Origin of the sequence: Leeuwenhoekiella sp. W20_SRS_FM14, assembly GCF_052119605.1 — a bacterium.
Lineage (GTDB): Bacteria > Bacteroidota > Bacteroidia > Flavobacteriales > Flavobacteriaceae > Leeuwenhoekiella.
In genome coordinates, this window is sequence record NZ_JBGQOK010000003.1 from 402,902 (window position 1) to 460,572 (window position 57,671).

General features: G+C 35.8%; 49 protein-coding genes and 1 tRNA gene (2 of these 50 running past the window's edge). 25 read left to right on the plus strand and 25 right to left on the minus strand.

Annotated elements, in window-relative coordinates; all coding sequences use genetic code 11:
• The 7 genes from ACEN25_RS08000 to topA form a co-directional block, all read right to left on the minus strand.
• Window positions 1-52, minus strand: partial view of an NAD(P)/FAD-dependent oxidoreductase gene (locus ACEN25_RS08000; RefSeq protein WP_441802448.1) — the 5' portion only. 1,004 nt of this gene lie to the left of the window's left edge; only the first 52 of its 1,056 coding nucleotides appear in the window; the start codon lies at window positions 50-52; its stop codon lies off the left edge, out of view.
• A 71-nt stretch (window positions 53-123) separates the two neighbouring features.
• Complete coding sequence (gene gldN / locus ACEN25_RS08005; RefSeq protein ID WP_028376420.1) at window positions 124-1,011, minus strand: type IX secretion system protein PorN/GldN; 888 nt, start codon at window positions 1,009-1,011, stop codon at window positions 124-126.
• Window positions 1,012-1,023: 12 nt separating this feature from the next.
• A complete protein-coding gene (gene gldM / locus ACEN25_RS08010; protein ID WP_441802449.1) occupies window positions 1,024-2,559 on the minus strand; it encodes a gliding motility protein GldM in 1,536 nt (511 codons plus the stop codon).
• Window positions 2,560-2,606: 47 nt separating this feature from the next.
• Window positions 2,607-3,257: a gliding motility protein GldL gene (gene gldL / locus ACEN25_RS08015; RefSeq protein ID WP_441802450.1), complete on the minus strand. Its 651-nt coding sequence runs from the start codon at window positions 3,255-3,257 to the stop codon at window positions 2,607-2,609.
• 66 nt (window positions 3,258-3,323) lie between these two features.
• Window positions 3,324-4,697, minus strand: coding sequence for a gliding motility lipoprotein GldK (gene gldK, locus ACEN25_RS08020; RefSeq protein WP_441802451.1), 1,374 nt, complete (start codon window positions 4,695-4,697; stop codon window positions 3,324-3,326).
• Window positions 4,698-4,804: 107 nt separating this feature from the next.
• Window positions 4,805-5,971: a formimidoylglutamase gene (locus tag ACEN25_RS08025; RefSeq protein WP_441802452.1), complete on the minus strand. Its 1,167-nt coding sequence runs from the start codon at window positions 5,969-5,971 to the stop codon at window positions 4,805-4,807.
• Window positions 5,972-8,506 carry a type I DNA topoisomerase gene (gene topA / locus ACEN25_RS08030; protein WP_441802453.1) on the minus strand — a complete coding sequence of 845 codons (2,535 nt, stop codon included), beginning with the start codon at window positions 8,504-8,506 and terminating at the stop codon, window positions 5,972-5,974.
• Between the two features lie 272 nt (window positions 8,507-8,778).
• Between topA and miaB the strand changes: the two genes are divergently transcribed.
• The 7 genes from miaB to groL all read left to right on the plus strand — a co-directional run bounded on the left by miaB (window position 8,779) and on the right by groL (window position 15,498).
• Window positions 8,779-10,224, plus strand: coding sequence for a tRNA (N6-isopentenyl adenosine(37)-C2)-methylthiotransferase MiaB (gene miaB, locus ACEN25_RS08035; RefSeq protein ID WP_028376426.1), 1,446 nt, complete (start codon window positions 8,779-8,781; stop codon window positions 10,222-10,224).
• Between the two features lie 10 nt (window positions 10,225-10,234).
• Window positions 10,235-11,488, plus strand: coding sequence for a sigma-54 interaction domain-containing protein (locus tag ACEN25_RS08040; protein WP_028376427.1), 1,254 nt, complete (start codon window positions 10,235-10,237; stop codon window positions 11,486-11,488).
• Between the two features lie 19 nt (window positions 11,489-11,507).
• A complete protein-coding gene (locus ACEN25_RS08045; RefSeq protein WP_441802454.1) occupies window positions 11,508-12,026 on the plus strand; it encodes an LptE family protein in 519 nt (172 codons plus the stop codon).
• Complete coding sequence (locus ACEN25_RS08050) at window positions 12,027-12,962, plus strand: hypothetical protein (RefSeq protein WP_441802455.1); 936 nt, start codon at window positions 12,027-12,029, stop codon at window positions 12,960-12,962. It abuts the gene before it with no gap.
• Window positions 12,963-13,014: 52 nt separating this feature from the next.
• Complete coding sequence (gene secG, locus ACEN25_RS08055) at window positions 13,015-13,362, plus strand: preprotein translocase subunit SecG (protein ID WP_441802456.1); 348 nt, start codon at window positions 13,015-13,017, stop codon at window positions 13,360-13,362.
• A gap of 146 nt (window positions 13,363-13,508) precedes the next feature.
• Entirely contained in the window at window positions 13,509-13,784 is a 276-nt protein-coding gene (locus ACEN25_RS08060; protein WP_028376431.1) for a co-chaperone GroES, read from the plus strand.
• 76 nt (window positions 13,785-13,860) lie between these two features.
• A complete protein-coding gene (gene groL / locus ACEN25_RS08065) occupies window positions 13,861-15,498 on the plus strand; it encodes a chaperonin GroEL (protein WP_028376432.1) in 1,638 nt (545 codons plus the stop codon).
• A gap of 79 nt (window positions 15,499-15,577) precedes the next feature.
• Here groL and ACEN25_RS08070 read toward each other — a convergent pair whose 3' ends face one another.
• The 3 genes from ACEN25_RS08070 to xrtF are packed head-to-tail and all read right to left on the minus strand — an operon-like array spanning window position 15,578 to window position 17,128.
• Window positions 15,578-16,117 carry a DUF3347 domain-containing protein gene (locus ACEN25_RS08070; protein ID WP_441802457.1) on the minus strand — a complete coding sequence of 180 codons (540 nt, stop codon included), beginning with the start codon at window positions 16,115-16,117 and terminating at the stop codon, window positions 15,578-15,580.
• A 37-nt stretch (window positions 16,118-16,154) separates the two neighbouring features.
• Complete coding sequence (locus ACEN25_RS08075) at window positions 16,155-16,589, minus strand: exosortase F system-associated membrane protein (RefSeq protein WP_441802458.1); 435 nt, start codon at window positions 16,587-16,589, stop codon at window positions 16,155-16,157.
• Window positions 16,586-17,128, minus strand: coding sequence for an exosortase family protein XrtF (gene xrtF / locus ACEN25_RS08080; RefSeq protein ID WP_441802459.1), 543 nt, complete (start codon window positions 17,126-17,128; stop codon window positions 16,586-16,588). The genes ACEN25_RS08075 and xrtF overlap by 4 nt, the downstream gene beginning before the upstream one ends.
• 39 nt (window positions 17,129-17,167) lie before the next feature.
• Between xrtF and ACEN25_RS08085 the strand changes: the two genes are divergently transcribed.
• Complete coding sequence (locus tag ACEN25_RS08085) at window positions 17,168-17,629, plus strand: GAF domain-containing protein (RefSeq protein ID WP_441802460.1); 462 nt, start codon at window positions 17,168-17,170, stop codon at window positions 17,627-17,629.
• Window positions 17,630-17,706: 77 nt separating this feature from the next.
• Here ACEN25_RS08085 and ACEN25_RS08090 read toward each other — a convergent pair whose 3' ends face one another.
• Window positions 17,707-18,960 carry an ABC transporter permease gene (locus tag ACEN25_RS08090; protein WP_441802461.1) on the minus strand — a complete coding sequence of 418 codons (1,254 nt, stop codon included), beginning with the start codon at window positions 18,958-18,960 and terminating at the stop codon, window positions 17,707-17,709.
• Between the two features lie 138 nt (window positions 18,961-19,098).
• Here ACEN25_RS08090 and purH point away from each other — a divergent pair, with 138 nt between their 5' ends.
• From purH to rodA, 6 genes are all read left to right on the plus strand, one after another.
• Window positions 19,099-20,625, plus strand: a complete 1,527-nt coding sequence (gene purH, locus ACEN25_RS08095) for a bifunctional phosphoribosylaminoimidazolecarboxamide formyltransferase/IMP cyclohydrolase (RefSeq protein ID WP_441802462.1) — start codon at window positions 19,099-19,101, stop codon at window positions 20,623-20,625.
• Between the two features lie 69 nt (window positions 20,626-20,694).
• Entirely contained in the window at window positions 20,695-21,723 is a 1,029-nt protein-coding gene (locus ACEN25_RS08100; protein ID WP_028376438.1) for a rod shape-determining protein, read from the plus strand.
• A 15-nt stretch (window positions 21,724-21,738) separates the two neighbouring features.
• Window positions 21,739-22,563, plus strand: coding sequence for a rod shape-determining protein MreC (mreC, locus tag ACEN25_RS08105; protein ID WP_028376439.1), 825 nt, complete (start codon window positions 21,739-21,741; stop codon window positions 22,561-22,563).
• Window positions 22,553-23,059, plus strand: coding sequence for a rod shape-determining protein MreD (locus ACEN25_RS08110; RefSeq protein ID WP_441802463.1), 507 nt, complete (start codon window positions 22,553-22,555; stop codon window positions 23,057-23,059). The genes mreC and ACEN25_RS08110 overlap by 11 nt, the downstream gene beginning before the upstream one ends.
• Complete coding sequence (mrdA, locus tag ACEN25_RS08115) at window positions 23,056-24,969, plus strand: penicillin-binding protein 2 (RefSeq protein ID WP_441802464.1); 1,914 nt, start codon at window positions 23,056-23,058, stop codon at window positions 24,967-24,969. Before ACEN25_RS08110 ends, mrdA begins: the two co-directional genes overlap by 4 nt.
• On the plus strand, window positions 24,969-26,231 hold the full coding sequence (gene rodA, locus ACEN25_RS08120) for a rod shape-determining protein RodA (protein ID WP_028376442.1): 1,263 nt from the start codon (window positions 24,969-24,971) through the stop codon (window positions 26,229-26,231). Before mrdA ends, rodA begins: the two co-directional genes overlap by 1 nt.
• An 8-nt stretch (window positions 26,232-26,239) precedes the next feature.
• Here rodA and ACEN25_RS08125 read toward each other — a convergent pair whose 3' ends face one another.
• Genes ACEN25_RS08125 through ACEN25_RS08135 form a run of 3 tightly spaced genes read right to left on the minus strand, consistent with a single transcriptional unit; the run spans window position 26,240 to window position 30,316 of the window.
• Window positions 26,240-27,046, minus strand: a complete 807-nt coding sequence (locus ACEN25_RS08125; RefSeq protein WP_441802465.1) for a DNA/RNA non-specific endonuclease — start codon at window positions 27,044-27,046, stop codon at window positions 26,240-26,242.
• A gap of 6 nt (window positions 27,047-27,052) precedes the next feature.
• Window positions 27,053-28,171 (minus strand): ABC transporter permease, encoded by a 1,119-nt coding sequence (locus ACEN25_RS08130; RefSeq protein ID WP_441802466.1) that lies wholly within the window; start codon window positions 28,169-28,171, stop codon window positions 27,053-27,055.
• A gap of 3 nt (window positions 28,172-28,174) precedes the next feature.
• The gene (locus ACEN25_RS08135; RefSeq protein WP_441802467.1) at window positions 28,175-30,316 is read right to left on the minus strand and encodes a carboxy terminal-processing peptidase; all 2,142 of its coding nucleotides are present in this window, start codon (window positions 30,314-30,316) and stop codon (window positions 28,175-28,177) included.
• Between the two features lie 132 nt (window positions 30,317-30,448).
• On the opposite strand from ACEN25_RS08135, the gene surE reads away from it, so the two are divergent.
• The 4 genes from surE to ACEN25_RS08155 all read left to right on the plus strand — a co-directional run bounded on the left by surE (window position 30,449) and on the right by ACEN25_RS08155 (window position 35,063).
• Entirely contained in the window at window positions 30,449-31,231 is a 783-nt protein-coding gene (surE, locus tag ACEN25_RS08140; protein ID WP_441802468.1) for a 5'/3'-nucleotidase SurE, read from the plus strand.
• A gap of 36 nt (window positions 31,232-31,267) precedes the next feature.
• On the plus strand, window positions 31,268-32,380 hold the full coding sequence (gene lpxB, locus ACEN25_RS08145) for a lipid-A-disaccharide synthase (protein WP_441802469.1): 1,113 nt from the start codon (window positions 31,268-31,270) through the stop codon (window positions 32,378-32,380).
• Between the two features lie 5 nt (window positions 32,381-32,385).
• Window positions 32,386-32,967: a C40 family peptidase gene (locus ACEN25_RS08150; RefSeq protein ID WP_441802470.1), complete on the plus strand. Its 582-nt coding sequence runs from the start codon at window positions 32,386-32,388 to the stop codon at window positions 32,965-32,967.
• 62 nt (window positions 32,968-33,029) lie between these two features.
• Window positions 33,030-35,063 (plus strand): ComEC/Rec2 family competence protein, encoded by a 2,034-nt coding sequence (locus tag ACEN25_RS08155; RefSeq protein ID WP_441802471.1) that lies wholly within the window; start codon window positions 33,030-33,032, stop codon window positions 35,061-35,063.
• Between the two features lie 7 nt (window positions 35,064-35,070).
• On the opposite strand, the gene ACEN25_RS08160 is transcribed toward ACEN25_RS08155, so the two are convergent.
• Genes ACEN25_RS08160 through ACEN25_RS08175 form a run of 4 tightly spaced genes read right to left on the minus strand, consistent with a single transcriptional unit; the run spans window position 35,071 to window position 41,164 of the window.
• A complete protein-coding gene (locus ACEN25_RS08160) occupies window positions 35,071-35,619 on the minus strand; it encodes a thioredoxin family protein (RefSeq protein ID WP_441802472.1) in 549 nt (182 codons plus the stop codon).
• Window positions 35,620-35,658: 39 nt separating this feature from the next.
• Window positions 35,659-37,401: a peptide MFS transporter gene (locus ACEN25_RS08165; protein WP_441802473.1), complete on the minus strand. Its 1,743-nt coding sequence runs from the start codon at window positions 37,399-37,401 to the stop codon at window positions 35,659-35,661.
• Between the two features lie 16 nt (window positions 37,402-37,417).
• A complete protein-coding gene (locus tag ACEN25_RS08170) occupies window positions 37,418-38,983 on the minus strand; it encodes a peptide MFS transporter (RefSeq protein WP_441802474.1) in 1,566 nt (521 codons plus the stop codon).
• Window positions 38,984-38,992: 9 nt separating this feature from the next.
• Complete coding sequence (locus ACEN25_RS08175; RefSeq protein WP_441802475.1) at window positions 38,993-41,164, minus strand: S9 family peptidase; 2,172 nt, start codon at window positions 41,162-41,164, stop codon at window positions 38,993-38,995.
• Between the two features lie 238 nt (window positions 41,165-41,402).
• Here ACEN25_RS08175 and ACEN25_RS08180 point away from each other — a divergent pair, with 238 nt between their 5' ends.
• The 3 genes from ACEN25_RS08180 to ACEN25_RS08190 are packed head-to-tail and all read left to right on the plus strand — an operon-like array spanning window position 41,403 to window position 44,730.
• Window positions 41,403-42,722 carry a hydroxymethylglutaryl-CoA reductase, degradative gene (locus tag ACEN25_RS08180; RefSeq protein ID WP_441802476.1) on the plus strand — a complete coding sequence of 440 codons (1,320 nt, stop codon included), beginning with the start codon at window positions 41,403-41,405 and terminating at the stop codon, window positions 42,720-42,722.
• Between the two features lie 3 nt (window positions 42,723-42,725).
• Window positions 42,726-43,823: a serine hydrolase domain-containing protein gene (locus ACEN25_RS08185; RefSeq protein WP_441802477.1), complete on the plus strand. Its 1,098-nt coding sequence runs from the start codon at window positions 42,726-42,728 to the stop codon at window positions 43,821-43,823.
• Complete coding sequence (locus ACEN25_RS08190) at window positions 43,816-44,730, plus strand: GYDIA family GHMP kinase (protein ID WP_441802478.1); 915 nt, start codon at window positions 43,816-43,818, stop codon at window positions 44,728-44,730. The genes ACEN25_RS08185 and ACEN25_RS08190 overlap by 8 nt, the downstream gene beginning before the upstream one ends.
• 71 nt (window positions 44,731-44,801) lie before the next feature.
• Here ACEN25_RS08190 and ACEN25_RS08195 read toward each other — a convergent pair whose 3' ends face one another.
• The 7 genes from ACEN25_RS08195 to ACEN25_RS08225 all read right to left on the minus strand — a co-directional run bounded on the left by ACEN25_RS08195 (window position 44,802) and on the right by ACEN25_RS08225 (window position 52,488).
• Window positions 44,802-46,922, minus strand: coding sequence for a peptidylprolyl isomerase (locus ACEN25_RS08195; RefSeq protein WP_441802479.1), 2,121 nt, complete (start codon window positions 46,920-46,922; stop codon window positions 44,802-44,804).
• 97 nt (window positions 46,923-47,019) lie between these two features.
• Entirely contained in the window at window positions 47,020-48,306 is a 1,287-nt protein-coding gene (locus ACEN25_RS08200; protein WP_441802480.1) for a hemolysin family protein, read from the minus strand.
• A 3-nt stretch (window positions 48,307-48,309) separates the two neighbouring features.
• Window positions 48,310-48,504 (minus strand): hypothetical protein, encoded by a 195-nt coding sequence (locus ACEN25_RS08205; protein ID WP_028376457.1) that lies wholly within the window; start codon window positions 48,502-48,504, stop codon window positions 48,310-48,312.
• On the minus strand, window positions 48,504-49,094 hold the full coding sequence (lptC, locus tag ACEN25_RS08210) for an LPS export ABC transporter periplasmic protein LptC (protein ID WP_441802481.1): 591 nt from the start codon (window positions 49,092-49,094) through the stop codon (window positions 48,504-48,506). Before lptC ends, ACEN25_RS08205 begins: the two co-directional genes overlap by 1 nt.
• Window positions 49,095-50,468 carry a tetratricopeptide repeat protein gene (locus ACEN25_RS08215; RefSeq protein WP_441802482.1) on the minus strand — a complete coding sequence of 458 codons (1,374 nt, stop codon included), beginning with the start codon at window positions 50,466-50,468 and terminating at the stop codon, window positions 49,095-49,097.
• A 32-nt stretch (window positions 50,469-50,500) separates the two neighbouring features.
• On the minus strand, window positions 50,501-51,757 hold the full coding sequence (locus tag ACEN25_RS08220) for a hypothetical protein (RefSeq protein ID WP_441802483.1): 1,257 nt from the start codon (window positions 51,755-51,757) through the stop codon (window positions 50,501-50,503).
• The gene (locus tag ACEN25_RS08225) at window positions 51,757-52,488 is read right to left on the minus strand and encodes a type III pantothenate kinase (RefSeq protein WP_441802484.1); all 732 of its coding nucleotides are present in this window, start codon (window positions 52,486-52,488) and stop codon (window positions 51,757-51,759) included. Before ACEN25_RS08225 ends, ACEN25_RS08220 begins: the two co-directional genes overlap by 1 nt.
• A gap of 146 nt (window positions 52,489-52,634) precedes the next feature.
• Between ACEN25_RS08225 and ACEN25_RS08230 the strand changes: the two genes are divergently transcribed.
• From ACEN25_RS08230 to ACEN25_RS08245, 4 genes are all read left to right on the plus strand, one after another.
• Window positions 52,635-52,707: transfer RNA gene (locus ACEN25_RS08230), tRNA-Phe, on the plus strand.
• A 250-nt stretch (window positions 52,708-52,957) separates the two neighbouring features.
• A complete protein-coding gene (locus ACEN25_RS08235) occupies window positions 52,958-53,809 on the plus strand; it encodes an EcsC family protein (RefSeq protein WP_441802485.1) in 852 nt (283 codons plus the stop codon).
• Window positions 53,810-53,915: 106 nt separating this feature from the next.
• Window positions 53,916-55,136: a DNA polymerase IV gene (gene dinB / locus ACEN25_RS08240; RefSeq protein WP_028376464.1), complete on the plus strand. Its 1,221-nt coding sequence runs from the start codon at window positions 53,916-53,918 to the stop codon at window positions 55,134-55,136.
• 32 nt (window positions 55,137-55,168) lie between these two features.
• Window positions 55,169-57,671 carry the 5' portion of a DNA polymerase III subunit alpha gene (locus ACEN25_RS08245; RefSeq protein WP_441802486.1) on the plus strand. It continues 530 nt past the right edge of the window, so the window shows 2,503 of its 3,033 coding nt (coding positions 1-2,503); the start codon lies at window positions 55,169-55,171; its stop codon lies off the right edge, out of view.

Genomic DNA, 57,671 nt, shown 5'->3' on the forward strand with positions numbered 1-57,671 from the left:
ATGCCATCCCGGCAAGACCAAAACCCACAATAAGATAATCTACGTGCTTCATAGTGTAAAAATAGGTCATAAAAAAACGCCTTTAAAAAAGGCGTTTTATAAATTTTAGTTGAGAAACATTTACTAGTAGTTCCACATATCACTTTCAAAATTACGTATCTGTTCTTTAATACGTTGAGATTCTAAAAGCTGCATCATTGCGTTATCTGCTATATACTCTTTAACTTCACGATCACCCTGAATGTTATCTACCTGATAAATAACGCCATTAAATCGTCTGGAATTTAACAAGTGATCAAATGACAATGGTTGTGCAGAGTTTTGAGGATTAAATACTTTAGCTTCGTGTAGAATTTCACGAGCTGTAGGATACCACACCCAAAATAAAGGAACCATAATAGGATCTTCATCATCAATAAAGTTAACATCTGGAGCTACAGGTGCAATACCTATTAAACGGTATTTTAACTCTCCCTGGCGCTTATCAAAATACCAGTATCCACGTATCCAATATTGCTCTATATCTGCAGAACTAATATCACGTCTGTCTATATATTGTTCGTCTACTTCGTACCCCGCATTTATCTGCTCAATACCTAAATCTGTAGTATCTACACGAGACATTGCAGCAGCAATATCCTTTAATTCTATCTTTTGATTAAAATAAGAATCTGCATAAATATCTAAATTACCCGCTTTAATATTCTTAACCAAAACATCGTAAAGCGACCTTCTATCTGAACCTATATTGTTAGTATCAACAGGATAATATAACGGAAAGTTTATACGCTCATCAAGATCTACGATCTCCCAGGTATTCTTACCCCAAAGCACATCTCTGCTATCTACATAACCGTATGGCAAAGGTTTATCATTATCTAACTGAATCTGCCCTTCCGTTTTTTCAAACATCTGAGCAGGCATTTTTGCGTTCAAAATATTAGTTTGCGCAAAAGAGGCAAAACCAATCATCAAACAAAAAACACTAAAAGCTTGCTTTTGGGTGATCATAATTTTTAATTTTTAATTTGTAAGTTCAATTAGAACTGGCGCAACTTTCTTAAGTCTATAACTACTGTTACCAGAAATCTGAGCGGTAATATCAAATATTTGCACTGTAGAACCTCTCTGAGCTCTTCTTAAAACGTCTTTAGCCCTAGAATCTAATTTACTACCACTCACCTGAACCGTAGGTTGACCGGGTACATTAAATTTAAAACCGGTTACATTTAAGTTTAAGTCAAAGTCAAAATCCATTAATTTAGCTCCTACAGTTGATATCTCTAACGCATTTCGTTGCATTTTTAGTATTCCATCTTCACCACGTAAAGTACCGGTAGGACTTGGAATATCTTTAATACGAAATTTTTTAGAGTCACTTACTTTAGAACCATCTGCCATAGTTCCAGAAACATTTATGGTCACTTCGTTTCCACTACCCGGATTCATAATATAATTACTTCCCGATTGTTTTGACAAACCAGGAGCACTCGCATTTACACTATTATCTGGTACACCAGCAAAGCTAATAGTCATTGGGTTTGCAACCCCACGATAAACAACATTCATTTTATCTGCTGAAATAGTAGCTGAGTTAGGCTTATTGATGACTGCATAACTATCATTAATAGGTATAGTTACAACAGAATCCCCTTCTTTGAACTGAAGCTCACCTGTAATTTTACGCTCACCAACGCCTCCAGCAGGGAAATCTAAAGTTACCTGACCACCTGAAGCTTGAGATACTTCTTTACCATTTATAACTACTTTATCAAAACTCAAGGTATTATCGTAGCGACCCAAAACAACTTTACCTTTAAAATTCTCATTAGAGAAAAAAGCACTTTTGTCTGGAATAACTATTGCTTGATAGTTTTTCATTGATAATTGAGCAGCTTGCTCACCTGCTAACATAGAAGATAATAACTCACTTTGTGTGGTTTTTATATCTGCTTGCATTTGAGTCAATTTTGTACGTGAAGCAATTAAAGGAAAGCCTTCAAAATTGTAACTTAACCATTCAATTTTTTTACCGTCACGATTTGCAACTTCGTCTGTATTAAATTTTTGCTTTACTTCCGAAGCAATAGCAGGGTAAGACTCTTCGGTAAGTGCTACAATTTCATTTCTAAAATTTTCGACTTTAGCTTTAAATTCTTCTCCTTCTTTACTCAATTTATCTCCCTGAAAGAATCTTTGATCCAGAAAATCTGTCTTATCCTGAGTTTCATAATCCGTAGGATCTTCCAGTTTAGCTATCATTTCTGCTTTCAAATTGGCGATATAGCCATCTAAATCCGAGGCTAAAGAATTAACTTTCTGCGCCTTAGCTTGAATTGGGCCATATTTCGCAGGCTGTTCTGAAGCCTTCTCTGCTAAACCGGCTAAAAAAGCCTGATTCCGCATATCTGAAGTAATATTGGCCTCATTAATTTTATCGTTAAGTAAACCAAATGCTGATAATACTTCTTTTGACATATTTAATGCAAGCATCGCAATAAATACGAGATACATTAAATTAATCATCTTTTGTCTTGGGGACTGTTTTCCTCCTGCCATAATGGTATATTTTCTACTCGATTAAAATGTATTTAGTTATAATCCAGTTATCTTTTGTTCATAGCAGAAAGCATTCCGCCATAAACACCATTAAGTGAAGAAAGGTTAGTCGCAAGACTTTCCATTTGCTCTTTTAATTTGCCAGCATTGTTAGCAACTTCATTGTTAATCTCTGCCTGACGGCCAGCTGTCTCAACCTGCACTTTGTACAAGCTGTTTAAAGATTCCATTTGTGCAGCAGCTAACGCCATTTCCTGACTGTATTTTTTTGTAGAATTCATCGCTTCTGCTGTTGGCGCCATACCTTTAGCTGCACCTTCAAAGCTACGGATGCTTGTACTTAGACTATTCATTAATTCAGAATCAATACGAGCATCTTTAAGCATCGCATCAAGTTTTTGAGAAAGTAAACCCTTCTCTTCAACAAGTTCTTCTTTTCTTTTTGGTGTGGTTGTAGGTGCACCACCTGCTAATTCAGGATAAACAAGCGTCCAATCTACCTCATCATCTACAGGTTCAAATGCAGATAGGGCAAAAATCAAAGCCTCTGTAATCAAACCAATTGCTAACAGCGTTCCTCCATTTAATGGTCCAAGTTCCCAGTGCAAGATTTTAAATAATGCTCCAAGAATTACTACTGAAGCTCCAAGGCCATAAGCCATGTTTAATAATTTTTTTTTAGTTTTTGAACTAGCCATTTTTAATTTTTTTGAGTTAAGTGAATTTAGGTTAAGATAAACTTTGGGGAATATTCTTTGGAAGATTTAGCGTCTTGAAGGCCCTTTTCTCATATTAACATCTTGATCTACACCAAGATAGTCCTGTACCGTTCTAAAACCAATGTAACTACGTGCAGAATCAGCATACTCATAATCACGAGTACTCACTTGAATGATGTATGCTACATCTTTCCAAGAGCCGCCTCTTACTACTTTGCGTTGGTTTTTTGAGTCGCTAACATTAGGGTTCATTGTAGAAATATACTCATAGGCATTAGGATCATAAGAAGATCCTACCCATTCAGAAACATTACCTGCCATATTATAAAGATCATAGTCATTAGGCTCATAGGAGTCTGCCTCAACTGTATACAAAGCCTGATCTGCAGCATAATCTCCTCTTAATGGTTTAAAGTTAGCCATAAAACAACCTCTGTCATTTTTGGTATAAGGACCACCCCATGGATAAGTAGCACTTTCTAGACCACCACGGGCAGCATATTCCCATTCTGCCTCACTTGGCAAACGAAATCTATTAACCAACTCCTGACCTCTCTGTTTCTTATATGAGTTTTTATTATCTGTACGCCATTGACAAAAGGCTTTTGCCTGCTGCCAGCTAACTCCTACAACTGGGTAATCATCATATGCGCTATGCCAGAAATAATCATTATGCATAGGTTCATTATACGAATAAGCAAAATCCTTAATCCAAACTGTAGTATCAGGATAAATCTTAGTTTCTTCAGTTCTGATGAAATCTTTACGCTTACCATCTTTTTGGCGTGCCGCTGCTTCCATATCAAGATATCTATATTTGTAAACAAGTTTATTTACATCTATCGTACGTTGACCATTGTAAGATTCTTCTAAAGGAATATACATTGTATCCATTACCTCAACATAATACTCGTCAGGATAATCCATAGGATCTGTAATTAAATCTATATCCCAATTAAGTTTACGATCACTATAATCATCACTTAAGCTGTAATAATTATCATACATATACTGCTCATAGGGAGTCATATCATCTGGATCATAATCAACAAATGCAAACTCCCCTATACCATCGTTTCCAGGCGTTTCTCCCAGCTCATCTGCTAAAATTGCTAAACGCGCTCGTGTAACTGAGTCGCGTACCCATTTAACAAATTGACGGTATTCTGTATTGGTGATTTCCGTTTCATCCATATAAAATGAACGCACCGTTACGGTTTTAGTAGGAGCATTTTTAATGGCAGCGATGTCATCATCACTTTTACCCATAATAAAGGCACCACCGGAGACTAAAGTCATCCCGTATGGCTTTTCGGGGTTCCACTTTTTCCCTTTGACTCCCACAAGTTCACCACGATCGTTACGACCACAACTAACTAATAAGCTTACAATCGCAATAAATGCAATAAACTTCTTCATAGGTAAATTAGGTTAAATCTAGATTTGAGACGGTAAACCTATCTATAAAATTGCTAAAAAACAATTTTTTGATAAAAATTACATTCAAAACTAAAAAGTTTTGTTAATTAAATTTCATTCTTACGCTTTGCTTTATACCAGCGTTCCGGTATTTCCTGGTTACAGGCGTTTATATAATCGTCTTCAGTGCAAGGTAATAACGTGTTCCTTTTTAATTTATTATTAACGCCTTTCATAAATGGAATTTCTATCCACCAGCGTTCTGAGACGGTACTTTTATAGAAGCTAAGCAACTCATCATCAACAGGAACACTATAGTGTAAGAAATTTGTCTCCCTGTCTTGTAATCGTTCATTTACTCTAAAATTTACTCCTTCGATAAAATACCAAAGTAATTGAGCTATAAGTGCCGCACCTGTTTCATTATTTCTCTGCAAATAATATTCAAATACACCAAAAACACTTACGCGATCACTAAGTCCTGCATACCTTGCAATTGCGCATATTTCTCTTCCATTAAAACCATTTACGTTATGAGGATGCATATAACCTAAAACTTCAGATTGAATAGAAGATAAATCTAAACTAACAATATCTGCATCACGCATTACTGGTTCTACAGCACTTAAATCTGAAGTTAAACTTCCTAGTCTAAAGGAATCAAAATATAACTTTTCCATCAGGTCAATTTCTTCCTGAGAGTTGTAATAGGTTTGATACCCTATATTCGAATAATTGAATAAATTATAAGGTTGATCTACAATAATTCTACCTACATAAGATTTATTTGTAATTGGCAAACTACTGTTTCCTAAATCAAAATGCCCATCTACATTTACTAAATTAACCATTTGATCCAGCCCGTCAAATGCTCTGTATAGTGCATACGTAAGATCTTGACTACCGCCAAGAACTAATGGTATTATATTATTTTTTACAAGTTGAGTTATTATTTCCTTTAAAGCATAAAAAGTATCTGAAGCGCTATCTCCCGGTTCTAAATCACCCAGATCCCCTATTTTAGTATACCAGTTACCCGGAAACAGCGCATATAAAGCTTTACGAATGGCCGTAAAATCTAAACTCGAATCTATATAATCTACTGCTCCTCTACTCTCCCGAACACCAATTATTGCAATGTTTAAATTTTGCATTTCTGGTAAACCACCCTGTCGCGAGTGCACTTTAATTACGGAAGCTAAACTCTGTTCATTGAGTAAATCTGCGTGTGCAATTATCGCGTCTGAAACTGGGGACAAATTTTCAAAAGCCATTTATTTTTTCTTTTTTGCTGGTGCTTTCTTAGCTGTACTTTTCTTAGCTGCTGTTTTTTTAGCTGCCGGTTTTTTAGCGGCTTTTTTCTTAGGCCCCTGCTTCTCTAAAATTGCTTTTACCTCTTCTAAAGTTAAGGCTGCAGCGTCTACTGTTTTAGGTAGTTCTATTTTAACTTTACCTTTTATAATATTAGACCTTCCCCATCTTGCCTTTTCTACACGTATTCCCTCTTCCTTAAAATCGTGTATAACTTTATCTTTCTCTTTCTGCTTTTTATCTTCAATTAACTCAACGATATCTTTATCTGTTAAGTTATCAAAATCGTACTTTTTATTAACATTAATAAAAATGCTATTCCACTTTAAGTAAGGCCCAAAACGACCAACACCTTTCTGAACAGGCTTATCTTCATACGTGTAAATAGGCGCATCTGCCTTTTGTTTTTCTTTAATATACCTGATTGCTTCATCATACTCAACTTCTAAAGGATCTATGCCTTTAGGAAGTGAAACAAAAGCTTTTCCGAATTTAACGTAAGGTCCAAAACGACCATTATTAACCTCTACCGGCTCTCCTTCAAACTCCCCTAATTCACGAGGAAGTTTAAAAAGATTCATGGCCTCTTCAAAGGTTATGCTTTCTAATTGCTGATCTGGTAAGAGACCTGCAAACAGTGGTTTTTCTTCATCTTCAACAGAGCCTATTTGAACCATCGCTCCATATTTACCAAGACGTACGCTTACCGGTTTGCCAGACTTTGGATCTTTACCCAAAACGCGCTCGCCTACCTCGCGATCTGCATTTTCTGCAACGTGTTTAACCTGAGGATGAAAGTCTTTATAAAAATCTTTCATCATTTTTGTCCACTCTTCGTTGCCTTCAGCAATCTCATCAAAATCCTGCTCAACTTTTGCTGTAAAATTGTAATCAAGAATGTTTTCAAAATGCATTACAAGGAAGTCGTTTACTACCATTCCCACATCTGTAGGAACTAATTTCCCTTTATCTGAGCCTACCTTTTCAGACAACTTAGTAGCTTTAACAACCCCTTTCTTTAATGTTATTAAATCATACTCACGCTCTACCCCTTCAACATTACCTTTTTCAATATATTTTCTATTTTGAATGGTCGTAATTGTTGGTGCGTAGGTTGACGGTCTTCCTATACCTAATTCTTCTAACTTCTTTACTAAAGACGCTTCAGTGTAACGGTATGGAGCTCTGGTAAAACGCTCGGTAGCAGTGATCCAATGATTATCAAGCACTTCACCTTCTTTTAATGGAGGTAGAATTCCGTTTTCTTCCTGATCTTCATCATCTGTCCCTTCCAGATATACTTTTAAAAAACCATCAAATTTGATAACTTCTCCGTTTGCTGTGAAATTTGAAGGATGGTTTGAAGATGCAATTTGAACATTTGTACGTTCTAGCTTAGCTTCACTCATTTGTGAGGCGATTGCTCGTTTCCAGATAAGCTCGTATAATCGCGCCTGATCTCTTTCTATATTAACGGAGTGCTTACTAAAATCTGTAGGTCTAATGGCTTCGTGAGCTTCTTGAGCTCCTTTACTTTTTCCTTTATAATTACGCTCTTTGTGGTATTTAGTGCCATAAGCAGAGTTGATTTCTTTTCCTGCAGCTTCCTTTGCATCTTGAGAAAGATTTACACTATCTGTTCTCATATAAGTAATAAGCCCCGCCTCATAAAGACGTTGCGCCATATTCATCGTTTTACTTACCGAAAAATACAACTTACGCGCTGCCTCCTGCTGTAATGTAGAAGTAGTAAACGGTGGTGCCGGAGATTTACTAGCCGGTTTAGTTGTTAATGCATCTACTTTAAATGTAGCATTAGCATTTGCTTTTAGAAATTCTTCAGCTTCCTTTTTTGTATCTAAATTTTTAGGAAGTTTTGCTTTTAAAGTTTTCCCGTCTGCATTTGCAAATTCAGCATCAACTCTAAAATAATCTTCAGTATTAAAAGCCTGAATTTCGCGTTCACGCTCTACAATAAGTCTTACTGATACAGATTGTACACGACCTGCAGACAACCCACCTTTTACTTTACGCCATAAAACAGGTGATATTTCATAACCTACCAGACGATCAAGTACACGTCTTGCTTGTTGTGCATTTACCAGATTATAGTCAATATCACGTGGATTATCTATCGCTTTAAGAATAGCTTTTTTAGTGATTTCAGAAAAAACAATTCGTTTTGTTTTTGCTTTATCAAGATTTAATTCTTCTGCAAGATGCCAGGCTATTGCTTCACCCTCCCGATCCTCATCACTCGCTAGCCAAACCATTTCTGCTTTATCAGCTAAGTCTCGTAATTTTTTAACAACCGCTTTCTTATCTTTATTTACTGTATATTTTGGCGTAAAATCACCCTCAACATCTACTCCGAGTTCCTTTGTTGGCAGATCTGCAATATGACCAAAACTACTTTCTACTTTATAATCTGAACCCAGAAATTTCTCAATAGTTTTAGCCTTTGCAGGTGACTCAACAATTACAAGATTTTTTGCCATAACGCTTTTTTCAAAATTTGTCAATCAAAATAAAACTAAAAGGAGCTTAATTTAATTTTGATTTTAGAATCGCAAAAGTAGTAGAAAATTTATTATTGAGACCAGAAACCTCATTTAGACCCTAAATAGCTTTTAGCTTGTTGTATTTAATTTGCTTAAATATATAACCTACATCACTTTACTAATGAATTTAAATTTCGGTCTAATGACACTTTGTCACAAGTTGAGTTAATCGTATCTTTGCCCACTATTTTTAGGAAGCAGACCGTATTATGGAGAAAGTTATAGACGAAAATAAACAAGGAGAAACACTGGTTTTAGAACCTCAAAAAACAAACACTAAGAAGCTTTTTATTGAAAGCTACGGTTGCCAAATGAATTTTAGCGACAGTGAGATTGTTGCTTCTATACTTGCAGATCAAGGTTACAACACCACCTCAAAGCTTGAGGACGCAGATCTTGTACTTGTAAACACCTGCTCTATACGTGATAAAGCAGAGCAGACCGTACGCAAACGTCTTGAAAAATATAATGCCGTAAAGAAAATAAACCCGGCTATGAAAGTAGGTGTGCTGGGCTGTATGGCAGAACGCTTAAAAAGCAAATTTCTAGAAGAAGAGAAAATCGTAGACCTTGTTGTAGGCCCTGATGCCTACAAAGACTTACCTAACTTGTTAAGCGAGGTTGAAGAAGGTCGTGATGCAATAAATGTTATTCTTTCTAAAGAAGAAACGTATGGCGACATAGCTCCTGTGCGCTTACAAAGTAATGGCGTTACAGCCTTTGTGAGCATCACCAGAGGTTGTGATAATATGTGTACCTTTTGCGTAGTACCTTTTACAAGAGGTCGTGAACGTAGCCGCGACCCTCAAAGTATTATTGAAGAAGTTAACGATCTGGCCTCGAGAGGCTTTAAAGAAGTCACTTTATTAGGACAAAATGTTGACAGTTTTTTATGGTATGGCGGCGGTCTTAAAAAAGATTTTGACAAAGCGAGCGAGATGGCGCAGGCAACAGCGGTTAACTTTTCTGGCTTATTAGCTCTTGTAGCAGAGGCTCAACCTAAAATGCGTATTAGATTTTCAACTTCAAATCCTCAGGATATGACGTTAGATGTGATACGTACTATGGCTAAATATGATAATATTTGCAACTATATACACCTGCCGGTGCAAAGCGGAAGTGATCGTATTTTAAAAGAAATGAATCGCCTACACACAAGGCAAGAATACTTTGACCTAATAGATAATATACGTGAAATAATGCCAGATTGTGGTATATCTCAAGATATTATTACCGGGTTTCCTACGGAAACAGAAGAAGATCATCAAGACACATTAAGCTTAATGCGTTATGTGAAATATGACTTTGGTTTTATGTTTGCCTATAGTGAGCGTCCCGGAACAATGGCAGCTCGTAAGCTTGAAGACGATATCCCGTTAGAGGTAAAAAAACGACGCCTTGCCGAAGTCATCGCATTGCAATTAGAACACTCACACCACAATACTAAAAAACAGGTAGGCCGCGTCGTTGAAGTTCTTATTGAAAAAGAATCTAAGAAAAGTGACGCAGAATGGTCTGGTCGTAATTCTCAAAATACAGTAGTTGTGTTCCCTAAAGAACATTATAAAATAGGCGACTTTGTAAACGTAGAAATTCTTTCGTGCACCACTTCTACTCTTTTAGGTAAAGCTGTAGGTTATTCTTCAAACAATTAATTAATAGTTAATGGAATCAGTTCACGCTATAAAACAACGTTTTGGGATTATTGGAGATGACCCCAAACTCAATCGTGCGATTGAAAAAGCGATACAGGTAGCTCCTACAGATATTTCGGTTTTAGTTACCGGTGAAAGTGGTGTAGGTAAAGAAAGCATTCCACGCATAATACATTCATTATCCCATCGTAAGCATAATAAATACATTGCTGTAAACTGTGGTGCTATTCCTGAAGGCACTATAGACAGCGAGCTTTTTGGTCATGAGAAAGGAGCTTTTACAGGAGCAACTTCTACACGTAGCGGTTATTTTGAAGAAGCAGACGGCGGAACCATATTTCTTGATGAAGTTGGTGAGTTGCCACTGCCTACTCAGGTACGTCTCCTTCGGGTTTTAGAAAACGGAGAGTTTCTAAAAGTAGGTTCTTCAAAAACTCAGAAAACAGATGTACGCATTGTAGCAGCAACAAACGTAAAAATGTTTGACGCTATTAATCAGGAACGCTTTAGAGAAGATTTATTTTACAGATTAAGTACTGTAGATATAAATCTTCCGCCTTTGCGAGAACGTAAAGAAGATATTCATTTACTTTTTAGAAAGTTTGCTTCAGACTTTGCTAATAAGTACAAAATGCCAACAATACGCCTCGAAGACGATGCTATAAACGCGCTTTTAAAGTACCGCTGGAGTGGTAATATAAGACAGCTGCGCAATGTAGCCGAGCAAATTTCTGTATTAGAACAAAATAGAAGTATAACTTTAGATAAATTACGTCATTACTTACCCGATACAGGCTCAAATTTACCGGCTGTGATAGGCTCTAAAAAGAGTGAAAGTGATTTTAGCAGTGAGCGTGAAATTTTATACAAAGTTCTTTTTGATATGAAAAGTGACCTGAATGACCTTAAAAAATTAACGCTTGAGTTAATGGAAAAAGGTAATAACGCTAGCGTTCAGGAAGAAAACAAATCACTTATTAAAAAAATATACAGCGAAGACGAGACAGATGCCTACGAGAGCGCAGAAGATATCACCGAAGTTTTACAACTTCCGCAAGAGTCTGCTGCTAAATCTTCTCTGGCAGACAAGTATCATTTTGCAGAAGATGTAGAAGAAGAAGAAACCTTATCACTACAGGAAAAAGAGTTAGAGCTCATTGAAAAATCGCTAGAACGCCACAGCGGCAAACGCAAAGCAGCTGCAAAAGAATTAGGAATTAGCGAGCGCACATTGTACAGAAAAATTAAACAATACGATCTTTAAAAGAGGTTATTTAAAACTTATGAGAAAACTTCAAATAACACTTCTTTTATTAAGCTGCCTTTGTATTAACAGTTGTGGTTTTTATTCATTTACCGGTATTTCTATTCAACCGGGAACTGAAAGCTTTTATGTAAGTTTTTTTCAAAACAACGCTCCTATTGTAGAGCCTGGTATTGACAGAGATTTCACATTTGCTCTTTCTGATTTAATTCAGAACCAAACTAGCCTAAATCTAGCTACAAATGCTGCTAATGCAGACTTAATATATGAAGGTGAGATTGTAGATTATTACATAGCTCCTCAAACTGCTACATCAGACAACCTTGCAGCTCAAAACAGATTAACCATAGTTGTTTTGTGTAGATTTACCAATACTAAAAAAGAAGATGGCAGTGATGACTTTGAAAAGCGATTCTCATTTTTTGTAGACACACCCGGTAATTCTCAATTAGTAGGCAGTGCTTTAGATAGCGCAATCGCAGAAATTTTTGAGCGTATTACTCAAGACATTTTTAATGAATCGCTTGCAAACTGGTAAATGAACACCTTAGATTTTACATATCTTTTAGAAAATCCTGATACAATTACTCCGGAGCAAACCTCAGCATTAAATGAGGTTGTAAAAGAGTATCCATATTTTCAGGCGGCTCGAGCACTCTACTTAAAAGGTTTAAAAAATCAGGATAGTTTTTTATATAATAATCAGTTAAAAAAAACAGCTGCTTATACTCAGGATCGTACTGTTCTATTTGATTACATTACTTCAGAAAATTTTAATCAAACAGCTATAAGCGAGCAAATAAAAGCACAGGAAGAGCAACTGCGCGATATGCCTGTACACGACCTTATTGATATTTCAGCAGAATTAGATGCTGAAGAAATCGCGAAAGCCAATCAGGTATTATCAAGTGACTTTTTTATTCCGAAGGAACAACATCAGGAAAGTATAGAAGATAATGACATACAGGCCACTGAAACCAAGTTACAAATAGGAAAACCTTTAGAATTTACAAAGAGTGAGACTCACTCATTTAGCCAATGGTTAAAGATAACTTCATTTAATAAGATTGACAGAACCGAAAATTCTGACTCTCCTGCTGAAAAATCTAATACAACCGAAGAAATAAAGCTAGACCCAAAACCTACGCAATTGGTTTCTTTTTCAGAAGTTCAGGAAGATAGTGAAGATCCTGATCGACTACGTAGATTAGAATTAATCGATAAATTTATTGAAACAAACCCTAAGATCAAGGTAAAATCTCCTGAAGAAGGGTTTAAAAAACAAGATCTACAAAGTGATTTTCAGCCTAATGAAAGCTTAATGACAGAGACTTTAGCACGAGTTTACGTCGAGCAAAAGAATTATCAAAAAGCAAAGCAGGCATATAAAATTTTATGTTTGAAATATCCGGAAAAAAGTGGTTTCTTTGCAGACCAAATTCGGGCAATAGTTAAATTGCAAGAAAATAAATAATAAATTGCGGCACATTTAAATTTTGAAATCCGCCTTTATAAAGCCTTAAACTATGTTTTTAATATTTTTAGTTTTAATCGTAATTGTAGCATTTTTACTTATTGTTGTTATAATGGTACAAAACCCTAAAGGTGGTGGTTTATCTTCTTCTTTTGGAGGAGGCGGAACACAACAAATAGGTGGTGTTAAAAAAACCGGTGACTTTTTAGACAAAAGTACCTGGGGACTTGCTACTATTTTACTTGTTCTAATTTTAATCTCTAATGTTACAATTTTTGGCGGAGGTAATTCTTCTGAGTCAAAAGTAATACAGGGAGAAGATGTTGAGAATATAATGCCTGTGCCAGATGCTACCACTCCAGCAACAGCAGCACCCGCAGAAAATACAGAATCAAACTAAATGACATTTTAGTCATACATAAAATATAGAGACCGCATTTATGCGGTCTTTTTTTTGTCTTTTTGTCAGCCAAAGTCTGGTGGCATAATTTCTGCCTTACAGGCTACATCATTACGAACTTTATTAACTAAAAAATTTATATTAAAATGGGAGTAAACATTAAACCACTTTCAGACCGTGTTTTAGTAGAGCCTACAGCCGCTGAAACAAAAACAGCATCTGGACTTTACATTCCGGATACAGCTAAAGAAAAACCACAACAAGGTAAAGTTATAGCGGTAGGGAATGGAAAAAAAGATCACGATATGACCGTTAAGGTTGGTGATACTGTTCTTTACGGTAAATATTCTGGTACCGAATTAAAATTAGATGGTACAGATTATTTAATAATGCGCGAAGACGATATTCTTGCGGTTATCTAATAACCTAATTTTCTTCTATTAAATAAATAACAATTATATTTTTTCGCAGTCGCGAAAATTTTAAATAAAATTTACAATGGCAAAAGAGATAACATTTGACATCTCAGCAAGAGATGGTATTAAACGCGGTGTTGACGCACTAGCAAACGCAGTAAAAGTAACATTAGGCCCTAAAGGTCGTAACGTAATCATTAGTAAATCTTTCGGCGCTCCTCAAGTGACTAAAGATGGGGTTACGGTAGCAAAAGAAATTGAGCTTAAAGATCCTTTAGAAAATATGGGAGCTCAGATGGTTAAAGAAGTTGCTTCTAAAACTAACGATCTAGCCGGTGACGGTACTACTACTGCGACTGTACTTGCTCAGGCAATTGTACAGGAAGGTCTTAAAAACGTGGCTGCCGGTGCAAACCCAATGGATTTAAAACGCGGGATAGACAAAGCTGTTGAGGCTATCACAAAAGATCTTGCTTCTCAAACTAAAGAAGTAGGTAACTCTTCAGAAAAGATAAAGCAAATCGCAGCTATTTCTGCAAATAACGACGATGTAATAGGTGAATTAATTGCTGAAGCTTTTAGTAAAGTAGGTAAAGAAGGCGTAATAACCGTTGAAGAGGCTAAAGGTACAGAGACGTATGTTGATGTAGTTGAAGGTATGCAGTTTGACCGTGGTTACTTATCACCATATTTTGTTACAGATAGCGAAAAAATGCAAACTGAATTAGAGAATCCTTATATCTTATTATTTGATAAAAAGATCTCTTCTATGAAAGATTTATTACCAGTACTTGAGCCGGTAGCGCAGTCTGGTAAGCCTTTATTAATTATTGCAGAAGATGTAGACGGTGAAGCACTTGCTACTTTAGTTGTAAATAAATTAAGAGGAGCACTTAAAATTGCTGCTGTTAAAGCTCCAGGTTTTGGCGATCGTCGTAAAGCTATGTTAGAAGACATTGCGATCTTAACCGGTGGTACTGTTATTAGCGAAGAACGTGGTTTCACGTTAGAAAATGCTACTATAGACATGCTTGGGACTGCCGAGAACGTGACTATAGATAAAGACAACACGACAATCGTAAATGGTTCTGGTGATAAAGACGGCATTAAAGGTCGTATAAACCAAATTAAAGCTCAGATCGAATCTACGACTAGCGATTATGACAAAGAAAAACTTCAGGAACGTTTAGCTAAATTAGCCGGCGGTGTTGCTGTTCTTTATGTAGGCGCTGCTTCTGAAGTAGAAATGAAAGAGAAAAAAGACCGTGTAGATGACGCTCTTCACGCTACACGCGCTGCTGTAGAAGAAGGTATTGTTGCTGGTGGTGGTGTTGCGCTTGTACGTGCAAAACGTGCTTTAGAAAATCTTGAAGCTATTAATGCAGATGAAGCTACAGGTATTAAAATTGTAGCAAAAGCAATCGAAGCTCCTTTACGTACTATCGTTGCAAATGCAGGTGGTGAAGGTTCTGTAGTTATCGCTAAAGTAATAGAAGGCGAAGAAGATTATGGTTATGATGCTAAAACAGATACTTATGTAAATATGCTTTCTGCTGGTATTATAGACCCTAAAAAAGTAACACGTGTGGCTCTTGAAAATGCTGCATCTGTTTCTGGTATGATCTTAACTACCGAATGCGCATTAACTGATATCCCAGAAGAAAATGCCGGTGGTGGAATGCCAGGTGGTATGGGTGGCGGTATGCCGGGAATGATGTAAGCATCAATTTCTAAATACTAAAAAAGCCCTTCAGTTAATTCTGAAGGGCTTTTTCTTTATATAAATGAATCAAAAAAAATTAATTTATTTCTTCACTCACTGTCCCGCAGTTTAACATCACATCACCAAAATAAGGGTTGTAAACTTTCTTCTCATTAGAAATCCAGTATGCTCCCTTACCATCAAAGGCCATTGGGCAATATTGATAGTAGAGTGTGCCGCCAGAAATATTTTCTTCTACAAAGGTTTTTACTCCAGAAGTTAACTTTTTAAAATGTACACGCTGTTTATTAATATCATTTGTATTTGCTATTGCCTGAGCGGCTTCTTTTAAATCTGCTTCTACTTCTACAGCTTCCATACTTGATATCATTTCTTCTGCTGCATTTTGGGCGGCTTCAGAATCTGTATTTACAAGAGCCGTCTTCAACTTATTATAGTTGTCATATACACTTGTTACCTCATCGTTTTTAAATTTAGCATCTCGTTTTGCTCCGTTATAAACTAGTTTACCTGTGCTCGCCTCACTACCGGAAACGGTTACTGTTTCCTGATTTTTTTTGCTTTCGCCGCAGGCTAAAATCAAAAAGGAACTCAGTACTAAAAATAATTTCTTCATATTGTAAATTACTATTTAACCCAAATATACAAATAGACTAGTTGCTGCGCAGCTTTTGATAATAAAAAGCAGGTAATAATATTAAAAGTAACATAGGCTGAATTAAAAATCTTCTTACATAAAACAAGGGGAGTTCAAACGATACTTGGTATTGAGCAATTAAGAAATAGAAAGCAATAATTAGTAACCCAAATATAACACCGTAGATTAGAATGAGTATCTTAAGTAGTTCGTTTTCTCGAAAAAGTAACTTTAATATACAAATAGAAATTATAGAATTAATCCAAAAGCGAATGCTGATAGAAAAAAGCATCTTAAAAATATCTAACTGAGGTAATGATTCTGAATTCAAGTAATCCTTTTCAAAAAATATCAGTAAAGGATCATAAAACAAGTGCTGCTGAAAATAACGCATAGCCACAAGTATTAAAAAAAGAAACCCTACCACCAGAACAAGAACTATTTTTTTCAAGAGGATATTTTTTTAAATCGCTTTATCCAAAATAGCCAAAGTAAAACTACGGTACCATAAATAATTGCTGGAAACAAAATATCATGTAGTATTTTACTGTACTCAGGAATTTTATATAAGCCTATACTTATAATAACAATCCGCAGCACATTAATCCCATAGATAAGCAGGCTACCAAGAATAAAAAATACCATAGTTTTTTTAAATCCCTGATAAAAAGAAAAAACAAAGGCGGTGAACAAAATAATCACGTTCACCCCATTACATCCCTCTACCACGCGTACTACAAAATAATCTTCTACAAAAAGCTTCATAGAAGCTTCTTCAGAATGCGGCTCTATAAAACTTGAGTATTCCGTTTTATTAATAATCCAATTACTTTGCACTGCTACCTGATGGGTTACATAATCAGGATAATGCGCTATAGAAAACTCTTGTTTTAAGTAAATTGCATAGCCAACACTAAGCACCACATACACTCCTAAAAATGTAAGGATAAATAGAAGTACCGACTTATATTTGCGAATTAAATCTAACAATCTGATAACGGTTATTGACCGGTCTAAAATACAAGAAAAATGACTTTTGAAACTCTAAAACCTCAAGTATCGCAAATATTAGATAGCGCAAGCTTATCTGTTGAACAACGACTGCAAGAAGTATGCGACCTTCTCAAAGAAACTATAGCTCATTATGACTGGGTAGGATTCTACTTCAAGAATGGTGATAAAGACGAACTCAAATTAAGTTCATACGCGGGAGCACATACAGATCATACCATTATTCCTTTTGGAAAAGGCATTTGCGGGCAGGTAGCAGTTTCTAATCAAAATTTTGTGGTGCCTGATGTAAATGCACAGGACAATTATATCGCTTGTAGCATCACGGTAAAAGCAGAAATTGTTGTTCCATTATTTGTAGACGGAAAAAATATAGGCCAGATTGACATTGACTCTAACACTCCAGATCCTTTTACTGAAGCAGACGAAAGGTTTTTAGAATGGGTAAATGTACAAGTCGCTAATATATTAGAAGCTTAAATTTAAAAGAATTTATAAAAAAGAGCCTGCTTTATCTGTTGATAAAGCAGGCTCTTTTTTTTGTATTTGTACCCTATCTACATACCGGTACGTATCGCTTCAACAGGATCTAATCGTGAGGCCATTAATGCAGGAACAATACCAGCAATAAGGCCAATTACAACAGAACTAAATAAACCCGCAAATATGTTTCCGGCAGAAAGTATAAACTCAAAGTCACCGGTAAACTGCGATGCTATAATAGTAATAATCCAAACTAAACCAAGACCTATGAGTCCACCTATAGTTGCTAAAATTATAGACTCAAATAAAAATTGAAGCAGTATAAACCTGTTCTTTGCACCCAGTGCTTTTTGAATACCTATAAGATTTGTGCGCTCTTTAACACTCACAAACATAATATTTGCAATCCCAAAACCACCTACAAGCAGAGAGAATAAGCCTATAAAACCACCTATAGTCGACATGGTGCCGGTTATATTATCTATAAGATCTGTAAAACCTGATAGCTGATTGATGAAAAAATTATTTACGTCGTCTGGCTTTAAACCACGCAGCTGTCTTAGCCGTTGGGCAAGTACTGCATTAAACTCAGGAATATCTACACCAGAAGCCGGTTTAATAACTATTGAAGGAAAAGCAGATTTATTATTGCTCCCATAAATACGCCGCACCACATTTACCGGTAAGATTGCAGAACCATCTTTTGACGGACCAAAGAGGCTGGTTCCTTCTTTCTCAAGAACACCTATAACTGTAAAGCGTTGACCATAAAGACGCACTTCTTTACCTATAGGATTTAAGTTGCCAAACAATCCATCAGCAATCTCATCTCCTAAAACAATTACCGGCGATCCGCTATTAGACTCAGATTCATTAAAAAACCGTCCCTCTTTTAATTTAAGAGATTCAATATTATAATAACCTTCAGTAACAGGTGCAATGCCAACTCCTGTAACCAGCTTATCACCATATTTAATAGATTCTGCCCGTACATTTAAGCTGTACGAAACAGCATCAACATCAGGCACATTTCGTTTAATATATTGATACTCCTCATAGCTTACATCAGGAAACTGCTCCCGTTTCCACTGGGGAATTTCCGAAGGCCCAAAAGAAAAACGCATTAAGATAATAGTACTGTTATCTAATGAAGACAAACTGCCTTTGATCTCCTGTTTTAATGAATCTACCGCAGCTAAAACTCCGATGATTGAAAATATTCCTATGGTTACACCCAGTAGTGATAGCAGCGTACGCAACTTATTATTACGCAGTGCATTAATCGCAAATGCGAGACTTTCTTTTAATACCCTAAGATAAATGAGCATAGATGTGTGTTAACATGAACGACCATAGGACGTATAAGTGTCTTGAACGTTACAAATTTAAGCTAAGAAAATACAACAATTATCAACTCCTCTTAAGGGTTTAATTCATACTTTTGCAGCCAAATAAAAAAATTCTTCATGAGTACTGCCATAAAAGCTAAAGCCGCACTAATTTCAGTTTTTAGTAAAGAAGGTCTTGAACCACTTATAAAAAAGTTTAATGAATTAGGTATCACCCTTTATTCTACGGGAGGTACCGAAAAATTTATTCAGGATCTAGGTGTTCCGGTAGTGCCTGTAGAAGAGGTTACTTCGTATCCTTCAATACTGGGCGGAAGAGTTAAAACACTACATCCTAAAATTTTTGGGGGTATTCTTAATCGTCAGGACCACGAAGGTGATATTTCTGAAATGGCAGAATATAACATTCCGCAATTAGATATTGTAATTGTTGACTTGTACCCATTTGAAAAAACAGTTGCCTCAGGAGCTTCAGAACAAGATATTGTTGAGAAAATTGATATAGGTGGTATTTCATTAATACGCGCTGCTGCTAAGAATTTTAAAGACACGTTATGCGTTTCTTCCGTAGATGATTACAAGGAAGTACTTGAACTGGTAAGTGCAAATGAAGGCACTACTACGCTGGCAGACCGTAAACGTTTTGCTGCAAAAGCCTTTAATGTTTCCTCACACTACGATTCTGCAATATTTAATTACTTTAATGAAGAAGAAGTAGTTTACAAAGCAAGCTATAGCGAAGGAAAAACATTACGATATGGTGAAAATCCGCATCAAAAAGGAACATTCTTTGGCGATTTTAATGCAATGTTTGATCAACTTCACGGAAAAGAACTTTCTTATAACAACCTGTTAGATGTTGACGCTGCTGTAAATCTTATGGCAGAATTTAAAGATGAGAATCCTACGTTTGCTATTTTAAAACATAATAACGCGTGTGGTTTAGCTCAACGAGAAACAATTCACCAGGCATATGTTGATGCTTTAGCAGGAGATCCTGTTTCAGCCTTTGGCGGAATTTTAATATCAAATACAGAAATCGACAAAGTAACAGCAGAAGAGATTCATTCTTTATTTTGTGAGGTTGTAATTGCTCCCGGTTTTTCTGAAGAAGCTTTTGAAATTTTAAAAGGAAAGAAAAATAGAGTTCTTTTAGTTCAGAAACCTGTAGCGTTACCTAACGATCAGGTAAGAAGTTGTTTAAACGGTATTTTAGTTCAGGATAAGGATGCTATCACAGACAGCCTTTCTGATCTTTCTACAGCCACAGACAATAAACCTACAGATCAAGAGTTAAGTGATCTAATATTTGCTTCAAAAATCTGTAAGCACACAAAATCAAATACTATTGTATTTGCAAAAGGAAACCAGCTTTACGCAAGTGGTACTGGCCAAACTTCTCGTGTAGATGCATTGCGCCAGGCAATAGATAAAGCGGTTGCATTTGGTTTTGATTTAAAAGGAGCGGTAATGGCAAGTGACGCATTTTTCCCGTTTCCTGACTGTGTTGAAATAGCAGATAAAGCGGGTATCACAGCGATTATTCAACCCGGCGGATCTATAAAAGATCAGTTGAGCATAGATTATTGCAATGCTAATAATATTGCAATGGTAATGACCGGAACAAGACATTTTAAACACTAATTAAGACGAAATTTTTCAGTACATTTAAGACTAACCTGATTATCATATTTCACTCTCACTTTACATCCTATGGGCTTTTTTGATTTTCTAACTGAAGAGATAGCGATTGACCTCGGTACCGCAAACACTCTTATAATACATAATGACAAGGTTGTTGTAGACAGCCCTTCTATTGTTGCCAGAGATCGCGTTACTAATAAAATTATCGCTGCCGGAAAAGAAGCTGCAATGATGCAGGGTAAAACTCACGAAAACATTAAAACAATACGCCCTCTCAAAGATGGTGTAATTGCAGATTTTGATGCCAGTGAGCAAATGATAAGCATGTTTATTAAAGAAATCCCTGCGCTTAAGAAAAGGCTTTTTGCTCCTGCATTGCGTATGGTAGTTTGTATCCCATCAGGAATCACAGAGGTTGAAATGCGTGCTGTAAAAGAAAGTTGTGAGCGTGTTAACGGTAAAGAGGTATTTCTTATACACGAGCCTATGGCAGCCGCTATAGGTATAGGTGTAGACATCATGCAACCTAAAGGTAACATGATTGTTGATATAGGTGGTGGTACTACAGAAATTGCAGTAATCGCTTTAGGAGGTATTGTGTGTGATAAATCTGTAAAAATTGCAGGTGACGTATTTACGAATGATATCATTTACTATATGCGCACCCAACATAACCTCTATGTAGGAGAACGTAGTGCAGAAAAAATAAAGATTCAAATAGGTGCAGCTACCGAAGATTTAGAAGTTCCACCAGAAGATATGAGTGTACAGGGTCGTGACCTCCTTACAGGTAAACCTAAACAGGTTTCTATATCCTACAGAGAGATTGCTAAAGCATTAGACAAATCTATATTACGCATAGAGGATGCTGTAATGGAAACGCTTTCGCAAACGCCCCCAGAACTTGCTGCAGATATTTACAATACCGGTATATATTTAGCAGGTGGTGGTAGTATGCTGCGCGGGTTAGACAAACGTTTATCACAAAAAACAGACTTACCGGTTTATATTGCTGAAGATCCTTTACGTGCCGTTGTGCGTGGTACAGGTATTACGCTAAAAAACCTGGCTAAGTTCAAGAGTATTTTTGTAAAATAATTAGGGTATTGATTCATGCAGCAAATTGTAAATTTTCTAATAAAGCATAGAAATTTTCTATTATTTGCTTTTTTGCTGTTCTTATCACTAGTTTTTACCATACAGTCACACTCGTATCACCGTAGTAAATTTGTGAATTCTGCTAATTTTCTAAGCGGCGGTATTTACGGTGGCCTTGATGATATTTATGAATATTTTGATTTAAAGATTCATAATAAGCAACTCGTAGAAGAAAATAACAGGCTGCGCTCAAGGCTTTATAATATTACAGATAAGAACGTACAAAATCTTGATACATTAGCATTTAATTCATTATACCGTTTTACTACAGCTAAAGTAATTAATAACAATTACAACTTAAAAGATAACTTTCTCACACTACGCGGTGGTTCAAAAAAAGGAATAAAACAAGATCTTGGTGTAATAACAAGTAAAGGACTGGTAGGTATTATAGATAGGGTATCAAATAAATATGCTACAGTTTTAAGCATCTTAAACAGCAATTCTCAAATTAACGCAAAACTAAAAAAGAGTAATCACTTTGGTATTTTAGTTTGGAAAGGAGGAGATCCCAATATTGTTGATCTTGTTGATGTACAATCAAAAGCACCGGTTGCTCTTGGCGATACTATTGTTACAGGAGGTAAATCAACAATATTTCCTGAGGGTATAGGAATAGGTACTATAGACAACTTTAAACTTGATCCCAGCGAGAATTTCTATACGATAAAAATCAAACTTTTTAATGACATGACTAATGTAGGCTATGTTTATGTTATTGAAAATCTTGATAGCGAGGAGATAAAAACTTTAGAACAACAGACCGTAGATGAGCAGTAGCATATTCACAAATATTCTGCGATTTGTATTACTAATACTTCTACAGGTTGCCATTTTTAATAACATCAATTTTTTGGGGTATATCAATCCCTATCCATATGTCTTGTTCATTTTATTGTTTCCTATAGGTGACAATAGAGCTTTACTTATTTTCTTAAGCTTCCTACTAGGACTCACATTAGATATGTTTAGCAATAGTGGTGGTATGCACGCAGCATCATGTGTAACCATAGCTTATCTGAGGCCTTGGATTTTGCAATCTATTTTTGGTGTAGCTTATGAGTATAATGCAATAAAGGTTACTAAAGCAGATTTTGGAGAACGCCTCCTGTATGTAAGTATTTTAGTTTTTACACATCATCTAATACTATTCTTTGTTGAAAGTTTTAACTTCTCAGACATAATCTATATACTTAAGAAAACGTTCTTCAGTGGTATATTTAGCGTACTGCTCTGTATGATTTTCATAACACTTTTTAGCTTTAAGCGTAAATGAGAAAAATTTTACTTTTTTCAATTGTACTTATATCCGGTTTTTTGCTCACCGGAAGGCTATTCTATTTGCAAATATTAGATACATCCTACGCCAGTCTTTCAGAAAATAATGCCATAAAACGCTTTTTTGATTATCCGCAGCGAGGTCATATTTATGATCGAAGTGGCAATCTTCTAGTAAGCAACCAGCCTTCTTATGATGTTATGGTGATTCCTCGTGAGGTTAAACCATTTGATACGCTCGAGTTTTGCGGACTTTTAAAAATGGATAAGGAGATGCTTATAAACCGACTTAAAAAAGCCCGGGTTTATTCTCCACGATTACCATCTATTGTCATACCCCAACTTACTAAATCTGAATATGCTTACCTTCAGGAAAAGATGCGTAAATATGAAGGCTTTTTTATTCAAAAGAGATCGTTAAGGGATTATCAAATAGATTACGGAGCAAATTTTTTAGGCTATATAGCCGAAGTTAATTACAAAGATATTGAAGACAACCCCTACTATCAATCTGGGGATTTAAAAGGAAGAACAGGCGTTGAAAAACAATATGAAGAAGTTCTACGCGGTGTTAAAGGAGTTAAATACATACAAAAGGATCGCTTTAATAGAGATATTGGCCCCTATAAAAATGGAAGCCTTGACACCTTACCTTCACCGGGTAAGGATTTGACCCTTACAATAGATTCTGATCTTCAGCAATATGGTGAAGATTTAATGATCAATAAACGTGGCGGAATTGTAGCAATAGAGCCTTCTTCGGGAGAAATACTAGCACTTATCTCTGCCCCTAACTTTGATCCCGCACTACTCGTAGGTAGAGAACGCTCAAGAAATTTTACAAAATTATACTACGACTCTATAGCAAAACCTCTTTTTGATAGAGGCTTACAGGCACAATACCCCCCAGGATCTCCTTTTAAAACGCTCAATGCACTAATTGCACTACAGGAAGATGTAGTAGATTCTGAAGAAGCATTCTCCTGCCATGGTGGTTACTTTTACGGTTCTCATGGTAGAAAACTAGGATGCCACCACCATCCTAGTCCGCTGAGTATGATACCGGGTATTGCAAATTCTTGTAACGCCTATTTTGCTAATGTATACCGTAGGGTAATTGAAAAATATAACACTCCACAAGAAGGCATGGATGTTTGGAAAAATCACCTGGAGAGTTTTGGTCTTGGAGGTTATATGGGTACAGATTTACCTACAGGTCAGCCTGGTTTTATTCCTGATAGTAAATATTATAATAAGGCTTACGATTACCCAAAATACAAATGGTTTAGCACAGCTACAATCTCAAACTCTATTGGACAGGGTGAAGTGAGTCTTACTCCTATTCAATTAGCAAATGTAACCGCAGCGATAGCAAATAGAGGCTGGTTCTACACACCTCATATTTTAAAAAGTATAGAACATCAAACTGAGTTAATACCTGAAGAATATAGAACTAAAAACGTTACCACTATAGATGCTTCAAATTTTGAACCGGTAGTTGAAGGTATGTTTGGTGCCTATAATTACGGTACAGCGGCAGGAATTAAAATACCCGGTATAGATATTTGTGGAAAAACCGGTACTGCTGAAAATTATACCCGTATAGATGGGCATAGAGCTCAATTAACAGATCACTCCATATTTGTGGCTTTTGCACCTAAAGACAATCCTAAAATTGCAATAGCCGTTTTTGTAGAAAATGGATATTGGGGTTCTCGATATGCAGGCAAAATTGCCAGTTTAATGATCGAAAAATACATTAAAGGTGAGGTCACACGTAAAGATATTGAAGAATACGTCCTATCAAATAGTCTTGAAGACGAGTATGCAAAGCCACTTAGCGGAAAGCCGTTTCCCATTAACGATGGTAAAAAAATAAGTGGTGTTCCTAAAAAAGTAGAGCTTTAATGAATAGTTTTTCTAAAGCTTACGGTAATTTTGACTGGGTTATAATTGTTTTATTTCTAGCACTAGTTCTAATAGGCTGGCTTAATATCTACTCAGCTTCCGTTGATCCTACGGGGGTTGCCGAATTTTTTAGCTTTGATAATTTATTTACAAGACAGCTTCTTTTTATAGGCCTAAGTTTTCTCATAATAATTTTTATACTATCACTTGACGCTAAGTTTTTTGAGCGTTTTGCAAGTGTGATTTATGTCATATCTATTGTCTCATTATTGGGACTTTTCGTATTTGGTAAAAATATTTCCGGAGCTACAAGTTGGTATTCTTTTGGAAGTTTTGGTATACAACCCAGTGAATTTGCCAAAGCAGCAACAGCCCTTGCTTTGTCAAAATATTTAAGCGATATTCAAACCGATGTTAAATCATTTATGCATCAGTTACGTGCTTTTGTGATTATTGCCCTACCAGCAATTTGTATTGTACCTCAACCCGATCCCGGTAGTGCTCTAGTTTATGCTGCTTTTTTCTTTCCGCTTTACAGAGAGGGTTTATCTGGTGTTTATTTAATTATTGGCTCGGTTACCATAGCTTTATTTGTACTCACATTGGCCTTTGGCCCCTTATGGGTGGTTCTGGGAATTGTTTTAATAGCCCTTGCATTACTATTTAAAAATCGCAAAAAGCGCTTTGGAAAACGCCTGTTTTACATTCTCCCTATCGTATCAATTCTCTTTGTTTTTTCGGTAAACTATATATTTCAAAATGTTTTTGAGCAGCGTCACCGTGACCGTTTTAATGTGGTTTTAGGTAAAGATGTAGATATGAAAAGCATAGGATATAACACCTATCAATCTGAAATTGCAATTGGTAATGGAGGCCTCACCGGAAAAGGTTTTTTAAAAGGAACTCAAACTAAAGGTGACTTTGTTCCCGAACAGCATACAGACTACATTTTTAGCACTGTAGGTGAAGAATGGGGTTTTTTAGGAAGTACGTTGGTAATTGCATTATTTGTGGGCTTAATGTTGCGAATTATCGTTTTGGCAGAACGGCAAAAGAGTCAGTTTAGCCGTATTTATGGATACAGTATCGCCGGCATATTATTTATTCATTTTATAATAAATATAGGGATGGTTACCGGGGTTTTTCCTACCGTTGGTATCCCGTTGCCCTTTTTCAGTTATGGAGGTTCAGGACTTTGGGGATTCACGATTTTACTATTTATTTTCGTTAAACTCGATTCAGATAGAATCAACCAGTGGTAGTTTAGCGTTTAAAACTGCCAGTCGCTTAGATTAGTTTGCTGCTCCATAACTTCTTCAATTGCATCGTCTAACTGCGGAAAGAAATTAATTCCGGTACTAGCTTCTAAAGCATCAACGGTAACAACAAATTCGTTTAATTTTTTTGTGCTTTCGCTATGCGGAATTAAGAAGGCTATACACGTATACCCGGAATCAGTTTTACGCAATATAACTTTATAAAATGCTCTAGGAACATAAACACGCTCACTACCTATTGTTTCTAGCGGATTATCTAATACTCCGGCTGTAACCACTGTAAGAGAATCATATTTCCTCGCCCAGTCGCGCACTTGAATCTCTAAACGATTCCAGATGCCACTATTAAAATCATGCAATTGCGGACTAATATTACTCGTCAAAAAAGTTTCATTATAAGCCTGAGTACTAAATTTACGATCCCCTGCAGGACATAAATGTCCTCTATCATAACCACTATTTTTATAATTACGCCAGTTTGCAGCTCCTGTACTTACGGCAGGATCTATATCAAAATAGGGTCTTGACTGGTCTTCTCCATGCAGCTGATCTTTAGTAAGTGTATAAGCAACCCAGGCAGCCTGCTCTGCTTTCTCATTATAACTTAGACTATAATATGTATGATGCACTATAGTTTGAGCTACGGCCTCTGGTAAGAAGTAGCTCAAATTAGTCTCTTTAACGAGTATGCCGGCATCGACAACTTCTATTTTATCTTGCTTCTCTATGTATTTTTCACCTACATAAATAGCAGCAATAGCGAACATCATTAAAAGAGGATAGGTATATTTTCTACTCATAACTTATTAATTAACGCCTTTTACATCTAGTGCATCACGTAACGCATTACCCATTAGCATAAATGCCATAACTAAACTCATAATGGCAAGGCCCGGAATAATAGCAAGATAAGCCTTACCTAAAATAATATAAGAATAGTGATCTTTTATCATTGCTCCCCAACTCGGGATGGGTGGCTGTGCTCCTATACCCAGGAAACTTAGACCGCTTTCAATTAAAATAGCTCCTGCAAAATTTGCAGCACTTATTACAATAACCGGAGCAAGAATGTTAGGTAATATATGTTTAAAAAGAATACGCATATTTTTATATCCTAAAGCTCTGGCTGCGGTAACATATTGCGCTTCTTTGACACTCAAAACCTGCCCTCTTACTACTCGAGCTACCTCAACCCACATCGTAAGACCTACAGCTATAAAAACCTGCCAAAAACCTTTACCAAGAGCCAATGTTATTGCAATAACAAGAAGTAAGGTGGGTATTGACCAGGTGACATTAATAATCCACATTATAAAAGCATCAAGTTTACCGCCATAGTAACCACCTATTGCCCCCAAAAAAACACCAATTATCAAAGAGATTAAGACGGCAACAAAACCTATACTAAACGAGATACGCGTACCTATAAGCATTCTACTCAAAAGATCTCTCCCGTATTTATCTGTACCCAATAAAAATGTTTTTTCGCTAATAAACTGCTCTTCAAAATCAATTTGATTTATAGCTTGTAGATTGAAATCTGATAATGGAATAGCTTTTGTCAATTCGGTGACACCATCTTCTGTATAAGGCACATACTCTACTTCGGTGTCTAAAATTTTATAACTAAAAATCGGAATTTCTGTATCTGTGTTAGACTTGCCATTAAAAGCTGTTTCTAAAAAACCCTCTTTAGTATTACTAGACCCCGGAACAGTTAACATGGTAACCGTAAAACCGGGCTTTTTAGAATGAATCGAGAGATGCATTTGATTTGCATTCTGAGTATCATCTGGAGCCAATAGATAAGCAAATACTGCAACTAAACCGCAAACGACGATGTATATTAAACTCAAAACGCCCCAGAAATTTTTTAAAAATTTCCGGAGCGCTAATTGAGATAAAGAACTTGAATGATCTGCCATAGGTTAATCCCTAACGTCAGCCAATTTGCTTCTTCTAATATTATTTACTTTTAAATCTTCAAGCACATTAATAGCTTCTTCCATATAAACGTCTTTAGCTAATTCTGCATGCCAGCGCTCTCTTTTTTGAGCAAGCGTAGTATCTGATTTGAATAATTGAGTTTCGTAAGGCAATGATTTAAAAGTAAGATTTGAATTGTAATCTCGCAAACCATCAAAACGCTTAGCTTCAGCTACATTAATCTCCATTTTAGACTTATAAGCTTCAAAATTAAGTGGCCAAATTGAATCATCTTGTTTACTCTTAATCCACTTAGCATTCTCTTCTACAAGTTTTAAATACTCATTTTGAGCCATTCTTTTTTTACTGCTATTTATCGTTTGATAATAATCTATATAACCATCCCAAACTTTATAATCTGCAGCTGCAATTTTATCCCACGGTAACGGATTCTCAAGATCTTTCTCTCCTATATCAATATAGCTATATTTATCTGGGACAACAACATCACTCTTCACTCCTTCAAGTTGGGTTGAACCTCCATTTATACGATAGAATTTTTGTGTGGTTATTTTTAAGGCTCCCATATCTCCTAAATCATTTTGACGTAACCAGCGGTTTAGGTCATATACATTCTGTACGGTTCCCTTTCCATAAGTTTGCTTACTCCCTAAAATAACCGCTCTCTTATAATCCTGCATTGCTGCAGCAAGAATCTCACTTGCAGAAGCAGAAATCTCATTTACCAAAATAACTAAAGGCTTATCCCATATAATCTCAGGATCTTTATCCTGTAAAATCTCGCTTTCTGCACCATTAGATTTTACCTGCACTACAGGTCCTTCTTTTATAAATAAACCGGCGATATCAACAACTGTAGAAAGTGAACCACCACCATTATTACGTAAATCTATTACCAGACCATCTGCACCTTCTTCGTTAAGTCTAATAATTTCTTTTTTTACATCTGTAGCTGCATTACGCTCTTCTGCATTTTGCATGTCAAAGTAGAACTTTGGTAAATTGATTACGCCATATGTACGATCATTTTTCTCTACCGTAGTAGATTTTGCATAGGTTTCCTCAAGCTCTACAACATCACGAGTAATTGCAATATTTTTTATTGTCCCGTCTTTCTTCTTTACATTTAAAGTAACAACAGTTCCCTTTGGACCTTTAATAAGCTCTACCGCATCATCAAGACGCATACCAACAACACTGGTAGCAACCTCTTCTTTTTCTTGCTTAACTTTTAAAATAATATCACCTTCCTCAAGCTCTTCACCTCTCCAGGCAGGACCTCCCGAAATAACTTCAGTAATACTAATTTCATTACTTTTTTTCTGAAGACGAGCACCTATTCCCTGAAACTGCCCACTCATCTGCATATCAAAACGGTCTTTATCTACAGGAGCGAAGTATGCTGTATGTGGGTCAAATTCTTCAACTATAGAATTTATATATACCGAAAAATAATCTTCGCGATCAAAATCATCTGTAAATTCAAAATATTCTATATATGATTTTTTTGTACTTTCTCGAGATTCTTTTTCAAGCTCTGCGTTGCTAAGTGCTTTGTATCCTGACGAGTCCTTTTCTTTCTTAGCTTCTTCTTCAATACGGTCATAATACACACCTATCGTACTAAATTTTAATTGGCTTCTCCAACGGTCTTTAAGCTCTTTTCTATTTTTAGCATACTCCAGATTCTCGTAGTCTGTATCTATAGTTTCATTTTCTGTATAGTCAAAAGGCTTATCGAGAATATCTATATAAATCTCTTTAGATTCTTCCATACGTTGTCTTAAACGCGTGTAGGCTAAATCAAAAAATGTAATATCTTCTTTACGAATCTGGTCATCTATCTCAAATTTATAGACCTCAAACTCCTTAATATCGCTTTGTAAAAAATAACGTTTTAATGGGTCAAGTGCCGTTACAAAGTCTTTAAAAACTTGTTCTGAAAATTCATCATTAAATTCTTTAGCATCGTAATGTCCTTTTTCCAAAACATATGAAATCAAACTAATGAGAACTTTATCTTTTCCCGGATCTTCATTATTTGTTGTAAAACTGCAAGACGCAGCTCCCAACAATAATGCTAAAACCAGAACTTTCACATTTTTTATCATAATTCGTTGCATTTTCTTCTTTTTACTAGCAAGCTACATTAAAAACCGTGCCACGACCCTAAGTTTACGCTAATAATTTGTTAAACGTTAAGCCGTGTAATGGCTCGGTAATTTAGTATTTTAGCACTAGAAAGCAAAACTTATATGGCTCAGCAACAACCGTTAATTTTAATCACTAATGACGATGGCATCACCGCCCCCGGCATTCGCAAACTAATTAGCATCATGCAAGAAATAGGTGATGTTGTTGTCGTAGCTCCTGACAGTCCGCAAAGCGGAATGGGTCACGCTATAACAGTAAATGACACTATTTATTGTGATCCTGTAAAGGAATTTCAAGATGAAAACCATAAAGAATACAGTTGCTCTGGTACTCCTGCAGACTGTGTTAAGATTGCTGTACAGGAAATCATGCACCGTAAACCTGACATTTGTGTAAGTGGTATTAATCACGGTTCAAATTCTTCGATAAATGTCATCTATTCTGGCACAATGAGTGCTGCAGTAGAGGCCGGTGTAGAAGGGATTCCCGCAATTGGCTTTTCATTACTTGATTATTCTATAGATGCAGATTTTTCACATTGTGATACCTTTGTAAAAAGCATAACCTTACAGGTCCTCAAAAACGGATTGCCAAAAGGTGTCGTGCTCAATGTAAATATCCCAAAACTAAAAGCCAGTGAAATTTGCGGAATAAAGGTAGGGAGACAAGCAAAAGCACAGTGGAAAGAGAAATTTGATAAACGTACAAATCCTATGGGTCGCGATTATTATTGGCTTAGTGGTGAGTTTGTAAATGAAGATAAAGGAAAAGATACAGACGAGTGGGCTTTAGCAAATGGTTACGTTTCGGTGGTACCGGTGCAGTTTGACCTTACAGCACACGATTTTGTAGCAACTTTAAATAAATGGAGTTTTACCTCTTAAATTTTCCGACAGGCATAATTAATTAAACAAAATCCCGTGAAATATTATATAATAGCCGGTGAAGCTAGTGGTGATTTGCACGCTGCAAACCTAATGAAGTCTCTTTTAGCTGAAGACCCTAATGCTGATTTTAGATTTTGGGGTGGTGATTTAATGCAAAAAGTAGGCGGCACTCTGGTTAAGCATTACCGGGATTTAGCATTTATGGGTTTTTTGGAGGTTATTATGAACCTGCGTACCATTACTAAGAATCTTGCGTTTTGCAAAAAAGATATCGCCAGTTACCATCCGGATGTGATCATCTATGTTGACTATCCCGGTTTTAATCTTCGCATTGCAGAGTGGGCTCGTGTAAAAGGTTATAAAAATCATTATTACATCTCACCTCAAATCTGGGCCTGGAAAGAAAACAGAATAAAAGCTATTAAAAGAGATGTTGATGCGATGTACGTTATACTCCCTTTTGAAAAAGAATTCTATGAGGAAAAGCATGATTTTCCGGTTCACTTTGTAGGACACCCCCTTATTGATGAGATAAGTAGCCGCAATCCTATTTCACCACAAGACTTTAGAGCGCAACATAATCTTGATGAACGACCTATAATCGCCCTTTTACCGGGAAGCCGAAAGCAGGAAATTCAGAAAATGCTCGAGATTATGCTTAGTATAACTCCAGATTTTAAAGAGTACCAGTTTGTAATAGGCGGCGCGCCCAGTCAGGATTTAGCGTTTTATGAACCCTTTTTACAGAAAAACCGGGTTCATCTTTTAATGAATCAAACTTATAATTTACTCGACGTTTCTTACGCAGCACTGGTAACTTCAGGAACTGCAACTTTAGAAACCGCTCTTTTTAAAGTTCCGGAGGTGGTTTGTTACAAAGGAGGTAAAATTTCTTACGAAATTGCAAAGCGAGTTATTAAACTCAATTACATATCTTTAGTTAATTTAATTATGAATAAAGAAGTAGTTAAAGAGCTCATTCAATCTGAGTTCAATACTAAAACTTTAAAAACGGCGTTGAGCTCTATCTTGCAGGAAGAAAACCGCAAAACTCTTTTCAATTCTTATTATGAATTAGAGAAGAATTTAGGCGGAAGAGGAGCCAGCGACAAAACCGCCAAATTAATTTTTAACAGTATTTCTTAAGCTTTATGATCAGAGTCTTTTTTACCCTATTGTTAAGTCTAGCAGTGATCAGCTGTGGAAGCAGCCACAAAAGCATTGCTACAACTTCAAAACCTACAAAAAAAACACGTTACATTCAGCAGGATACGAAACCCATAATAAATAAGCCGGCGGCTAAACGAGACTTTATTTACCTCTCTGAGATTGAAGTAGCAGACGAAAACAGATTACGCTACAATATCATAAATAATGCACGACAATTTGAGGGTACGCCTTATAAATATGGAGGGACTTCAGAAAAAGGGATGGACTGCAGCGGTCTAATTTATACAGCATTTTTAAAAGAATCAGTAGCAATACCCAGAGTAAGCCGTTTTATGGCCGAAGAAGGGGAACGCGTTGCCGCAGAAAATGTGACACCCGGAGATTTACTTTTTTTTGTTACCGGTCGTAAAAGCAAACATATAAACCACGTAGGTCTTGTAGTTGATGTTTTACCGGGTCAAGTTTTATTTATACACTCCTCTACTTCGCAAGGGGTAATTGTATCTTCTCTCAATGAAGGTTACTGGAATAACGCTTTTAAAGAAGCCCGAAAATATATGTAACTAATTGATTTTTTGAGTAGTATTGTAATTAATTCCTCCTTTACTCAGGAATTGATTAATCTGTGAAAGGTATAAATACTACTATACTTATTCTTCTTGCCGGTCTTTTAACCGGCATTTTGTGTGAGTCTTATCTACCAATATCACATAAGGCACTATTAATATTCCTGTCTGGCATACTGGTTCTGTATACCACTGTACATTTTATTCTAAAACTAAGAAGAGGGCAGCATCCTATTACAGGCATTTTAGCATTTCTACTTTTTATGTTTCTGGGGGTTACGGTCACTCAATTTAATGATCCGCTCAAAAAGACCAATCACTATACTCAGGTAACTTCAGCAAATAGCTCACAGCATTTAATTCTTACTATTGTTGAAGAACTTAAGCCAGGCTTTTATGATGCCAAATATATAGCACGCCTAAATCAGACAGATTCCATTTTTACCACGGGGCTGGTACTTTTAAATATTACAAAAGATAGTACGGTACAACGATCAAAATTAAAAGTTGATGATAGAATCTATGTAAATCAAAAGCTAGAAAAACTCACTCCAGCACGCAATCCGTATCAATTTGACTATGCTGCTTATCTAAATGGGAAAAACATATACGCTCAAATTACCACTTCGTCTAAAGATCTGGTAAATCTCAAAAAACAGGTAAAAACATTAAAAGGTTATGCTGCTAAAAGCCGATCTCATCTGCAGCAGAAAATAAATAGCTATTCATTTAATAAAGATTCTAGAGCTGTACTCAATGCGCTACTTTTAGGGCAGCGTCAAGAACTTTCAAGCGATTTACAAGAGAGTTACAGTAATGTGGGTGTAATACATATTCTCGCAGTTTCAGGATTGCACGTGGGCATTCTCATGCTGCTTGTTCAATTTTTACTGAAACCATTAGGTAATTTCAAAACAAGCCGGATTTTACGCTGTATTTTAGTAATCGCTATCATTTGGGCATTTGCTCTGTTTACAGGCTCATCGCCTTCTGTATTGCGCGCAGCAACTATGTTTAGCTTTATACAACTAGGCTTACTACTCGGCCAGCGGCAAGCTTCATTAAATGCCATAATTATATCTGCATTTCTATTAATTCTAATAAACCCCGGACTCATTTATGAAGTGGGTTTTCAACTAAGTTATGCCGCAGTATTTTTTATCATTTGGCTGTATCCTAAGTTTGAAATGCTATGGGAACCCAAAAATAAAATATTAAAATACTACTGGCAGCTAATTGTGGTAAGCATTGCTGCTCAAATAGGTGTATTACCCCTAAGTCTGTATTATTTTCATCAGTTTCCGGGATTATTTTTGGTGGCAAATATGATTATTCTACCCGTACTAGGTATTCTTCTAATTTTCGGTATTGTCATACTTATTCTAGCTGGTTTGAATATGCTCCCTGCCCATGTTGCTTCGGCGTATGATTTCTTGCTGACTCTGTTGAATACGGTAATACGCTACCTTGCTCAATTTGACTCATTCCTAATCACAAATATTTATTTTTCAATAACACTGGTATTTATAGGGTATGCAATTATCTTTTCCTTCGGAAACCTTATAAATAAGATTAGTTATACACGTATTTGTATATTTCTGATAACACTTATAGCGCTTCCTACAGGCATTCTAGTTTTAAGAAAACAACAATCAAACTCTTCGCTCTACGTACTGCATCAATACAATACGAGTCTTTTAGCAAAACAAGATTCTAGTAAAAAACTTATATTTTATTTACCTGAAAACAAAAATATTTCGAAATCTATCGTCAGGAATTTTAAGGAAAATCAATTTATAAATAGCATTCAAAATAAACCTCTCAAAAATTTCTATCTGGCAAACACTAAGAAAATTCTACGCATAGATAGTCTTGGGGTCTATGACATTCCCGGTTTAAAACCAGATTACATCATTTTAAGTCAATCTCCCAGAATTAATCTTGACCGATTGATACATCAATTTCCTGAAGTTAAAATAATTGCAGACGGCAGTAATTACAAAAGTTATGTAATGCGCTGGGAAGCTACGTGTAGAAAAAAGAAAATCCCATTTCATAATACGTATGAAATGGGATTTTATAAAATAGAATAAACGCATTTTAGCCTTTAAACTTACTTTCAAAATTAGACTGGTATTCTTGCCATGCTTCAGCAGTTGTGATGCGTTTATAAGCATCAGTCTTAATCATTTTTAAAAAAATCTCTAATTGCTGTGGTGTTTTATAACCGGGTAGTGGTTGAATTAAATTTCCTTTTTCATCAAAAAAGACTACACTGGGATAAGCGCTTATTTTTAAGGCATGAGCAAATAAATGTTGGCTGTTACGCCCTTTTCTATTAGGATCATAATTAGGATTTGTATAAGTAAAATCCTGATACTTTATAGACTCTGTACCTTCGGCATTAAATTTTACTGCATAATAATTTGCATTTACATATGCTGCTACATCTTTGTTCTGAAATGTGTTCTGATCTAATAATTTACACGGCCCACACCAATCTGTATACACATCCATAAAAATTTTACGAGGTTCTTTTTTCTGAGCTTTTAATGCTTCATTAAAAGACATCCAATTAATTGCTTTTTGAGCAGTCACAGCTGTTGAAGCCAAAACTAGTAGTAAGGTTGCTATTAGTAATTTTCGCATAATTTCATTTTAAAAGAGAATTTCAAAAAGCAGACCGTTTTAGTGAATTCCGTGCATTAATTTTTTCAATAAAGGGTGTAAGAGTATAATAAGTACACCCGCCCCTCCAGGAATAAAGAAAAATAATAGGAAGAATGTAGATAGCGAGTACTCTGCCGTAATTTGATCTATCATCCCACCACTGCTTCCTGCAAGTTTATTTCCTATCGCAATTGCAAGATACCACACTCCATACATCATCGCAATCATTCTTCCGGGAACCAGCTTACTTACATAAGACAACCCTACCGGCGATAGGCAAAGTTCTCCCATAGTGTGAAAGAAATAGGCAAGTACAAGCCATATAATGCTAACTGCAGCAACTTTTGCACCTTGTGGAATATCACTTGCACCATAAGCCAAGGCAGCAAAACCAACTCCCAATAGAATAAGTCCTATGCCATATTTAACCGCAACACTTGGGTTGTATTTACTCTCCCATAATTTTGAAAATAACGGCGCAAAAATGATTATAAAAAGTGAATTTAAAACGCTAAACCATGAAGCTGGTACTTCTGGTGCTTCAGCAGTATATTGCTCATAAAGCATCGTAATTACTAACGCCCATATAATGACAAAACTTCCTCCAAGTATAAGATTTGCAAGTTTGTATTTTCCGAAGGTTTGTTTAAAAAGCATCCACAAAACCCAGGTAATAACACACAATGGGACTATTGTTATTAGCGTATTTGCAATTCTGAATATAGTACCCGCACTGCCTTCTAAAACGCGATCTGTATAATCATTAGCAAAAATGGTCATCGATCCTCCAGCCTGCTCAAAAGCTGCCCAGAAAAATATAGTGAAAAAGGCAAATATTGAAACGGCAATCATACGATCACGTACTAGAGGTGCATATCTAGTGATTCTGGAAACCAATAATATTAAAAATATGACCAGTGCAAATAAGATCATAAAGTTGCTTCCGGAAAGTGGTCCTACTTCAAAATCAAAAACATTAGTACCTCCTATTTTAGACATTGGGTCATTGATAATCCAAATCAGACCTATGATTGCACTTATTGCGATAAATACTTTATCAATAGTCAAAAACGGATTTAATTTTATGGAAGCATCAATACTTACCTCATCCTTGTTGGTTTTCACAGGCTTCTTACCTACTTCACCAAAAATGTTCTGTGCAAAATAAAACTGAAGCATACCTGCAAACATGAAAACACCGGCAAGACCAAAACCCCAATGCCAACCCCATTGTTCACCCGTATAACCGCATAATAAAATACCTAGAAACGCCCCGGCATTTACTCCCATATAGTAAATGGTATAGGCACCATCCTTTTTATGCTCGTGGTTCTCGTACATCTGAGAAATAATAGAAGTCATTGTAGGTTTAAAAAAGCCGTTACCCACTACTAAGAAAAATAAACCCAGGTATAGTGCAAAATGAGTATCTACAGCCATTGCTGCGTGACCCAGAGTCATTAGCAATGCACCAATAACAACCGCTCTTCTGTAACCAATGATTTTATCTGCTATATAACCTCCTAAAATTGGCGTCAAATAAACTAATGACGTGTAGGTACCATACAACGCCAATGCGTGCTCTCGTGGCCAGGCCCAACCTTCATCAAAAAGAGAAGAAGTTAAAAATAACACTAAAAGTGCGCGCATTCCGTAATAGGAAAAACGCTCCCACATTTCAGTAAAGAATAAAACAAATAATCCGGCGGGATGACCCAACACCGGATTTTTGAAAAATTGTTCTGTAGATGATGTAGCCATCGTAATCTAAATCTTGTTAATTATTGATTTTAGGATCTGCAAGTTCATAATCTTCTTGCTCTAAAATCTCGCGCTCATTATCTTCTGCACCGTGCGTAAGTCTCTTTAATGGTTTTAAAGCTAAAATAAATACAATCCCTATTGCGCTTGTAAATATTAAAATACCCAGGAATACCGAATATTCACCAAATTCACTTGCTGATTCCCCAATAAGACCTGCAACTTTATTACCAAGACCTGTGGCTGCAAAATACACACCCATAAGCAGTGACGCATATTTAACCGGTGCGAGTTTGGTAATAAAAGAAAGCGTTACCGGCGAGATACATAGTTCTCCTATAGTATGAAACAGGTATGCAAACACTAACCAAAGCATACTTGAAGTTCCAGATTTCTCAAATTCCATAACAGCAAATACCATAAATAAGAAGCCAAAGCCCATTATAATAATACCCATTGCCATTTTTAAAATCGAGCTAGCTTCTTTTCCTTTAAGCTTTCGCTTAGCCCAATAGTTAGCTACTATCGTTGCAAAAATGATGATGAAACCGGCATTTAAACTTTGAAACATTACAGTGGGCACTTCCCAGCCAAATAGCATTCGGTCTGTTTTAGAATCTGTATATAAATTCATCAAACCTCCAGCTTGCTCAAATGCGCCCCAGAAAATTATGGTCATAATAAAAGAAAGTAATAAGACCATAAAACGATCTTTAAAAATGCGTGATGGAAGATCTTTATAGATCATCATCATTAAAGCGGCAATTGCTGTTATAAATAAAAATAAAAGACCAAATCCCCAGTCCATAGAATACCAGCCTACCATTGAAAAAATTATTAAAACACCTGTAACTGCAAGTTGCATTGGAGATCTAAATAGTTCTCCATAAAGTTTTCCGTAGGAAATCTCGTCCTCTTTACTTTCAGCTTTTAATAAACTTCCTACGTTTTTTAAATACTTTTGACCATACAAATACACAATTAACCCTAGAACCATAGCAATACCTGCAAGACCAAACCCTGCATGCCATCCATATTCAGCTACTACAAAGCCTATGACTAAAGTTGCAATTAGTGAACCTGTATTAATACCTATATAAAAAATACTAAATCCTTTATCTCTTCTAATATCTCCTTCTCTGTAAAGGCCACCTACCATTGTAGAGATATTAGGTTTTAATAATCCTACTCCAGCAATTACAAGACCCAGACCGGTATAAAAAGCCCAGACATCTGTAAGCACTAAAACGCCGTGACCTATACATAAGATTATAGCACCTAAAAGAACGGCCTTTTTCTGACCTATTAATTTATCTGCGATCATACCTCCCGGTATTGAAGCTACGTAAACTAGCATCGTGTACCAGCCGTATAAAGCCAACGCTTCTTGATCTGTCCACCCCAATCCTGTTCCTCTAGCATCTGTTCCCTGAATAGTTGAAGCAGTCATATAAAGTACCAATAATGCACGCATCCCGTAATAGGAAAAACGCTCCCACATTTCTGTGAAAAATAAAATGTATAGTCCTACCGGATGTCCAAACAATTCTTTTTGTTTGGTAAATTGTGCTGATTGTGCCATTAGGTTGTTTTATAAATTTTCTTTAATAAAATTAGTCATCTTCGTATACAGGTGTAAACGTGTATTCCCACCATAAATACCGTGATTTTTATCGGGATAGATTGCCCAGTCAAACTGCTTATTTGCCTGTACTAATGCTTCAATTAAACGCATTGTATTTTGTACATGTACATTATCATCTGCACTACCGTGTACCAATAAAAACTTACCCTTTAACTTATCTACGTGAGATAATGGTGAATTGGTATCATAACCACCAGCGTTTTCCTGAGGCGTTGTCATGTAACGTTCTGTGTAGATAGAATCGTAAAATCTCCAGCTGGTAACCGGCGCTACAGCAATTGCCATTTTAAACGTGTCTGCTCCTTGAAAGATACAATTAGAAGCCATAAAGCCACCATAACTCCATCCCCAGATTCCTATACGATCTGCATCAACATAATCGCGTTTACCCAGTGCCTTTGCAGCAGCAATCTGATCTTCTACCTCATATTTACCCAATTCGTTTTGCGTCATTTTCTTAAAATCTCTTCCTTTAAGACCAGTACCACGAGGATCTACACACACTACAATATACCCTTCCTGAGCCAGCATTTGAAACCAGTAGCCATTACCGCCATCCCAACTGTTTGCAACACTTTGAGAACCGGGACCGGAATATTGCGTCATAAAAACAGGATATTTTTTAGATGCATCAAAATCTTTCGGTTTAATCATATATGCATTAAGCTCCTCACCATTAATAGGAAGTGTAAAGAATTCTTTTTCAGAAATCACATAGTCTGAGAATTGATCTTTAAGCTCTTGATTGTCTTTTATCTTACGTATTAGCTTTCCGTCATTTGCATTGTGTAATGTAAATACATATGGAGTTGAAGCATCTGAAAAACTATTTATATAGTACGTGAAGTTTGTACTAAAATCTGCAGAATTAGTGCCTGCTTTAGTTGAAAGCGCTTTTTTATCTTTTCCATTTATTTTTACCGAATATACACCACGGTTTATAGAACCGTTTTCTGAACTTTGGTAAAAAACACGTTTACTTTTAGCATCGTAACCATAATAGTTGGTTACTTCCCAATTGCCTTTTGTAACCTGAGTCTTTAATTTTCCGTTTTTGTCATAATGATAAATGTGGTTCCAGCCATCTTTTTCACTGGTCCATAAAAAGTCATTATCATCTAAAAAAGTTAGGTTATCTGTTACATCAACATAAGCATCATCCTTATCTGAAAGTATGAGTTTTGCTTTACCTGAAGTTCCGTCTACAAAAAGAAGATTAAGATCATTTTGCTTGCGGCTTGTTGTTTGCACTGCCAGTACGTTAGCATCTGGTGTCCACTCTAGTCTGGGAATGTAATAATTTTGAAAACCGCTTAAGTCAACAGCTTTAGTTTCGGCGGTAGCCAAATCATAAATATGAAGACTTACCACTGCATTGTTTTCTCCTGCCTTAGGATATTTAAAGGTATCTTTTGAAGGATATAATTCACTCCCAAAGACATCCATACTAAATTCAGGAACTTCGGTCTCATCAAAACGAATGAAAGCAATTTTAGTTCCATCGGCATTCCAGTCAAAAGCTCTCACAAAAGAAAATTCTTCTTCATAAACCCAGTCTGTAATACCATTAATAATTTTATTCTTTACACCGTCTGTAGTTAACTGTGTAGTTGCTCCTGTAGCAATATCTTTTACATATAAATTATTATTGAGGCCATAAGCCACTTTAGAAGCATCTGGTGAGAACGTAGGTTCTTGTATTGGTTGATCTGAAACCTGTGTCAGTTTTTTTGAAACCAAATCATATACATAATAAACACCTAGACTTGAACGACGGTATATAGAACGAAGGTTTGTGCTCAGCAAAACTTTAGTTTCATCAGCACTCAAGGTATAGCCTATAAAATAATCTAAGCCTTCAATCTCACTTGAGTTTATAATTGTATTTACCTTTTCACCGGTTTCATAACTGTAAACATCTAGTGTTTTAATACCAGATTTTCGGTCTGTATTTAAAACCGCATATTCTTTACCATTTTGCATAGGATGCAACCTATCAAGGTATTGCATTCTAAAAGTGCCATTATATATTTCTTCAACGCTAATATTTTTCTGTTGTGCCTGAGTTGCTACGGTAGCAATAAATACAAACAGAAACAGTACTTTTTTTATATTCATAGTGGAATTTAACTTAAAAATAGACCGCCAATTTTACTAAAAATTAATCAAAAAACCCTGCTTATCGTTGTTAAATACGCAGTCTTTTAGCTAAATACGCGAGTATCATTATAATAACCTCAAGTATTAAATCTTCCTTTACTCCTAAATGAGTTACTCTTAAAATATAACAAAGCGTATAAAGAGCTTAAACATGAGCCAAAATAGTATCTTTACGCTTCAATATTTTTACCTGATTATGCCTCAAACAATACAAGGATTTTCCCGCTTAAGTAAAGAAGAAAAAATAAACTGGCTTGCAGATAATTTTCTACCAGATTCACCTAATGCGGTTTCTACGCTTAAACAATATTGGAATTCTAATACCAAGTTGCAGCAATTGCACGATGAATTTATAGAAAACACCATTTCAAATTACTATTTGCCATTAGGCGTTGCTCCTAATTTTGTTATTAATAACAAAACCTTTGCAATACCTATGGCGATTGAAGAAAGTTCTGTTGTTGCCGCAGCAAGTAAAGCTGCAAAATTCTGGATGTCTCGAGGTGGTTTTAAAGCTGAAATATTAGGGACACAAAAAATAGGACAGGTTCACTTCACCTACGTAGGTGACAATCTAGTATTAAATGAGTTTTTTGATGATATAGAAGCTACATTATTAGCAGACCTCAAAGAACTTACCGCCTCTATGGAAAATCGTGGCGGTGGCATTACCGGCATTGATCTCGTTAATAAGACCGAATATTTAGAAAACTATTATCAACTGCATGTAACATTTGAAACCCTGGACGCCATGGGTGCAAATTTCATCAATTCATGTCTAGAGCAACTTGCAGAAAGCTGGCAACGGGAGTTTAATAATCATTTAGCTTTTACCAAAAGTAAGGCAGAAATGGTGGTCATCATGAGCATTCTTTCTAATTATGTACCGGGATGTGTTGTACGCGCTGAAGTATGTTGTGCAGTGAGCGAACTTACAGAAGCAGACGGTATAGATCCTGAAGTTTTCGCATCAAAATTTGTACAGGCAGTACGTATCGCAGAGGTAGAAACCTACCGCGCAGTTACTCATAATAAGGGAATTATGAATGGTATTGACGCTGTCGTTCTTGCTACCGGAAATGATTTTAGAGCAATTGAAGCCGGTGCTCATGCTTATGCAGCAAGAAACGGAAGCTACTCAAGTCTTACCCACGCTACGGTTGAAAATGGAATATTTAGATTCTGGATAGAAGTACCTTTGGCATTAGGAACTGTAGGTGGTCTTACAAAATTACACCCGTTAGTAAAACTGAATCTTGAAATGCTGGGCAACCCTAGCGCACCGCAACTTATGGAAATCATCGCAGTGGCAGGTCTTGCTCAAAATTTTGGGGCGATTAAATCACTTACCACAACCGGAATTCAGAAAGGGCATATGAAAATGCACCTTATGAATATGTTGAATCAGTTTGAGGCTACAGATGCAGAAAAGGCACAAGCAATAAATCATTTTAAAACGCACAAAGTAACCCATAGTGCTGTTGATTCATTTATTAAAAATGCTCGTAACGAATAACTTATGAAACTAACTTTTAGCCTGGTTTCTTTTATTTTACTAGTAAACCTGTGCACTGCTCAGGAACTTTCTGAAGATTTAAAAATCAAAATAAAGCAAGCGCAGCAAGCCCATCAAATACCAGCAATTGCAGTTAGTTTAATTACACCAGATTCTATTTTTAGTTATGTAAATGGAAAAGCAAGGTTTTCGAAGAAAGAGCAAATTTCTAAAAATGCTAAATTTCATTTAGGGTCTAATACAAAGGCAATAACTTCTTTTATTGCTATGCGCCTAACTGAGCAAGGAGAAATAAGTTGGGGAACTCCTTTCTTCAAACTTTTTCCAGAACTAGAATCAACAAGTAGATCTGTTTATTCTGATATTACTTTAGGAGATCTATTATCGCATAATGCTCAAATACGCCCTTACACTAAAGGCTCTGAGCTCACAAAATTCAATAGATTAAAAGGTTCAATTAGTGAAAACAGATATACGTTTTCAAAAAGTGTTTTAACCCAAAAAGCTGTAAAAAAAGGCACCTACTCTAATGCCGGTTACGTATTAGCAGCTTTAATGCTAGAACGTGCTTCGGGTAAGACCTACCGGGAATTGGTAGATCAGACTATGCAGGAATTAGATTTAGAGTACTTCATAGGATTTCCCAATAAACAAAACGCTACATATCCCTGGGGACATTGGGATCAAAAGGGAGTATTTGAAGCCCTCTCACCAGAGCACGCTTATAAATTACCAGATTATATGTCTAGTGCCGGAGACATTAGCATGAATATACTCGATTACAGCAAATTTATACAGCTGCATCTAAACGGGCTTTTAGGAACGAGTACTTATCTTAATGCAGATGATTATAATTGGTTACATTTTGGTCAAAGTCCGTACGCTTATGGCTGGGGAAATGTAATTAAGGATTCTGAAAAGATGAGTTTTCATGATGGCAGTGCAGGTACGTACTACAGCCATACTGTACTTTTACCAAATAAAAATATAGCAGTTGTCATACTTATGAATACAGCTTCTACCGAAGCTGTTGAGGCTATTTATAATCTTCAGCAGTTTATAACATCACAACCTCAAAAATCTAAGAAATATTATGAGTAAGCGATTTTACGGCCACGGAAAACTTCTCATAACTGGAGAATATCTTGTTTTAGATGGAGCTCTAGCACTGGCTATACCTACTCAAAAAGGACAAAGTCTGGTTGTAGAAGATGTAAACATCGAAGGAATAACCTGGGTAAGTCTTAAGTCTTCTGGTGAACTCTGGTTTACTACGCATCTAACCTATGACGATTTAAAAAAATCACTACCCAAACAACCTGCAGATCCTAAAGACCGTTTAATTCAACTACTTGCGGCAGCACAGAGTTTGAATCCGCAATTTTTAAGAGATGCTAAAAATATAAAAGTAACCACCACTTTAGAATTTGAAAGTAATTGGGGACTGGGTTCTTCTTCTACACTTATTTATACACTTGCAGAATGGGCAGAAGTTGATGCATATGCCTTACTAAATCTTACATTTGGTGGCAGCGGCTACGACATTGCCTGCGCAAGTAATCACACTCCAATTCTGTACCAACTAAAAGAACAAAAACCCCGCGTATTACAAACACAGTTTAATCCACCATTTAGAGATCAATTATTTTTTATACATCTCAATAAAAAACAAAACAGCAGAGACGCAATCTTAAATTATAGAAAACAACCTAAAGAAAGCCTGGAGAGCGCGATTAACAAGGTTTCCGGAATAAGCGAAACATTGCTCAGCTGTGAAGAATTACTCAGTTTTAGGGCGCTTATAGACGCTCACGAGCGCATTATTGCTTCAGTACTCAATACCCAAACTATAAAGCAGCAATTATTTGCAGATTACCCCGGAAGCATTAAAAGTCTGGGAGGCTGGGGCGGTGATTTTATTCTTGTAACTGCAAATCAGGAAGATCTTGACTATTTTAGAAATAAAGGATACCACACAATAATTTCTTACAGTGATATGGCATATTAGAAGCTAAATTTTATACAAAAAAAAAGAGCCGTTTTAAAAACGGCTCTTTTTTTTGTACTCTATGTTACTGATTAATAAAAATCAGCTCGTTTATCTTCAATTTTAGCTGCGTCTTTTAATGCTTGTAGAACAGTAAAATTCACATTAGCTCTATCTGCATTATCTTTTTGTATCGCAAAACTCGCATAATTATCAAGCTTACGAGCAGGAGTAACATTTACTACCTTCACTACATAAACACCTTTATCTCCTGCAATAGGATTTGAGACACTACCTTTATCAAGACCAAAAGCAATACCCATAACTTTAGGCTCTGTACCTGCTCCTGCTAAAGTAGGATTTTTAAGATTTACTCCGTTTGAAGTTTGAACGCTTACATTATTTGCAGAAGCAATTGCATTAAGATCTTTACCTGTAATTTTTTTCTTAATTAGTTCAGCTTTCTTCTCATTACGAATTATTGGAGTTACTCGCGGAGAAGCTTGATCTACCGGCATTAATCCTTTTTCTGTTTTAGCTGTAAGCTGTACTACCAGGTAACCTCCTTCTACATTAAAACGCTGCACGTCTCCTGTTTTAGTTTCTTCATTAAACGCCCAACGAATAATCTCGCGTTGACTACCCTGTCCTGGTAATGTCTCATCTAAGGCTTTAATGCTATTTACAGGTCTAACTGTATAGTTTTCAGCTTTAGCTGCATCTTCAAATGAATTCTTATCGTCTGAAACGGCCATTTGAAATTTTGTAGTAGCATTAAAAACTTCATTGATTGTCTCTTGAGATGGCTCTATTTCTTTTGCAACTGTTGCTAATTTAATAGCGCGTTGCTTATTTTTCTGGTCATCTATCTTGATAACGTGATAACCATATTGAGATTCTACAACTCCTACTTCTCCTGTATTGCCATTAAATATAAAGTCATTAAAAGGCTTAACATATCTTCCTTTAGTAGCGTAACCTAAATCACCACCTTTTTCTTTACTTCCGTCTGCAGAAAACTCAGGAGCTAATTCTGCAAGCTTAGATGGCGTTGCTTTTATTACTGAAGCAAGACTGTCTGCTAAATTCTTAGCTTCTGCCTTAGATCGTGTTTGGCTTGCAGCATTTGCAAGACCTTCATAGGTAAGAAGTATGTGCGATGCTTTTACAGAATCAGGTATTTGACTTACACCCACTACTTTTGATATTTTGTAATACCCATTGTCTTTGTAAGGACCATAAACAGACCCTTCATTTAAACCAAACAGAGTATCTCCTACTGAACCAGGCAATTCGTTTTTAAATAAATAAGCATCTGAATATCGTAAATCTGAGTATTCATTTACAAATTCTTCAGGATTTGTAGTTGCTGCCAGGCCATTAACTGTATCATTTGTTTTAGTGGCAGCTGTATATTCTACACGCTTATTTAAAAGTGAAGCAACACTTGCTTTTAAAGCTTCCTCGTCAGACAGCGAAGGTGCTTCTGAAAACATTACGTAACGAAGATTTCTGGTAGCTTCAGATTTAAATTCAGATTTGTGATCTTCAAGATAAGCAGCAATATCTTCTTTAGAAACTGTTACCTGATCGTCTGCAATAGAAGTATAAGGAATTTGAACATACTCTAAATCTCTAAGATTATTTTCTAACTCGTAAGCCATTTGACCTTCTTTAAAGCTTGTGTTTAAACCAGCTTTAATAAGGCTAAAGTATATTTGTTGTTGTTCGTTATTTGCTAATTGCTTTTCATAATCTACCCACTGTGCATACATTGTAGGATTTGTAGATTTTAAAGTCGCTACATATTCACGTAACTTTTGCTCACTAAAAACACCGTCATTTTGAAAGTTAGGATCGTTTTGCAATGCCTCTTTCAACAAATTATTTATACGATCTTGCTCTACAGTAATACCTAAATCTTCGTACTGCTCATCAAGTAAAATGCGACGCACTTCTTGCTCCCAGGCAGCATTTACCGCCTGAGTGGTAGTGATCCCTGCCCCGTAACGTGCAGTCTGGCTTTCAACCAGCCCAGCAAATTCCTGCTGTTCTATATCTTCATCATTTACAGAACCTAGAATACGTTGTGATTTTTGAGTAGAAAAACCACCGTTTTTTAGCACATCTGCCAATACAAATGCAAATAAAGCCAGAGCTATAATTGCAATTAAGAATACCGAGCGTTGTCTAATCTTGTTTAAAACTGCCATTGTTTATGTGTTTGTCAAATAGTGGGCGAAAATACCATTTTAAATGAAAAAATGAAATGTAAAATCAGCAAAATAAAAAGAGTTATTAATCTAGGTATTAATCGTTTTCAACAACACGTACCTTTACCAATTCAATTTTTGTATTTGAGGTTTGAATAATATGAAATTGATACCCCTCGATATCCACAATATCACCTTCTTCAGGAATCCCCTCAGTATGATTTACAATAAGTCCTCCCAGGGTTTCATAATTCTCATCTTCAGGCAATTCTAGCTTATAGGTTTCATTTAAATAATCAACTTCAAGTCGTGCCGAAAATTTATAAGTGTCTTCTTCTAATACCTCTTCGATAAGAACCACACTATCATGCTCATCTTCAATCTCGCCAAATAACTCTTCTACAATATCTTCAACGGTCATCATACCGCTAGTACCGCCATATTCATCTATAACTACAGCCATACTTTTGCGCTTTTTGATTAGTATGTTTAAAACATCTTTTACAAGCATAGTTTCCGGCACAAAGATCACAGGCATCAATACATCTGTAATGGTTACTGGCTTTTTAAAGAGTTCAAAAGAGTGTACATATCCTATAATATCATCTATAGAGTCTTGATATACCAGTATTTTTGAAAGCCCTGTTTCTGTAAATTGTTTATTTAAATCTGAAGGAGATTGATTTTTCTCAACCGCTACAATTTCGGTACGCGGTATCATTACTTCGCGTGATTTAACTTCTGAAAATTCTAAGGCATTCTGAAAGATTTGTATTTCAGAATCTAATTCTTCATTGGTTTCAAAAGAATCTATTTGCTCATTTATATAATTCCCCAATTCAACTTTAGTAAAAGCCAATTGGACTTCGTCACCATCAGTTTTAAAAAATTTCTTTAAAAGTAAATCTGAAATCCAGATGATAAAAGTTGACAAGAAACTAAAAACAACGTAAAATAGATATGCAGGAACCGCAAAAATCTTTAGCAGTGAGTTTGCATAAATCTGAAAAAATACTTTAGGTAAAAATTCTGCAGTAAATAGTACAAGTAGTGTAGAAATAATTGTCTGCGTTAGCAAACTAAATTCTACAAAAAAGTTAGTAAGCCACGCATAACCAAAATCTGCACCCTCTAACCAACCCTGTAAAAGATCACCCATAAAATAGGCATAGATTACCAGTGCCAGATTATTTCCCACCAGCATGGTCGCAATAAACTTAGATGGTTTTTCGGTTAAACGGGTAAGAACTTTAGCAATAAGATCATTTTGTTTTTTTTCTATCTCGATATGAATCTTATTAGAAGAAACGTATGCTATCTCCATACCCGAGAAAAATGCGGAAAGAATTAAGGAAACTACAATGATCAGAATTTCTGTTTCCATATATTATTTCTGACTGCCTTGTTCATACTTTTTCCTAAAGCGACGCTTAAAGAAGTACATACCTATGGCAATTACTACGAAAAACAAATAAAGATAGGCTTTACTAGGCTCTACAGACCATACTCTTACCGCTTCAAATAAAAACAGTGCAGCAAAAATTAAGTAGGCGTATTCGAAATATTTAAAGTACTTAGACATTATAATAAGCTATCATTTTTAGTAGAATCTGGATTTTCTTTAACATACATTCTACTTTGATTATCTAAAGATATAAAATTTTTGAAGTCCTCACTGCTGTCAAATAAATCTCCACTATTATAGGAATCATCAGGAAACTTAATAGTGTAAGGCTTATCTGTAAAAACCCATTTATTTCGTTGATCCCAAAACAATTGAGAGGCATCTAATCGCGTGGAATCGCTTGTTATAAGAACCACATTTTTACGCATATCAATTAAATTTGTTCGGGTGTATCTAATAGCGTAGTCTGCCGTAATATAATTCTCTTTCTTAGCGTCATCTATAAAAGTAACTTCTACACCATTAGGAAACTCTTGATACGGAAAGTTTAATAAGCCATAATCTATAAGTAATGGCGTTTTTAGCGTAGCAACTACTTTACCAGAATCTGTATATTTTAAAACAACGCCTTCACCTTCTGCAGAAGGACCATCTGTACGCTGGTTAAACTTTTGTAATTCTTCTGAGCTGTTACCACAACTAAAAAACAAAGTCACAGCTAATGCTGTGACTAAGTTTAAGATTATATGTTTATGTGATGTACTCACTTATAAATTTGGAACGGTAACTCCGCCACCTACCCAGCAGCTAAAGTTAATACGTTGACCAGCGTTACCAGCGTTAAAAATCATCGTACGATCTGGAGCTAAACCTCTATAAGCAGCGGCAGTTTTTTGAGCAACACCAGATAAAGAAGGATCAATAGCTCCTGCACGAGCAGCCATATCTGCAGCTAACCAATAGATTGCTCTTTTATTGAACACACTATCACCACAGCTGTTTGCGCTACTTGCATACATATCTGCAATTTTAAGATATACAATACCCATTGAAGGTTTTGCTCCTACAGCTTTTAAGTAGTAGCTGCGTGCGTTACTCATACTTCCTTTTTTTCTAAAGTTCTCAGCTAGCTGATAAAATACTTTAGCTTTTTTAGAAGGGTCTGTTTGACGATTTGCAGACTCCTCATAATACTTTAATGCGTTAGCATTTTCACCACGTTGCTCTGCAAGACGACCTAAGTAATAAGACGTTTCTGCAGAAGGCTCTAATGTATTTAATTGCTCAACTAACTTTACAAATAGCGGACTATCTGTACATTCTTTAGAAACTAAACGTCCTGCAGCATTTTTAACCCAGGTCACATCACCTTTCTTCTCTTCCCAGGCAGCCTCATAAAAAGGAACTAGACGATCACAATCAGCTAAAACTCCTAATTTTTGATTGATACCTGCAGAAACTTTAGAGTAGTTATCTAGGTTTACTTCTGCAACCTGCTCTAATTTTTTCTCTTGAGCAGTAAGTGCAGTACCTGCCTCTTTTTTCTCTAAGATTGTTTCCATACGCTTAGCGTAACCATCTTGCTCTTCAGTGATTTTTTCCTGTACTTTATCATACATATCAAAAACTTCCTGCAACTCAATAGAACCTGCTTCTTGTAACTCAACAGCTACTACGAAGTACTCGTATAAACCTTTTGCATTTGTAAATGTTGCTTTATCAGTTTCCCAGGCTTTATTAAATTGAGCGTATTGCTCTTGAGCAGTTCCTATTTTGTTGTCATACATTATAGTTGCTACATCGGCAAGATCTTCACCTTCATTAGTTTTTGCAGCAAAATGAGTTTTCTTCTCTTGATACATTTTCTTTAAATCTTCAAGAAAAGCCATTTGCTCAGCTCCTGAAGTTTTTTCGATTTTGTATTTTAAGATACGCTCTCCATATTGATACAACGCAAAAGAAGTAGTAGGACACTCTTTACGTAATTTCATAAATGGCTCATAAGCTGCATCGTAATTTTTAACTTTTGCGTGCTCAGAAAAAATAGACATTGTTGTAACGCATTCTTCAGTAGCTTGAGCGCTAACGAAATTTACTGCTCCTACAAGGGCTATAAATAGTAATGTTAATTTAGTTTTCATCATTAAATGGTTTAAAAGCAATATTAATAATTTTAGTTGTATTTGTTAGGCACAAACCACGGTCTAAGTGGATTTAATGACAAACTAAGGCCTACTTTAAAAAAATCTTCTTTAACTAAGCCTGCGTTTGTTGTTCCGCGTTGACCGTATTCAAAAGTTAAGTTGGCATTACTAAATCCTCGTCCTAACGGTAACCCAAGACCAAAAGATATGCCAAACTCATCAATAGACTCGTTTTGTATCATTAAACCTGATTCTTCATATCGAGCACCCAGCCTATAAGTAACTCTACTCCAATAACTTGTGATAGAATTATAGTCTGGAACAAAATATCCTCCTAAACGATATTTAAATGAATCATCGTAAGCTGCCTCAGGAGTAATAAAAGATCTATTAGTTAATTTACTGCTTTCTAAAAACTCTACCTGCCCCCCAGCGAACCATTTGTTAGTCTCTCCAAACCCTAATCCAAAAGAATACATATTAGGCACAATACTTTCTGTATCTGCTAAATTAGTATCTTGAGAATCTATAACGCTAACAACTGCTTTATCTGTCTGTGAATAAACAACAGACTGTAATGATCTGTCATTACTTAATGTTAAACTAGTCTCCGGCTGAAAACTTACTGAAGAATAAACTTTATATTTTTTTGCTAATGTAGCTTCATACTGAGCCCCAAAATTATAAGTTAATCCCTGAATATCAGATCTATCAATTTCACGCACACTATATTGCTGACCTGCATCTACCTGAATAATTTCATTACGAATGTTTCCGAAGTTATAACTTCCTTCCGCTCCCAATCTGAAGTTCTTAAAAATCTCAATACCCGCTGCTAAGAATGCGCGATTAGCTCCACCTCTACCAGAATACTGAGTAAGGCTTGTTTCGCCCGCATTTAATATTTGATAGTCAACAGAAGTTTCGGGAACTAAACCAAAACCTACTCCTAATTTTTTAGAAATCGGAAACGCCAGGGCTAAATAATCTATTGTAGTAGAAGTGGTATGACCGTTTTCGCCATTACTGGTTAAATCTGTTTCTCTATGATTAGCACCTATTGTAAAGTTTGTCAACTTTAAAGCACCATAACCAGCTGGATTTCTAAAATTGATATGGGTACTATCTCCTAAAATACTCAAACCTCCCATTGCTTGATTCTCCACCGAACCTTTAAAGTTCGAAATCCCCAAACCGTAAAAAGAATACGGTGAAGAATTACCTTCCTGAGCGAACGCAGAAGCCGAGATACAAACCAAAACAACTACTAAAAATCTTTTTATCATTAACTTTTATTAAATACTGTTATATAATTCAGTCCTTTCAGGAGAAAATTTGAGTTGGCAAAGATGCCATTTTTTAGCCTACCAGACAAAAATAGCCCGTCTCCTCCTGTTAAAATAATCTTTAAATCTTCAAATTTTACTTTATACCAGTCTATTAGACCGTCTATTTCAGCTATTAAACCATTCACAACACCAGACTGCATTGCCTCATTTGTGTCTTTGCCTATTACATCAATTACCGTTTCTACAGGTGTTAATTGTGGCAATCGTGCAGTAAATTTATGCATCGCATTAAAACGCATTTGTAAACCCGGAGAGATTGAACCTCCCTGATAGGTATCACTCGCATCTTTAAAATCATATGTAACACACGTGCCGGCATCAATGATTAACACATTTTTACCAGAAAAATCTTCATGTGCACTTGCAACTAAAATCATCCTATCTAGGCCTAGTGTTTGTGGAGTTTTATAACCATTTTTAAAGGGCATAGGTGTTTGTGACGATATTAATTCAAAAGAAAGACCCCTATTTTCTATAAACGTGACAAAATCTTTTGAATTGCCTGTAGCACAAATCACGATATGGTTTATTTCAAATTCTTTTGTAATTTTTACAAATTGCTTTTTTGCAGCATCAACACTACCAGCCCAATTACTTTTTAAAACATTCTGATCAAATACCCCAAACTTAATACGGGTATTACCTAAATCGATTGCCAGATTTATCATTGCTGATTTTTTTTTTGCAATAATACAAATACTCGAAGCCTCGCGCTCATACATTTAGCAAAAGCTCACAAAAAAAAATCATTAATTCTCATAAAATAGGTTGTGCAATCTAAAAATTGATTTTATATTTGCAGCCGCTTAGGCAAGGTACCTTAGCTCAGTTGGTAGAGCAACGGACTGAAAATCCGTGTGTCCCTGGTTCGATTCCTGGAGGTACCACAACAAAACCCTGAAACTTATGTTTCGGGGTTTTTTGTTTTTACACTTTTTTTAAATAATTAAATCTCTTTTCCCAAGCATCTCTTTTAATATATTTTGAGAAGCATTTATTTACTTAGCTATTTGAAATCAGAATAACTTACAGTAGGGTGTTTTCGTGAAAATAATGAATGAAATTAAACGTTAGAAATGTGTAAATAAAAAATTATAGCGTTTAAAAATTTTTAAATCGAATTAACTAAAAGTATCAATGACAGATTTAGCACAACTAGAAAAAATAAGTTTGGAAGATTTGGTTTTAATCAAAAAATCTAAAAAAGACCTTGATGAAGTTTCCTTTTTAATGCGTGCTTTAAACACCATAGGTACACCTATAGATTCTGGCTTGACATTACTTCCTGAAAAATATCAGGACAAAATAAGCAGCACTATTCAAAAAGCCCTTCAACTTTCTGTAAAGGCAAATTTGAAAACACTTAATAAAGGAAGACAATACACTCCCTCTTCAAACATTACCTACAAAGTGGTAACCGGTCTTTCTGGTGCTACAGGTGGTTTTTTTGGGGTAGCTGGTTTCACTGCAGACTTATTGATTTCTACAAAATTTATGATGCGATCTATTATGGATATCGCGCGAAGCCAGGGAGAAGATATTCACAATATAAATACACAATTAGCGTGTCTGCAAGTTTTCGCATTAGGTGGGACATCTGACGATGATGACGAACTAGATACAAGTTATTACGCAACCAGGGCGGCACTGCATACAGCTATGAATCAAACCAGTGTTTATATTGCAGAAAATGGTACCAAAAATATAATTGAAGCACTAGCTTCTCAAACAGCTGCACCACTAGCAAAACTTATTAATCAGGTTGCGGCACGTTTCAGTGTTCAGGTAAGTGAAAAATTTGCTGCTCAGGCAATTCCTGTATTAGGTGCTGCTGCTGGTGCGTCTATCAATGTCTTATTCATTTCTCATTTTCAAAAAATAGCAACCGCACATTTTACATTGAGACGCTTAGAACGTAAATATTCTAAAGCACTCATTCAGGAAACTTATGAACATATAAAACCTAAACAACTTCCTATTTCTGAATAACTTAAAAAATTTTTAATAATTTAAAACTGAATAATTAACTATTCAGAAATCAGATTATTTCCTAAAATTAGGAATATTTCCATATTTTTGTAATAATTCCAATTTTATGAATCGAAATATACTACATCTAGATCTTGACACTTTTTTTGTCTCTTGTGAACGCTTAGCGAATAGTAAACTCATAGGAAAACCTGTTATAGTAGGAGGCACTGGAGATCGCGGTGTGGTTAGCGCAGCAAGTTATGAATCAAGAAAGTATGGTGTTCACTCAGGAATGCCTATTAAAATGGCAAGACAACTTTTACCACAAGCATTTTATATAAGAGGGAATGCCGGCACCTATACTAAGTATTCAAAAATGGTTACCGATATTCTTCAGCAAGAAGTTCCTATTCTAGAAAAAGCTAGTGTTGATGAATTTTATGCAGATCTCACCGGTATGGATCGCTTTTTTGGTTGCTACAAGTTTGCTAAAGAACTACGTTCAAAAGTAATTAGAGAAACGGGATTACCTATTTCTTTTGGACTTTCTGTAAACAAAACGGTTTCTAAAGTTGCTACTAATGAAGCGAAGCCAGACAGTCAGCTTAAAGTTGATGCTGGTTATGAAAAACTATTTCTTGAACCGCTTTCTATAAAAAAAATACCTATGGTGGGCGAGAAAACATTCCGTACGTTTTGCAACCTTGGAGTAAAGAATATAGGTCTTGTTCAGCAAATGCCGGTCGAGATGATGATTTCCGTTTTTGGTAAAAATGGGAGAGTAATTTGGGAACGCGCAAATGGCATAGACCGCTCTCCTATTATTCAATACCACGAGCGTAAATCTATATCAAGTGAGCGCACTTATGGGCAGGATACCACAGATATACATAAATTGAAAACAACTATTCATGCAATGGCTGAAAATCTGGCTTTTCAGTTGCGTCGTGGTAATAAATTAACTTCTTGTATTACGGTTAAAGTTCGGTATTCAGATTTTCAAACTTTTTCTAAGCAACTAAAAATACCATACACTGCTGCAGATCATAATTTGATACCACAGGTATTAGAGATTTTTGAAAAATTGTATAATAGGAGATTACTTATTAGGCTGGTGGGTGTTCGCTTTAGCGGCCTTACTGAAGGTCATTATCAAATAGATCTTTTTGAAAATACAAACCGTACCGTAAGTCTATATAAAGCTATGGATGAAATACGTATACGCTATGGCGATCGCAGCGTAATGAGAGCGGCTACTATGGGAGAAGGCTCCAGAACTATAGGTGGTCAGGGAAATCCCTTTAATGGCCAGCCTCCTATAGTTTTAGCTCATAGGCATCAATAAGACACATCTCTAATTAAGCAAATAATTTAATTATGTTTTTAAACTGTCATACGTATTTCAGTCTAAGATACGGTACGCTTTCAGAAGAAGAGTTAATTGATCTTGCTATTCAAAATAAGCAAAGCTGTATTGCGCTCACAGATATTAATAACACTTCTGCCTGCTTAAAGTTTATTAGTAAGGCTAAAGAAAAAAAAATAAAGCCTGTAGTAGGTGTAGATTTTAGAAATGGTATGCGACAGTGCTACGTCATGCTTGCACAAAATAATAATGGATTTTTAAATATTAATAGTTTCTTATCTAAGCATTTACACGATAAAACTAAATTCCCAGATCATTCACCTCTAATTTCAGATGCTATTATTATCTATCCCTTTGAAAAAGTACTCGAACTCGATAAATTTAGTTTTTTAGAAAATGAATATATAGGAGTCGCTTTCAAAGAACTAAATAAGCTTCGTTTTTCTAGTTATAGTAGTTTTAAAAATAAACTTGTTCTGCTTCAGCCAGTAACTTTTCGTCATAAAAAAGATTTCAATACCCATCGCCTTTTACGAGCGATAGACACTAATTCTCTACTTAGTAAATTACCAAAAGAAGAACAGGCGTCGCCAGATGAGAAAATACTTTCTTCGGAAATAATTAATCAGATTACTGTAGAGTATCCCCATATTATAGAGAATACTACTTCAATTTTAAATTCGTGTACCATTCATTTTGACTTTTCAAAAGATAGAAAACCTCAAAATCTAAAAACAGTTTTAGGTTCTGAAGAATTAGATTTTATAAAACTCAATGAACTTTGTCAATTAGGTTTACCACAACGTTATGATAAAATTACAGTCCAAATAAAACAGCGTGTAGAAAAAGAACTCACGCTTATTAAAAGTCAAAATTTTGTTTCATTTTTTTTAATAAACTGGAAAATTATAGAATATGCACGCAGTAAAAACTATTTCTATGTAGGTAGAGGTAGTGGTGCTAATAGTATTGTTGCTTATCTATTGCGTATTACAGATGTAGATCCTATTGAACTTGACTTATATTTTGAACGGTTTATGAATGAATTTAGAAGCAGTCCTCCAGATTTTGACATCGACTTCTCGACCTGGGATCGAGAAGATGTAACATCATTTATTTTTGAAGAATTTGGGCAAAATAACCAGGCTGCTCTTCTAGGATCTTATGTAACTTTTAAACATAGCGGGGCTGTAGGTGAATTAGGAAAAGTTTTTGGCTTACCTAAACATGAAATAGATAAACTTAGTGATGGTCGTTATAGTTTTGGTCAACTTGATGATATATCAAAATTAATTTTAAAATACAGTACCTATTTAAATGACAAACCTAATTACTTAAGCATTCACGCTGCAGGAATTTTAATTGCAGATAAACCCATTCATTACTTCTCTGCGACCCACTTACCTCCTAAAAATTTTCCGACTGTACAATTTGATATGCATATTGCAGAAGATGTTGGCTTATACAAGTTTGATATTTTAGGCCAGCGAGGATTAGGAAAAATAAAAGATGCTATAGACATTATAAAAAAAAATCATCCAGAAGCTCAACTTCCAGATATACACAATGCAAGTTTGTTTTTTAAAGATTCAAAAATCAATAAAATGATTTCGCAAGCAGAATGTATAGGATGTTTTTATGTAGAATCACCAGCTATGCGTATGCTTTTAAAAAAATTAAAAGTTGACAATTATCTTACCCTCGTAGCAGCAAGTTCAATTATTAGACCAGGGGTAGCTAAAAGTGGTATGATGCGCGAATATATTTTAAGACATAGAAATAAGGAGCGGCGCAAAGAAGCGCACCCGGTGTTGTACGAGATTATGCCAGACACCTATGGCATTATGGTATATCAAGAAGATGTTATTAAAGTGGCACATCATTATGCAAAGCTTGATTTAGCAGAAGCAGATGTATTGAGAAGAGGAATGAGTGGGAAGTACAGATCTAGAAAAGAATTTCAAGATGTAAAAGATAAATTTAAATCTAACTGTATTCATAATGGGGAAAAACAAGAAATAGTAGATGAAGTATGGCGGCAAATAGAGAGTTTTGCCGGTTATGCATTTGCCAAAGGTCATTCTGCATCTTATGCTGTAGAAAGCTATCAAAGTCTTTATTTAAAATGCTATTACCCTTTAGAATACATGGTCGCAACCATAAATAATGGCGGTGGTTTTTATAATACCGAAACTTATATTCACGAAGCCCGTATGAAAGGGGCTATTATTGAAGCACCTTGTATAAACCAAAGTAATATTGAAACAATAATAAAGAATAAAACTATTTATTTGGGACTTCAGCATCTAGACAGTCTTGAAAAAAAATCTATGATTAAGATTATAAACGCACGAGCTTTTAGTTCTTTTAAATCGTTTACAGATTTTATTCAACGTGTACCTTTAAGTATAGAACAGCTTGATATATTAATACGCATAGATGCACTAAGAAGCTTAGGTAAAGATAAAAGAAGCTTATTATGGGAAGCTTATTACAAAGAAAACAACACTCCTA

Excerpts from the sequence above, each read along its gene's own strand:
- gldN (WP_028376420.1), bottom strand. The coding sequence starts at position 1,011 with ATGATCACCCAAAAGCAAGCTTTTAGTGTTTTTTGTTTGATGATTGGT.
- gldM (WP_441802449.1), bottom strand. The coding sequence starts at position 2,559 with ATGGCAGGAGGAAAACAGTCCCCAAGACAAAAGATGATTAATTTAATG.
- gldL (WP_441802450.1), bottom strand. The coding sequence starts at position 3,257 with ATGGCTAGTTCAAAAACTAAAAAAAAATTATTAAACATGGCTTATGGC.
- gldK (WP_441802451.1), bottom strand. The coding sequence starts at position 4,697 with ATGAAGAAGTTTATTGCATTTATTGCGATTGTAAGCTTATTAGTTAGT.
- ACEN25_RS08025 (WP_441802452.1), bottom strand. The coding sequence starts at position 5,971 with ATGGCTTTTGAAAATTTGTCCCCAGTTTCAGACGCGATAATTGCACAC.
- topA (WP_441802453.1), bottom strand. The coding sequence starts at position 8,506 with ATGGCAAAAAATCTTGTAATTGTTGAGTCACCTGCAAAGGCTAAAACT.
- miaB (WP_028376426.1), top strand. The coding sequence starts at position 8,779 with ATGGAGAAAGTTATAGACGAAAATAAACAAGGAGAAACACTGGTTTTA.
- ACEN25_RS08040 (WP_028376427.1), top strand. The coding sequence starts at position 10,235 with ATGGAATCAGTTCACGCTATAAAACAACGTTTTGGGATTATTGGAGAT.
- ACEN25_RS08045 (WP_441802454.1), top strand. The coding sequence starts at position 11,508 with ATGAGAAAACTTCAAATAACACTTCTTTTATTAAGCTGCCTTTGTATT.
- ACEN25_RS08050 (WP_441802455.1), top strand. The coding sequence starts at position 12,027 with ATGAACACCTTAGATTTTACATATCTTTTAGAAAATCCTGATACAATT.
- secG (WP_441802456.1), top strand. The coding sequence starts at position 13,015 with ATGTTTTTAATATTTTTAGTTTTAATCGTAATTGTAGCATTTTTACTT.
- ACEN25_RS08060 (WP_028376431.1), top strand. The coding sequence starts at position 13,509 with ATGGGAGTAAACATTAAACCACTTTCAGACCGTGTTTTAGTAGAGCCT.
- groL (WP_028376432.1), top strand. The coding sequence starts at position 13,861 with ATGGCAAAAGAGATAACATTTGACATCTCAGCAAGAGATGGTATTAAA.
- ACEN25_RS08070 (WP_441802457.1), bottom strand. The coding sequence starts at position 16,117 with ATGAAGAAATTATTTTTAGTACTGAGTTCCTTTTTGATTTTAGCCTGC.
- ACEN25_RS08085 (WP_441802460.1), top strand. The coding sequence starts at position 17,168 with ATGACTTTTGAAACTCTAAAACCTCAAGTATCGCAAATATTAGATAGC.
- ACEN25_RS08090 (WP_441802461.1), bottom strand. The coding sequence starts at position 18,960 with ATGCTCATTTATCTTAGGGTATTAAAAGAAAGTCTCGCATTTGCGATT.
- purH (WP_441802462.1), top strand. The coding sequence starts at position 19,099 with ATGAGTACTGCCATAAAAGCTAAAGCCGCACTAATTTCAGTTTTTAGT.
- ACEN25_RS08100 (WP_028376438.1), top strand. The coding sequence starts at position 20,695 with ATGGGCTTTTTTGATTTTCTAACTGAAGAGATAGCGATTGACCTCGGT.
- mreC (WP_028376439.1), top strand. The coding sequence starts at position 21,739 with ATGCAGCAAATTGTAAATTTTCTAATAAAGCATAGAAATTTTCTATTA.
- ACEN25_RS08110 (WP_441802463.1), top strand. The coding sequence starts at position 22,553 with ATGAGCAGTAGCATATTCACAAATATTCTGCGATTTGTATTACTAATA.
- mrdA (WP_441802464.1), top strand. The coding sequence starts at position 23,056 with ATGAGAAAAATTTTACTTTTTTCAATTGTACTTATATCCGGTTTTTTG.
- rodA (WP_028376442.1), top strand. The coding sequence starts at position 24,969 with ATGAATAGTTTTTCTAAAGCTTACGGTAATTTTGACTGGGTTATAATT.
- ACEN25_RS08125 (WP_441802465.1), bottom strand. The coding sequence starts at position 27,046 with ATGAGTAGAAAATATACCTATCCTCTTTTAATGATGTTCGCTATTGCT.
- ACEN25_RS08130 (WP_441802466.1), bottom strand. The coding sequence starts at position 28,171 with ATGGCAGATCATTCAAGTTCTTTATCTCAATTAGCGCTCCGGAAATTT.
- ACEN25_RS08135 (WP_441802467.1), bottom strand. The coding sequence starts at position 30,316 with ATGCAACGAATTATGATAAAAAATGTGAAAGTTCTGGTTTTAGCATTA.
- surE (WP_441802468.1), top strand. The coding sequence starts at position 30,449 with ATGGCTCAGCAACAACCGTTAATTTTAATCACTAATGACGATGGCATC.
- ACEN25_RS08150 (WP_441802470.1), top strand. The coding sequence starts at position 32,386 with ATGATCAGAGTCTTTTTTACCCTATTGTTAAGTCTAGCAGTGATCAGC.
- ACEN25_RS08160 (WP_441802472.1), bottom strand. The coding sequence starts at position 35,619 with ATGCGAAAATTACTAATAGCAACCTTACTACTAGTTTTGGCTTCAACA.
- ACEN25_RS08165 (WP_441802473.1), bottom strand. The coding sequence starts at position 37,401 with ATGGCTACATCATCTACAGAACAATTTTTCAAAAATCCGGTGTTGGGT.
- ACEN25_RS08170 (WP_441802474.1), bottom strand. The coding sequence starts at position 38,983 with ATGGCACAATCAGCACAATTTACCAAACAAAAAGAATTGTTTGGACAT.
- ACEN25_RS08175 (WP_441802475.1), bottom strand. The coding sequence starts at position 41,164 with ATGAATATAAAAAAAGTACTGTTTCTGTTTGTATTTATTGCTACCGTA.
- ACEN25_RS08180 (WP_441802476.1), top strand. The coding sequence starts at position 41,403 with ATGCCTCAAACAATACAAGGATTTTCCCGCTTAAGTAAAGAAGAAAAA.
- ACEN25_RS08185 (WP_441802477.1), top strand. The coding sequence starts at position 42,726 with ATGAAACTAACTTTTAGCCTGGTTTCTTTTATTTTACTAGTAAACCTG.
- ACEN25_RS08190 (WP_441802478.1), top strand. The coding sequence starts at position 43,816 with ATGAGTAAGCGATTTTACGGCCACGGAAAACTTCTCATAACTGGAGAA.
- ACEN25_RS08195 (WP_441802479.1), bottom strand. The coding sequence starts at position 46,922 with ATGGCAGTTTTAAACAAGATTAGACAACGCTCGGTATTCTTAATTGCA.
- ACEN25_RS08200 (WP_441802480.1), bottom strand. The coding sequence starts at position 48,306 with ATGGAAACAGAAATTCTGATCATTGTAGTTTCCTTAATTCTTTCCGCA.
- ACEN25_RS08205 (WP_028376457.1), bottom strand. The coding sequence starts at position 48,504 with ATGTCTAAGTACTTTAAATATTTCGAATACGCCTACTTAATTTTTGCT.
- ACEN25_RS08215 (WP_441802482.1), bottom strand. The coding sequence starts at position 50,468 with ATGAAAACTAAATTAACATTACTATTTATAGCCCTTGTAGGAGCAGTA.
- ACEN25_RS08220 (WP_441802483.1), bottom strand. The coding sequence starts at position 51,757 with ATGATAAAAAGATTTTTAGTAGTTGTTTTGGTTTGTATCTCGGCTTCT.
- ACEN25_RS08225 (WP_441802484.1), bottom strand. The coding sequence starts at position 52,488 with ATGATAAATCTGGCAATCGATTTAGGTAATACCCGTATTAAGTTTGGG.
- ACEN25_RS08235 (WP_441802485.1), top strand. The coding sequence starts at position 52,958 with ATGACAGATTTAGCACAACTAGAAAAAATAAGTTTGGAAGATTTGGTT.
- dinB (WP_028376464.1), top strand. The coding sequence starts at position 53,916 with ATGAATCGAAATATACTACATCTAGATCTTGACACTTTTTTTGTCTCT.